The organism is Segetibacter koreensis DSM 18137 (assembly GCF_000374045.1).
GTDB classification, from domain to species: Bacteria; Bacteroidota; Bacteroidia; order Chitinophagales; family Chitinophagaceae; genus Segetibacter; species Segetibacter koreensis.
The window spans coordinates 1-57,671 of record NZ_KB893329.1; the positions used below are offsets into that span (position 1 = coordinate 1).

Below are 57,671 nucleotides of genomic sequence, written 5' to 3' on the forward strand. Positions count from 1 at the left end.
TTCTTCTTCCAATTGCTTTAATCTGCGAAGTTCGCTAATGCCTAAGCCACCATATTTTTTCTTCCAGTTGTAGAAAGTAGCTTGCGTAATACCCATCTTTCTGCATACTTCTTCCACACTAACTCCAGTCTCTGATTGCTTAATGGCAAAAACAATTTGAGCTTCGGTAAACTTTGATTTTTTCATGGTAATTAATCTGCTCTTAAATCTATCAGTAATTACCCGATTTTTCTAATTTAGATTGGTCCAGTTGTATGGGAGGAGGTCAATAGTTCATTCTTTATTTGATAAACTGTTTAGCTCTGCCGCCATCAAGATCCCGATTATAGCTGTCATTACTTTCATTACAACTTACATTATAATGAGGCTACTCTCTTATTTGCCTAAAAGTAAGTACCTGATAGGATAGACATTTTGCCAATAAAGTGAACAGGAAAAGGAATATCTCGCTTGCAATTGCCAGAACTTCTGCGCAACCAGCCGCAGTTTGAGACGAAACTTGGTTCAGCTCATCCGTCCAAATTCTCTGCAATTAAACGCGAGGTAATCTTTGCTTTTCTTGATTTTTCTTTGGTTACTTTCTTTTCATTCAAGTTAAGGAAAGCAAACAAAGATGAATGTTAACTGAACTAAAAGATAAATGGCTTGCTGACTTAGATAATCTTCCTGATGCAATAGCTTCCTTTTACACCTTTACCGTAAAACTATTGCTGAGGTCAGTATCGGGTGGAATGTGACCTAACATGCGACACATATTTACTATTTGGCCCTTGTGATGAAACTCGTGGGTAATAACGTGAGTCAGGATTTGTAAAGGAGTTGGATGCTCTTGGGGGTTACCGGAGAATGTTCCGTCTATTTCTACTTCCCATTTATTTTCAAAGTTATGCAGGAAGAAAGCTACCAGGTGGTCGACATGAGTAAAGTGCTGACGGAGGAGCGCTATTGTTTTAGGCTGCTGGTTTTCTAAGGGATCAAAAGGCTGTTGTAGTGTGTAGTGACCGAGCCAGTAAAAATAGCAGTAGGCAGTGTGCTTAAGTAAATAACTAATGGTTTTATTATCTAAAGCGGGAACAGGTATGTTAACGTCTTCTTTAACCTCGTTTTCTAAAAAATCCAGCAACAGTTGCCTTGTATCCCTGACCAGCCCATATTGTTTTTGTAATAAATTTTCCATCGAAAAAAAGATTGAAAGTATATGAAGAACTGCTGCACTTTAGACAATATCACAAGGTGGAAAAGCGAATTCACATTCTGCTGATTAACGAAGTTCGACGCAAGGATGATCAATCTGAGTTGCTGTCACCGGTACAAAAATACTGTCTGAATTAGGATTAAACAGATTAAGGGATGATAGGATTTTTATAGGAAGGTACAAAATCCTGCATGATTAAATTCTATAAATCCTAATTCAGACATTAAGAATGACACGAAGCCATAGTTTCGGAAGTCAAAGGCCTTAGCTCTGTTCTCGGATGACCGGGCATACTCTACAGTCTTTTTTAACCCTCATCAGGTCGGGGTTAATTACGGCGCCTGGTATCCTGGTATCATCAGCCCATCATAGCCTTCTTCCTTTGCGTCCTTCACGTTAATATCCGTATCCAGCTCGACCGTCCATTCTTTATGCTCTTTGAAACCACGGACTTTTTTCTCGGGCGATACAATATGAACAATGGCTCCTGCCTGTTCCAATGCCTTCTTCGGCTCAGTAAGTTCTACCTCTTCAAAACCTGTTTCGGTGAGGATAACTATTCTATAGTCAAGGTTACTCAGAGAACGGTGAAATGAACGAGCCTTTCCTCCTTTCTTGAATTTTCTTTGGTTACTATCTTAGTTTCAGCGCAAAGGAAGTGACAGAAGCTGCACTTAACATAAAGCAAACCGCAACTTCTCACAATTATTTGGCAGTAACCGTAAGCGTAGACATTGGTAGCCCCTTTTTGCCAAAGCCCCCACTGTTTCTTTCTATAAACATTTTATTATTTCCAAATAAGGTGCTCATCGCTGTGGTTTCGGTGGTACATGACTGCACCTTATTGACAAGGGCAGTGTAGAGCTCATCTATTTTATCGGAGAGAGTAACGATTTTAAAAGAACTGATGGTATAAACGGTGGTCATAGCGCCACTAACCAGCGTCTTTTTGGGCTTTAGCCATATTTTGATCTGCGTCAACTCATTGTTGTCTCTCATTTCCTGGATATTGTTAGCTTCGGCAGGCAAGAGTTTAGTTTGTATCTCAAGGTGTTTTTCAACTAACTGTTTAATGTTGCTGGTTGATTCAGATACTTCCCCCAGCCATAGGTTGCATGTTTTATCCTGGGCAATGGCTACACTACTAACAATCAGGAAACAAGCGAAGAAAATGCTTTTCATAAATTAGATCTTTTATTTAATGATGGAACGCTAAAATAGCTGAAGATGGTGTGGTGAAAATCATAAATTTTCCATTTTTCTGGTTACGTATGCATAGTCCAGTCCTGCCCCGGTTTCTTTTTGCTCGCGGCATTGCTTATAAAGGGTATTGTCAGCTTTAATAGTAGCGGTAGGCAGAAAGGCACATCGACATTCCATCAGAGTTGCTTAAGCTTGTACCCTAAAAGATTTTGCGAGGTTGTTTTCAGGCAGCACGGGTTGTAAGCTGTCATATGATTCGACTGCGTTTCGGAAAGAAAGCAAAGCCGGAGGGCTCCCACGGAACAAAATGCTACCTAAAAACGATCGGAACCGTCAGCAACGGTTATAAATCCGCAACATGTTGGTTACCTTCATAAATATTTCTAATTCCCTACTTTTATAAATGGATAGAAAAAGGTTTATTCAACTTACTGGTCTTGGAATAAGTTCTGTTGCTTATACTTCTGTATTTGGCAGTTCATTAAGCGCTACTTCAAAGCAATTAAAGATAAGCGGGGACCATGAGCTATCTGCTGATCTGGTAATAGCAGGAGGAGGTTTAGGTGGTTGCGCTGCAGCATTGGCTGCCTTACGAAACAATATAAGCGTAATATTAACTGAGGAAACGGATTGGATTGGTGGCCAGTTGACACAGCAAGGCGTGCCACCGGATGAACATCAGTGGATAGAGACCCGTGGGTGTACCAAGCTGTATAGAAATGTAAGAAATGAGATAAGGCAGTTTTATATCAGAAATTATCCATTGACAATGAATGTCCGTTTACGGGCAAATCTAAATCCTGGTGATGGGGCAGTTTCAAAATTATGTCATGAGCCACGGGTGGCTTTAGCTGTGTTGGAAGCAATGCTGCTACCTTACATTAGCTCAGGACAATTAACTCTATTAACCCAGTATAAAATTGTAGCAGCAGATGTTACGCGAGACAAGGTAAATTCATTAAAAGCAGTTAATACTCTAACGGGCGCCACAATAATATTGTCGGCCAGGTATTTTGCAGATGCAACCGAATTAGGAGATGTATTGCCACTGACAGGAACGGAATTCGTTACAGGAACAGAATCTGTAAAAGATACAGGTGAACTTCATGCACCGCAAAAAGCTGATCCCGATAACCACCAAGCTTTCACAGTTTGTTTTGCAATGGATTATCTAAAGGGTGAAAATCATACAATTGACAAGCCAAAAGACTATCATTTCTGGCAAAACTTTGTGCCGAAACTAATGCCACCATGGCCGGGAAAGCTGCTTAGCCTTGCCTATTCGCAGCCATCTACACTTAGGCCCAAGCAACTTGGGTTTCACCCGGAAGGGATCAGTACGGGGGAGGCTCTTAACTTATGGAACTACCGGCGCATTATCAATAGAAACAATTTTACTGAAGGAAAGTATAGAAGCGACATCACCTGTGTTAATTGGCCGCAGAATGACTATTTGTTGGGAAACCTGATTGGTGTAAGCAATGAAGAGTTTAAGCGGCAAGTGGACAATGCAAAGCAATTGAGCTTGTCTTTACTGTATTGGTTACAGACCGAGGCCCCACATCCTGATGGTGGACAGGGATGGCCGGGTTTGCGTTTGCGCAAAGACGTCATAGGAACAGAAGATGGCCTGGCAAAATATCCATACGTTCGCGAAGGCCGACGCATTAAAGCAGTCTTCACGGTAAAAGAAGAACATGTAGGCGTGGAGAACCGTATTTTGGTAGCCGGAAAAGCATCGGCTGCAAAGGCAGCAGTATTTAAAGACAGTGTTGGGGTAGGAAGTTACCATATTGACCTGCATCCAACAACTCGTGGTCAGAATTATATTGATTTTGATTCCTTGCCATTTCAAATTCCGCTCGGCGCATTGATACCTCAACGAATGGAGAACTTTCTTCCTGCCAATAAAAACATTGGTACGACCCATATTACTAACGGGTGCTACCGGCTGCATCCTGTAGAGTGGAACATAGGTGAGACAGTAGGATCATTAGCAGCGTTTGCAATTAGTAAAAAAATTACCCCGCGGGAAGTGCTTGAGAAACCCGTAAGATTGCAGGATTTCCAAAGTCTGATAATATCACAAGGCATTGAAATAGAATGGACCGGATGACGAAAGCTGAATGGGATGTCACTTTCAAAAGGGATATAGGCCTAATTGCATTTACCGATATGGGTTGTTTACTCTTAGTAATCGTCCTTACTTGCTGATAGCCGTACATCCTCTTTTAAAATTTCAAGTAAGCATGAGCAATAGCTTTAAAAAATACTTAGTTTAAATTACCCGGTTCAATTTGTATTTAAAAAAAACTTTTATTTTGAATTAAATGTCGTTTTCTTAAATAATATAGAGATTAAATCAATTTTCTAAATCGATTGCTTTTTGCTTTAGTGTTTACTACTTTCCATTTTGTGGCTCTTGCTGCACCTGCTATTCATGTATGGGAGACACAGCAGCTTACTTTTAAGGCTGCAAATTCTTATAAGAATCCTTTTACGGATGTTACCGTCTGTGTAGATCTGTCGGGTCCGGGATATGATGATGATAATGAAAGACCTATCGGCCCAACCGCCAGATTCAAAGATTATGTACGCTACCGTAACGGACAAGGTTATAACTGGGTAAATGTTATTGCTGCATTTCCAATTGGAAGACCGATGATAGTTCGTCCATATGGTGTTGCATGATTCGGCTAAAACAACTTTGCGCTCTGCATGGCTGGAATTTGGTACAGGCAGTGCAAAGAACATGGATAATGAAGGTGGCAGGCCTTTTTTCTTTCCCGGCAAAGTGCCTGGTTATGAAAATTATTTTCTTGACATGGATAAGATCAACCCCGAGTATTTCAAATACCTCGACAGGAAGATCGCCCACCTGAATACTAATGTGTTTGTACCTTTTATAGAAGTTTCAAGACGAGATGCCGGTTTGCTGTGGTATAAGTATTATGGATGGCCGGAATCTTATTCGCGCTTCATTCAATACATCTTTCCACGCTAACAGGATTTAAAAAAAGCTTTAAAATGGCTAAATAGGAGAAGTGTTAATTGCAGGCATAAAAAGTAAATGTCGAGGTGAAAATGGGACTCAGTACCGTATTATAAGCCTGGTAGTCGCGATAAAAAATTTCTGTCTCATCTCTTTTTGATGCCAATCTTCCTTTTTATTTCCCTTGCTTCATTTTCCATTTGTACTGCTTGTTGCATCATTTCAAAATCTTTTTGGCGTTGGTCCTCTTCTGCGATTACAGAGTCTCTCATTTGTGGATACACTAAATGTAAGCTGTCTGTTATTCTTAAAAGTTTCACCAAACTCTTATCTTTTTGTAACTTAAGGTAACGGTATTTTGTATCGTTGGCTTTGTATAAATCCAGGTTACTAGCTGTAATGTACCAACCACTCGTCATAAAGCAAGCCAATAAAAACAAAGCGACGGTCATCCAAATAAGTTTGGAGGCGTGGTGGTGATGAATAATTTCTTGCTTGACCGGTTGTTTAAACACTGCAGCGCTTGTTACCATGTTTAGTGATAGTTCGCGCATTTCCTTTTCAGGAAAAGTAATCTTTGGAAAATCGTGTCTAAGGTTTTCTACACTTGTTTGTATCTCAACAAATGCTTGTCCATAGTCGGGCAAATTCCTAAACATTTCAATTAGCTGATCTATTTTCTTTTCAACCGCATCCATTTTATCTATCATTGAATGCATTAATAGTTCATTCATAACTTTTTGTTTTAACCCTTAACGATGTAGCCCTCTTTTTTTAGATTTTTTCTTTTTGCGTTGATGTTCTTTTAATAATTCTTGTGGAGTTAGCGTCTTGTTTTCTTCGGGTTTCAGCAGTATTTCTGCAATCGTTTCTGTACGTGAACTTATTTTACTTTTGAGGATATTTTGCAATTGCTGGCCAGCAGAAGCTGAAGAATAGTGGCGGGTACCGTTTATTGCCGGGGCATTAAGATGTAATAATTGTTGATTTAATGCGATTGTTTTTTCAAGGTTACCTAAAGAAAATTGTCTGTCTACCTTGCTGCCTTTAAAAATATCGTCTTGTATTTTAAAACTTATTCCCTGCTTTTCTTGTGTTTGTCCCTTGTACTTATATTGCACTTCTATGCCGCGTTGTTGTAACTTTTTTTCCAGGTCCTGCAGCGTATTGCAATAGGGTAATGCCTCCATGATTTCGTTATAAACCTTGTATTTATTTGCCTCAGATTTTCGTAACGCCGGGAAATTAGTCAGGTCAAGATTTTTACTTATTGCCGGAACAAGATCGTATTGTTGCGTTAGCTGCTGGGCTATTTTTTTCCCCCGTAAACCTAAATAACTATCTGAAATTGACTTGCCATTATCATTAACCATGTTGGCAACAATATGCAAATGAAGATGTCTGCGGTCTGTATGTTTTGTAATGGCATACTGTGTGTCAACGACGCCAAACTTTTTAAGATATTCTTTTGCAATCTTCGCCATGTGTTCGTCGCTTAATTTTTCCCCGGGATAAAAACTTAAACAGCAGTGAAAACAGGCTTTTTGTTTTCCTGGTCTCCTTTGCTGCTGCACCAGGAAATCCTCCGCCATTACCCTAAAATCGTGAACTCGTATTCCTTCACATTCCAAAACTTCAGCCCCAGGTTTGTTTACTATATAGCGGCAGGCATGGTAAAAAGAATGACCGGAAAAGACTTTGCTAACCATGATTTAGTTTTTGTAGCAGGACATCCAATTGGCTTCTGTAATTTTCAAAGTAGACCATTGTCTTAAGCATCCCTTCCTTATGGCTGTTTTTTGCCAGTTGATTCAGGTTGTTTGACATTCCTACAAGTTGCCTGACAAATTGCCTTTCCTCTTCACTTAGCCTGGTCATTACCACTTCATTTATCGCGATTTGACGTATATATGCAGAGGGTTTTATTCCGGCTTTTGAAGCTTTTTGCCGGATGATAAAGTATTCGGTTTTGGTAAATCTTACGCATGCCCGTATTTCTCTTTTGATCATTTTGGCTGGTCTGCCAGCTTTCTTTTTAGGCGATCTCACTTTTTCCATCTTACTTCATTTTCTGGTTTTTGAAACTGTTTCCTTTAGCGACCAACGGGAGTAAAAGGCGAGCGTGATGGTCGAACCGGTTTTTTGTTCGACAACAACACCGCTCGCCTTAATTTTATACCATCTTTAGGGCGGGCAGTTGCTTTTTGTTTGTGTGGTCTTTCAAAGTTTATTTTTATAGCTTACTACATTAGATCCTCTTGCCATTTTACCTCCATAGAGGTTTTAACCCCCTTCTGGTGGTCCATGTCTTTTGCCTGGACCCAAATGCATCTAACGCCTTTTTATAGCGCCAATGCCTCCTAAAACGCAATCTGGCTTCAATTGGCCAATGTCATCCTACAACACTGTTATTTTTAAAAAAATAAAACTTGTTGGTTCCGGCCAATGTGACATTCATAGTATTAGTTTTCGGGATAAAAGTTCTTTTAACGGACTGCATCCTCGTTAAAAATCTTAGAACTATTCACTCCATGTTTACGAAGATTTGCTTTAAGATCCATCCATAACTGGATATTATAATCTGCAACCTCCACGATTTCTTCCGCGGTTAGTTGATAAGGGTTAGCAACACCCGTAGCTGGTTTTGGAGTTGATTGTTCATTAGCGCAGGAAAATATATTGGGAGCATATCCTTCCCCTATCTCTAATGATTTTCCAATGGCTATACTAGTGCCAAATAATTTTATTTGCTTGCCTGTGCTTAATAGCAATGTCCTTCTTTTAAAGTCTGCCATAGTGAGTAGTTTAATGAGTTGATTAAAGTGCGGGTGAAAGGAAAAAAAACCTTTTATCGTCCCTCTTTTTCTGGCGATAACAACTGCTGAATATCCTGTCAAAAGAAATAAACCCTGGACCGGATTTTATAAGGCTTCAACTTCCCATGTTTGATCCACTTATAAATAGTAGGTTTTGAAACATGAAATAGGGAACAGACTTCAGCAATTTTATAAAGAGGTTTGTAAGTCATTCCTGCAGTTTCAAAGGCAGAATTATCTGGCTTTTGTTTCTCAATATGGCTTACTTCTTCTCTTATTAATTGCCGCATCAATTCCCAGAACTGATCTGGTTCGAAAGGGAATAACATCGGTGTTACAACCTTTTCAGCACTCCCATTTTCCTTCATCACGTATCTTAATTTAATAAGATAAAACTACATAGCTGCTTTGAAATTATCCTGTTCAAAATTTAGTCAGGTCATTGTTTTGAAGGAACTTAAATCCTGTAGGTAATCCAAACTAGCCGATGTTAATTTTAATAACTGCTCAGAAAATATAGGGTGATAATCTTTCATAATTGTTCGTCCTTAAGCTATTTTCGGAGGTCTTCTACTGACGGTGTTTTCCTTTTCGATCATCGAATAAAAGTTATTTGACTTGATTGTTTGATCCGCAGTCAGCATCTTCAACTGCCTTTTGTAATGCGACATTCGGCATTATTTTTCCGACAGTTTTCATTATCTTTAAATTGAAATTGCTATTATGTGTGAAGTGGTAAAGACAAGAGCACAAATGAGAGTTAGCGTGAAAGGAGCTAGCAAAAGAGCTGGTGTAAAAAAGCCTACTACTACAGTCAAATCTAAAAAACCTGTTGACGGTGAGAATATTGGTGACAACAGACCCACCCACATTTTCATATCCTACAATTCGGATGATGACAAAATATACTTGCTATTATAGAATTGGTAAGAAGAGGGATTTCTATGAAGCAGTTTAAGAGGATTTTTGCTGTCGGCTTTTTTCTAAATGTTTGAGATGACTACTCTCGAACATTTCCTTTGCAGTTTCCGGGTAAGGAAGAAAATTATTGTGGAAAACGGGGAAATAGTTGTGCTGTGTGGATTGCGGCGAAAGTGAGCATAACGAAAAACGTCACAACCCCTCCAACAAAAACAACGGGTAAAAATAACATATTGAAATAAGTAGGCGTTAAAAACAGGATGAGAGAAGCCAGAGCAAAAAGGAGAGCAAAGTGTAGTAATACCTCCTTCATCCAATAGGCCGCGATTACTTTCTGTTTCGTCGCATTCGTACTCCATCCGGAAAGCTCTTGCTCATAATATTGGTGGGTACTTGAAAATTGTACATCAATATAATTAGCCTTAATGGCATATCAAATGTCATAAAAGAGACTATTCGGCTCACTAAATCTTTCATCACTTATCCTTTATCGAAAGTTGTAAATTTTCCATACAAAACGAGGCAAGCGAGAAATTAAGCGGCTCTTTTTTTGAGCACTTGACTTATTCAGTCATTTTCGAGCTTTCTTTCCAGATATTCTATTGATGGCAAGTCCCCTTTTAGGTTATTAGCTATAGCTCTTGACGAATTGCTTTTGATTGGCAAATAATCTTGCTTACTCAACCCATGTAAATTAATAATCCCCTATTGGTTTTCGATTATAATATAAATCAATTTCCTTTTTCTCGGGTGGAACAACTGGTCTAACGATCCGCACACCAATAAAGGGAGCATCGGGAAACCACCAGTTGCTTTTAGGAATTTGAGGATCCATCACTTTCCAGGCGGGGTCAGACCCACTCCTAGTACCCGATGTCAGCTCTGTTGCAGGATCTTTAAATGAACCGCCGCGAACAGAAATAGGATATAACTTTTCAGGCAGGGCAACAGGGTTGTCAGCTATTTTACCTTTAAACCGAGCATAAAAGTCAGGAATGTATTGATCGTAAGTCCATTCAGCAGCATTTCCGTACATATCGTAAATCCCCCAGCCATTTGCCTCTTTAGTTCCAATTGGATGAGTTTTGCCGTCGCTATTTTTGCTATACCAAGCATATTTTTCTAAATCTGGGGCAGCATCACCGAAGAAGTAAGAGCTTTTTGTTCCTGCCCTGCAAGCGTATTCCCATTCAGCTTCTGTCGGTAATCTATAAAAAACCCCTGTTCTCAGGTATAACCATTTACAAAATTGAATAGCATTATACTGTGTCATTCCAACTGCCGGAAAACCGGTTTTCCCCATTCCAAATGTCATATCAAGATAGGGAGGAGAAGGCCGCGTGACTGCATCTGCTTTCCCGTCGCTTTTGCCTTGTTTAGTTACGTCTCCCGACTCATAAACAAAAAGTTCATATACGTCCCACGGTATTTCATATTTCCCAATCCAGAATGCATCTACTTTAACTTGTATAGGCGGCCCATTTTTAACATCGCCCATTTTAAATATCCCTCCCTGCAGAGCAATCATGTCTATTCCTTTGCTGACATTACGCAGCTCCTGAGTATAAGACTTTACATTAGCTTGTTGGGAATAAATAAAGAAAGGTGCTATTATTAATACAACGAAGACGCTTACTATTTTCATTTTCATCATTACAATTCTTTAATTCGTATTTTTTTCCATCGTACTTTAATACCTCCCCCACTATGAATTTGGAGCGCTATAAATCCGTTGCGTGATCCTATCTTTTCATCCTTAAGCTCAACCATTTGCTTTCCGTTAAGCCAGCTGGTCACTTTGTTACCAATACATTTAATCTTCAGATGATTCCACTTTCCGGGTTTAAGCATCGCCTCATCTTCTGGTTTAGGCTGTATAAGCCATTGTCTTCCACCTGGCATCGATTCATAAATCCCTCCGGTATGCAGATTTAGTGGAGCCACTTCAACCTGCCAACCATTTATATTTACTCCCTCGATACTCGAATGAATAAATACACCACTGTTGCCATTAGCCTCCTGCTTAAAATCAAGATCTAACACAAAGTCTTTATATGAATCGTTTGTGCTTAAATATCCGTATTTCTTATCGGGTCCGCTTTCGCACACTAATTCTCCTTTATCAACATACCATTTTTCGGTACCATGAATTGTCCAGCCTGACAGGTCTTTTTTATTAAAAAGGCTTTTTGATTTTTGTGAAGATCCTGCAGCAGACAACAGAACAAATGCCGCTATAACTAATATAATTCTCATGGAAGTTCTGTGATTTTAAGATTACGAAAATGAATTTCTGCACCCTCTGACTCCAGGCACAGATACCCTTTTTTTGCCGTTGACTTGCTTAGGCCATTCACAAATTTGCCGTTCACCGAAAGTTTGATTACGCCATCCACACACACCACTGTATATTTATTCCACTCACCTTTTCCTTTGCAAAGATTCTCAATAGACTTACTTCTTGTTCCCCTGGGGTTATCGGGGACTGTTTCTACGCCTCCTACACCAAAAAGTTCACCGTGGACATATGCTATTGGCGGTTTTACTCCATCCCGAATGTTTTGATTAACCCAGTCCAGTTCAAGCATTTGTACTTCTACTCCTCCTGGTAAACGTGACTTCTCATTTGGGTTTGCGTCGCTCCATACAAAAACTCCAGAATTCCCGCCGGCTTCCATGTGCATCCATTCGATCTCCAGGATAAAATTCTCATATTGCTTTTCAGATCGCATCACACCAATAGGATGCCCGGCGCAGATGAGGAGATCCTTAACCTTTTTCCATGTATCAGGATCGGTATTCACATTTATCCAATTAACTCCGTTTCGTTTGTTTTTTGTTCCAGGTTTCATTTCGTTCAGCTGTAGTTCAGTACCAAAAACAATTGGAGATGACTGCGCGTACAGCAATGAATTAATGGACAAAAGAAGAAATAGGAAAATAACTGTTTTTCTAATTGATAGCATTGTAATTATTTAGACATTGTGTTAACTCATTTTTGTGATGCCGGGCTTAGCAACCGGAGGAACCTTCCACTTCAAATCCCATGTATAATCCTCGGTTTTCGGACCTAAAGTTTCATTGGAATTCATAGCCTGATCCCAACTGATGGTTTGTCCGGTATAACCAGCCATTCGGGCCCAAATCGCCAACATAGTACTTTTTGCCATCCATTCCCCATCGTTCATCGGCTTTCCATTACGTATAGAGGCAAAAAGTTCATCGTGCTCCGTTTGGTACATATTATTTTTAGGGCCCGAATATTTCCAGGCATTTTTACCCGTTATCTCATAATTTCGGCCAATGTTTATCAAAGCATTTCCGTCTGTACCCATTACTTCAACGGTATTACGGTTTGAAGTACCTGCCTGTTGGCGGGTAGAATGGAATCCTTTAGCACCATTTGCATACTCAAATTCTATTGCAAAATGATCATAAATATTACCGAAAATATCATCTACCCGTACCTGCCGCCCGCCGGTTCCGGTTGCTTTAACGGGCATCTGATCACCCATAGCCCAGGACATCATATCTAAACTATGCACTGCCTGTTCAACAATAAAATCTCCGGACAGCCAGTTGTAATAGTACCAGTTGCGCATCTGATATGTCATTTCAGTCCAATCCGGCTGGCGTGGTTTAGTCCACAACTCACCTCCATACCGGAACGTGGATACCGCTCTAATATCTCCAACATCTCCTTTCAATATTTTGCCAAAAATTGCTCTGTTTGATGAATCATACCTAAAGCAAAAACCAGAAACAAGGGATAAGTTCTTCTCTTTGGCTTTTTTTGCTGCCATTAAAACTTTGCGTACTCCTGGCGCATCGACAGCAACCGGTTTTTCGCAAAAAACATGTTTGCCTGCATTAATAGCTGCTGTTAGATGATCGGGTCTGAAGGCCGGTGGAGTAGCTAATAACACAACATCAACCCCAGATGCTATAACTTTCAAATACGCGTCAAAGCCAATAAACTTATTTTCCTTATTTACTTTAACCTTATCACCGGCAACCTTAATAATATCCTGATAAGCCTCATTTAACCGGTCTTCAAAAACGTCACCCATAGCCGTTAATACTACGTCCGGGTCAGCTTGTAAAGCTTGGGCAGCCGCACCCGTTCCTCTTCCGCCGCAACCAATTAAACCTACTTTAAGCACATTTCTTCTTGTACCACCAGATGGTGCTGCAATACCTGTATTGTAAGTAAGGGTGCTCCCGATTAAAGCAAGACTTGAATTCCTTATAAATGAACGGCGGTTTGGCGCGAAAATGTTTTTGTTTTTATTCATAATGTTATGTTTTAGTGTCTTATCTACCAACCTGTGTTTTGGGTCATTTTCTTGTTTAAATCTATTTCTCTCTGTGGAATTGGCCATAAATAATCTCTTTCCTGAAAACGCCGGTTTATACCAATACTCCATATCTTATTTGCGCCACTTGCTTCGTCCCTGTATTCAAAACCTTGCACCAGGCCTGCTTTTTTCTCTCCGGTTTTCCACCTATATAGATCATATAAGCGCAGACCTTCAAATGCTAACTCTACAGCCCGTTCGTTTCTAACCAGTTCTCTCAATTCAGCCTGCGACTTTCCGCTGGTTATTGGTGGCATACTTACACTTGGCCTTCCACGAACTGCGTTTATCGCATTATAAACAGATTGATCTATCTCATTTTGTTCAATTTTTGCTTCTGCATACATCAAAAGCACATCTGCATACCGTATCAGGATTAAATCTATTGCCCCCTCATCAGGATTGTTTTTATCATTGTCATAGTCAATATACTTTCGCAAATTCCAACCATGTGATGAAGTATTATCCTGTGTGTTCACTTTATCAATCGACGTATTGCTGCCAGAGGGATAAGAGTTATACATCACCGGGGCTCCATTCTCTGTTCGTATAATCGAACCGGGATAGTAACAGGTAAAACCCCAACGGGGATCCAGATTTTTGTATGGGTCTTGTGCGTCTTTGAAGCCCTTATATTCATACTTCTCAAAAAGATTGCGTATAGGTTCTACAACAGAAGACCCGCCAATGGAATAAGGCCCCCAATCAAAAGCAGTATGTGTTAAACCGCCTTTGGCAAATTGCTTCGACATGATGATTTCGTTTGAATTTTCCCCGGCATACATAAACAATTCGCCGTAGTTGGGGTGAAGGGAATAAATACCTAAATCTATTACCGCTTTTGCCGCTGCTGAAGCTTGTGACCATAACCCGTTGCGCAGGCAAACGCGCGCTTTTAAAGCCAGTGCAGCACCTTTTGTTGCACGTCCTATATCTGTACTGCCATATGCTAATGGCAAAGCATCCGTGCTTATGATTTCATCCAACTCAGCATTGATAAAGTCAACTATAACTGATTTTTTTTCTTTTGCAACCTGCTCCGTAATTTCAAGTGGCTTAACCAATAATGGAACATCTCCCCATAAACTCGTTAAGTTGGTATAGAAATAGGCGCGAAGAAACCTTGCTTCGCCCTTCACTCTTTTTATTAATTCCGGATCTGCATCGGAAATTTTATCAACATTGTTAATAACGTCATTTGCCTTACGTATGCCCCGAAAATATCCTGACCAGGTATCGCTTATTTCGGCATTGAGAGGATCGTGAATACCCATCCCTAATTTGTACAAATCTGTCCAACTATGTCTGACATATCCTAAATCTGAGACACCATCAAGATTTATGACCATATTGACATCATCCAATTCGTTGTAAATCGCATTCACCCCTAGAATAGCGTCTTTTTCCTGCTTCCAAAATATTTTTTCAGATATCGCTCCGGGCGGAAGAAGATCGAGAGATTTTTCACATCCGCCTAAAAAAGCAGTGCAAAACATAAAAAATATATAAACAATTTTGCTCTTCATTTTATTATTTTTAATACTTTAAAAATTAAGACTTAGGCCCGCGGTCATTACCTTACTCTGTGGATAATATTGAAGTCTTCCGGCTGGAATTTCGGGGTCAACCCATTTAGTTGGAGTGAAGGTTAATAGATTTTCCCCCGATATATAAATCCTTAGTCGATTTATCCTCAGCTTACCAGAGACAGTTTTAGAAAACGTATACCCTAATTGAAAGTTTTTTAGCCTGACATATTTTGTATCCTGCAGCCAGAAGTCTGATACTACACCGTTCCAGGCGTTACCATAGGAGACTCTTGGCATCGTTCCGTTAGGATTTCTGGTTTCATGGTACCTGTTCTTGGCCATATCTTCAGTAGTAAAGTTTTCCCAGTCCGGCCCTTCTATAATTGCACCGTCCAAATTAGTTTGTGCCTTCAGCACCCCCTGCCAGAACATGGTAAAATCGAAATTTTTGTAGGTAGCTCCAAAATTGAAACCTATCGGAAATCTTGGATCCATGTTTCCGATGATTACGCGGTCAGCAGAATTGATCTGGCCATCTTTATTTACATCTTCATATATAATATCCCCAAGGGTAGCTTGTTGATCCAGCTTAGGATATTTATCTAAGTCTGCCTTTGTACGATAAAGGCCGAGTGACCTGTAACCGTATAAAGTGTTGATAGAATACCCTTCCTGCCAAATATTAAATTTATCCCGATAGTAAGGGCCTGTTCCTTTTAAGTCAGTTATCTTATTAATTACATCAGAAATATTAAACCCTATAGTGTATTTAAAATCCTTATTTCTTCTGTTTCCATTATAATTTATGGATAGCTCCCAGCCTTTATTACTAACAGAGGCAGCGTTTTGTGTTGGGGCTGCAATGCCGATGCTGGGGGCAATAGGCAACGCAAATAGAATGTTATTTGTTACCCTCCAATAATAATCTCCTACTATAGAAATTTTTCCTTTTAGCAAGTCCAAATCCAGCCCCAAATCTGTCATTGTTGTAGCCTCCCATGTAATGTTTGGATTGGCCGCAATTGTTTGAGCAGCTCCCACAACAATGTTGTTATTAAAATTATAGCCCTGGATCAAGTTGTAAACGGCTACGTTTCTATAGAGAGGTATTTCCTGGTTACCCAATTTTCCCCATGATCCTCTTAATTTAAGGTTGCTTATTACACGATTATGTTTAAGAAATTCCTCCTGATCTACACGCCAGCCAGCGGAGAATGAAGGGAACGCGCCATATTTTTTACCCATCGAAAAACGTGAAGAACCATCGTAACGTAAATTGGCCTCAAGTAAATACTTGCCCTCGTAGGAATAATTCAACCTGCCAAAAAACGAGCGCAGCCTCCATTCAGATGAGTTGCCCCAGTTAGTCCAGTTTTTTGAATCACCGGCATCCATCTCCCTGATTTCATTGCTGTAAAAGTTATCGCGGCTAGCACCTAAACTGCGGTAACTATTATGAATCTCATCATATCCAAGCAGCACTTTGATGTTGTGGCTGTTAAAGGTTTTATTATAATCGGCATAAACTTTATAATTCGGTTGGAATGTTCGATCTCTGGAATCCTGTAAATAATTTTGAGCCCATAACGCCCCTACAGGAACAGGCTGGCCCGTATAATAATCTTTCATCTCCAACTTGTTGCGAAACAGCCTGCTTTCTGTTGCTGTATTATTAACAGACAAGTATCCTTTTAATGACAGACCGTTTACCACATCGTATTTCAGTCCAAGGGTACCTACTAAATCATCACTGTTCCTATTATCCGATCCCGATTTATTAATAATGGCCCTGGCATTGCGCAGGCCTCCAACAAGATCATATGATCCATTGGGGTATTCGCCAACGACCGACTGCTTTGAGTTGAGGATGCTTTGCAATATTTGTTGTGGTGTTCTTCCAACTCCTTTGTAATTACGTCTCCTATACATCAGGTCTGAACTTAGGCTGAGTTTTTTCGTGATATATAGATCGGAGTTGATGCGTATATTATAACGCTCGTAATTATGATTCCTCACAATACCGTCCTGGTTGAGGTAATTCATGGCTACCATAATTTTACCACTTTTTCCGCCGCTGGATACACTTAAAGAGTGGCTCTGCTGAAAAGCATGGTCGTTGAAGACCTCAGGAATAAAGTTGAAAAATGGATATTTTAAAGGTTCGGTGCCAGCCTCAGCATTCCTGATCCACTCATCACTATAGGGAATTGGAAGGCCGGCGTTTTCGTAGGCTTCATTAGCTAATCTGAGATAATCGCCAGCAGAAGCAGATTTGGGCCAAAAGGTTTTTGATTGTAATCCGAAAGAATTGTCATAAGATACCGATACACCTTCTTTTACCCCTCTTTTAGTGGTAACCAAAACAACCCCATTTCCTGCCCTAGATCCGTAAATTGATGCGGATGCCGCGTCTTTCAACACCGAAATAGATTCTATTTCACTTGGCGCAACGCTTGACAGTGACCCCGGAACTCCATCTATTAATACTAATGGATCAGAAGTATTGAGTGTACCAGTACCCCGAATTCTTATTGTTACATCATCTGCTCCCGCAGCACCACCACGGTTTACGACGCTCAGCCCCGGTGCCATTCCCTGCAGCGCCAAAGCTGTATTGGAGACAGGGTGGTCTGTTAAAGCTTTTCCGGAAATAGAAGAAACTGAACCCGTTAAATTCACTTTCTTCTGGGTGCCGTAACCGACAACTACTACCTGGTCCAGTGAGGCAGCAGTTGAAGTCATTTTAATAGCTAAAGAAAGTGTTGCTGAATTTTTTATATTATAGCCGGCTAAAGTTTGCGGCTCATAGCCGACGGCAGAAAAAGTGAAACTATATGGTCCACCTGAAGAGATCCGGGGAAAAGTAAAAACACCGGAACTATCTGTACTTGTTCCGGAAGTGAAATTTGTATTTGTGTTTTTGATGACGACTGAAACACCGGGGATCGGCTCATTACTATTATTTTGAACAACTCCTTTTACTAAACTTGTACTTCGCTGTGCTTTTAAATGAAATGAAAGCAGAATAAAAGCCAGGAACATTAGGGCAATAGAGTCACCCCTGAATCTTAGTAGATTAAATTTCATGAAAGAATTTTTTTATGTAAAAATTATATTAGCTATCAGATAAAAGCTAGTGCGCTTTTAAATGGGAGAATCAAGAAAACCGGAACAAGAAGACAAAAAAGATAAGTGGTAGAGTAGGAACTTTACATATAATTTGTTTGGTTTAGGGGTACGAACAATATTTTAAAAATTTTTAAATAAAATGAACTGAAACAATTATTTGCTTTTTAAAACTATTTGGTGATAATAAATTTGTTATCCTTTTTAATAACTTTCAAATTGTTTAAAGCTGCTATCTGCCTTATAATATTCTCTACAGGATCTCTTCTATCAAACTTGCCTATAAAATACCTATTGTAAACATCTCTCTTATTATACTTAATGTCTACTTCATAAATATTTCCTAACTCGTCAAATACCCTTTCCAAAGATTGGTTATTAAACATAAACCATGACCCCTTATCATGGTTAGGAATGGTGAGGATATCAGCAGAAGAATTGTCCTTCTTACTATTAACAGTTCTTGTATTTCCCCGGAAACTTCTGACTTTTACCGTACTTGCCCTGTTGTTATATATCAACTCTTGCCCTGGCAATAAATAGTATTCATCCTTCAGCTTTGTTTTCGCAGTATCAACTGATCCTACCGCCACTTTACCCTCGTATAACCGCACCGTAATACTTTTATCCTTCTTAAAAGCTGTAACCGTAAACCGGGTACCTAAAGCTGTTGTTGAAATATCCCCGCTAAATACTGTAAATGGTTTTGTTTTATCTTTTGCCACTTTAAAATCTGCCTTACCTGTCAAAGTAATGTTCCGCTTATTGTCAATAAAGGGCTCATGATAACTTATCATGCTATTACTGTATAATTTCACTTCAGATCCATCTTGTAAAACCAATTGTTGAGGCCTATCAGTTGTGTTAATCCGATCTCGAATATAAGGAGCCTCAGAATCCATTTTTCCGTTAACTTCTGTGACCGGTTTCTCTAAAGTCGCATTATTATTAATCAATCTCCACCCTAAAGCAATTAGTACAAGCACTGAAGCGGCAACACTAGTTGAAATAAAAAAATTATAACTTTTTGATCTTCTATAAACTTTTTCTTCTTCTTCTACGGCTTCGTTACCCACGGCCCCGTTCTCGACAATGGCTATATCTTGGTGTTTTGAATCTATTGCCTGCTTAAAGTGATCCCACTCTTGGTCAATATTTATTTCTTTTACTGTTTGGTTTGCAGCAAGTAACTCCCAGAAAGTCCTTAGTTCTTTAAAATATTGCTTGTTTTCCTGACTTGAATTTATCCATTCCAGAACGAAGGCCTCTTCTTCAGTATTCAACTCTTTCGATAGATAAGAAACTATTAATTCATCTAGATAATTATTACTGCCCATCTGTTATAATGTATACGATTAGAGAAAGCTTTACCCCTACAACAAAACAAAAAATATTTGCGCTAAAAAAACACAACTGTGACAAGAAGATAGAGCGGGAGGTAATGGCTTAATTTACACCTTAACTTAGCTAAAGCACGACTCATTTGTGTTTCCACAGTTTTTACTGAAATAGATAATCTAGAAGATATTTCAGAATATTTCAAACCTTCGTACCGGCTCAACTCAAACACTTGTCTCATTTGAAATGGCAATTCTGAAACAGCCCTATCAATATTGTTTGTCAACTCCTTAAATTCGATCTTATTATATTCATTCTTATTATAACCGAGGGGTAAGTTTTGAAATACATGGTTTTCATGTTTTTGTTTCACCTTATCGTGGCGAAACAAATCGTAGCTAACATTGGTTATTATTTTATATAGATAAGACTTTATGGATAAATCGTGTGAAATTGTCTCCCGGTTTTCCCATAATTTAATAAATGCGATGTGAACTACTTCTTTAGCCTGATCCAGATCAAAGCCAAACTTAAATTGACAGTATACACAAAGGCTGGAAAAACTTTCTTTAAAAATTACTTCAAATGTCGAATTGTCAAGGCTTGGGCTCCCTGAAGGTGTCACCTTTGTGTCATCAAACAATTTCTGCGGAAGCATGGGTTCCAACATTAATAATTTTTTATTCGGAAATTCTTCTACAATTTATATAACTTCTGACAGTAATTTCAAAAAGTATTTTTTTTTAATAATAACCATCTTCTTTCCTAACGGAAATACTAATATATATATAATAATAGTGGAGATAGAGTAGACCGTCCCTGCCCTTCATCTGCTTCTTTATTCTTTAAACGTCACTTGCTAGCAGATGCTACTTTTGTCGATTTGTCTGTAGGTTAATCTTGTCAGTGAAAAGGGATAATAAAGGACCTAATATTTTTTCCCTTTCACCGACTGTCAAACACATAAAAAGAATGCCCTAAAACGTGGATTGGATCAAGGAGTAATCTTCTTTTTGATCATTGAACGCTTTCGTTCCACCTCTGCTTTTCCATAAGTCTTTGATTTTTTGTCCGGCTTCCTCCGAAGTAATCCTTATATATTTATAGAAGTCTTTTACACTTTTATGTCCACTGATTTTCATTATTAATTCCACTGGGGTTCCTGCTAAAAATTCATTTGTGCAAAAAGACCGGCGACAGGTATGAGAAGTAATCCATTCGTGCTTTGGTTTTGTTTCAATAGCGTCTTTACCGTGCTTTTTGTGGGAAAATTTAATTGGACCTGTAATACCTGCCATTTTTGCAATTGTCTTGATATGTTTGTTGAAGTCTCCATTGGTTAGCACGTTAACATTGCTATCAAACCTGGTATTTAAGATTTTTAAAGCTTCATCCCTCAGTGGAATTACTACCCAATGTTCTGATTTATTTTGCTTTTTATAAAGCATGTCCTTTCTCACATCGTCTTTCATTAGCTCGGAAAAATCAGAGAACCGAAGGCCAGTTAGGCATCCTAAAACAAAGTCATTGCGATAGTTGACAAGATGAGGATAGGTAGACAGGTCAAGATTATAAATCGAATTAATCTCATTCATACTTAGGTATACTGCATCAACTTCCTCCTCTAAAATCGTCCACCCATCCATATCTATCGGTGCTATAATTCTTTTTCGCATCCGATTTCGTAAGAAGGTGCGAAACTGCTTTATCGTCTTACCAATAGTGTTTACTTTTAATCCTACAACCGTATCGTTTCTTCGCCGTTGCACATACTCAAACATCAGGAAGTCAACGAACTCTTCATAAAAATTAAGATCAAGCGAATCGAAGGTTATTGGTTTTTTTCGGAATTCCTCAAAAGCTCTAAGATGATCTTTCATGTTTCGATAGATGCGCGGCATGTCTTTGCAGACTTTCTTTTCTTTAGACTTGATATATTCATCGATCTGATCGAATATGTTGATGTCCACCGCTCCCTGCTTATTTAGGTCGACTTTCTCTGCAACTGAAATCTTGAACTGAGGTGTGAACGTTTTCTTGATAAATTTTCCAATATGAGGAACGTCCTTTTTAGTTCCATACACGATCAGATCTTCAACAGTTCGCATCATTTGCTTCAATTCAAAGTTTATCTCGTCTGCTTGCCCGAATTTCTCCGGCAACTTTTCTGAAACACATTCTTTCTTCTGATTCCAATAAATAGGAGGGATGAGGATTTTTGTATTCAATAAAGTGCGGCTATGAGCACTATAGCAGTATTGAATATAAATAAAACTGGTTCCATCTTTACGAATAAAGCGCTCATCGCAGATGGGTTTAATAGGAAACTTCATAGAGGCTAAATTTTTACTCGATTAATTACTCGATTAACTATATGTTTTTAGTGAAATAAGCCCTTATAAAGTTAGTAACCCGAAAGTGACCGAAAGTGTTATAACATTTTGAAAATCAAGGAGTAAAAGTAAAGATGAGTAAAAATAAGTAAGGATCACATTTCTGTAATCCTTACTTCAGAGGTCCCGAGCGGATTCGAACCGCTGTGGAAGCTTTTGCAGAGCTCTGCCTAGCCACTCGGCCACAGGACCTTTTTACTGCGGACGCGAAAATAGGGCAAATCGTTTAAAATGAAAATTGAAAGTTTTTATTTTAAATGATTTATTGCTTTCTTTTTCTCATAAAAATCTTTCTGAGGGGCAGCGGCTAAATTCAAAATTGAAAATCTTAATAATATTTATCTGCCTATTTTTGCTTAAAACATTTGTTTTTGATTAAAATCTTATAACAATTTGCTATAAGAGATGCAGTTGAACGGAGCGTCGCAACAATGATGCGGAGTGATTCAATGATGGTTTAATAATTATAAAACAATGGGAAGTAAACGGGCTTAACATATAAAGGAAAAAATGGGAAAAATTGCCGAAAGTGAATTGATTATTAACAGCAGGGGGGCTATCTATCATTTGAATGTAAGACCTGAGGAGATCGCCCACACTGTAATTACCGTTGGTGACCCCGCGCGTGTTGTGGAAGTAAGCAAATACTTTGATTCCATTGAATGTAAATGTCAGCATCGTGAATTTATTACGCATACAGGAAACATTGGAAATAAAAGAATATCTGTTGTGTCAACGGGAATAGGGCCAGATAATATTGATATTGTTTTAAATGAACTCGATGCACTGGTAAATATCGATTTTGATACAAGAATAATTAAGCAAAACCTTACGCATCTTACCATCATCCGGCTGGGTACTGCCGGCTCTTTGCAGGCCGATATCCCTGTTGATAGTGTTGTGGCTTCTACCCATGGCTTAGGAATTGATAATTTGCTGAACTACTACCGACACGATAATAATGATGAAGAAATGCAGATCATTCAGCAATTTGTAGCGCATACACAGATCAGCAGCAACTTTTCTCATCCGTATATTAGTACAGCCGCTGGTGGAATTTTAAAGCATTTTGTGAATGGCTTTTATCATGGAATAACCATAACCTGTCCCGGTTTTTACGGCCCCCAGGGACGGGTTTTGCGCCTCGGCCTTACCAATCCTGATTTGATTGACAGACTATCGGGATTTACGTTTGGCCAACATAGAATTACTAATTTTGAAATGGAGACAAGCGCTATCTACGGATTGGGCAAACTGCTTGGCCACCAGTGTTTAAGTTTAAGTGCTATTGTTGCCAACAGAATCAATAAAGAGTTTAGTAAAGACGGAAATGCTGCGGTTGAAAATATGATTAAAAAAGCTTTAAATATTATTTCAAGTATTTAATAAAGATGAAAATACAGTTTTATAAATATGAAGGCACAGGTAATGATTTCGTCATTTTAGATAATCGTGCTAATGAGTATAATCATTTAACGAAAGCGCAAGTGAAATTTATGTGTGACCGCCATTTTGGTATCGGTGCAGACGGCCTGATGATGCTTAACGTTACTCCTGGTTATGATTTTGGAATGACGTACTATAACGCTGATGGTGGTGAAAGCAGCATGTGCGGCAACGGAGGCCGGTGCCTGGTAAAATTTGCTTACGATAGGGGTATACATTTAATGAACTATCGTTTTTTTGCTGTTGACGGACCACATGAAGCGTTTTTTGGTGAGCACGGTTGGGTGCAATTAAAGATGACGGATGTAGGTAAAATTGAGCCTTATAAGGGTGATTCTATCTTAGACACCGGCTCTCCGCATTATGTAAAAATAGTAAGCGATGTTCGACATTTTAATGTATTTGAAGAAGGGAAAGATATCAGGTACAGCAAAGACTTTAGAGCGAAAGGTATCAATGTGAATTTTGCACAATCTGAAGATGAAGGTATTATTGTACGTACTTACGAAAGAGGCGTGGAAAATGAAACATTAAGTTGTGGCACAGGCGTAACCGCAGCGGCGTTGGTTTTGGCTCATAATGAACAGGGATTTAATAGGGTAGAGGTGCAAACTCGCGGAGGTCGTCTTGCAGTTGAGTTTGAAAAGGAAGATAATAAGTACAACAATATATGGCTTTGCGGGCCTGCCACTTATGTTTTTAAAGGGGAGATAGAACTAAAATAAATTTTTGTAAATCTGAATATTTACTATTAAAAAATCAATAAGTATTTATTTGTATAATACTGTGTTTAACATTTCTACATGATACACTATTTTAAAAATATCAATAACCAGACTGTAGAAATAGATAAACCCGAAAGTGATGTATGGGTAAATCTTGTACCTCCTTTTAAGGAAGAAGAATTTTTTGAACTTGGTGAAGAACTAGATATTCCGATAGAGTTTTTAAGAGATTCTCTTGATATTGATGAAAGACCACGTTTTGAACTGGAAGACAATGTAAAGTTTATTGTAATAAAGACACCTGCGGAAAACAATTCGTTTAACGATAGCGATGCATTTTACATAACCATTCCTATTTGTATTATATTAACGCACAATCACATTGTAACTGTCAATTCTTTTGACAATGGAGCTATCAAAAAATTTCTAAATACTTTCCAAAAGCGCCAGCCCGATAAAAGGAACCTGATGGTGTTGAAGATATTTGAAAAGGTCGTCACCAACTTTATGGATTACCTGAAAGAAGTAAACCAGCGAAGAAACATTTTGGAGCAAAAACTGTATGATGCCAACAGGAATGAAGAATTGCTGGAATTGGTGCGCATACAAAAGAGCCTTGTATACTTTGTTACAGCTTTGCGAAGCAACGAACTGCTGATGATGAAATTGGAAAGAACCAATTTCTTAAGTTTAAATGAGGATGAACGGGAAATCTTAAACGATATGATCGTTGATAACTCGCAAGCTCTTGAGATGGCAAATATTTATACCGATATTCTAACTTCTACTTTAGATGCTTTTGCCAGCATTATTGCTAATAATCAAAATGAGGTGCTAAAGCGTCTGACCACGCTTACATTAATTTTAACTGTGCCTACTTTAATTGCAAGTATTTATGGCATGAATACACCTATTCCTTACAGAAATTCACCATATACTTTTTGGATTCCTGTAATCATATCTTTCATAATATTACTGGTAGCAAGCTGGAATTATTATAACCGAATACGCAAAACAAAAGCAAAATAAACAGGTATGATAACTATTCGTGTTTATGGCATTTTAAGAGATAGCAAAAACAGGGTTTTGGTCAGCGATGAGTTTATTCGTGGCAGCTATTATACAAAATTTCCCGGAGGCGGACTGGAGCTTGGTGAAGGAACACGCGATTGTCTTAAACGGGAATTTAAAGAAGAGACAAATCTTGATGTAAGTATTGGGGAGCATATTTATACAACCGATTTTCACCAGATTTCTGCTTTTAACAATGCACAGCAAATTTTAAGTATCTACTATTTTGTTCATGCTGCCGAACCAATAAATCTCGATACAAAAACTACTTTATTCGATTTTTCGCCTCAACAGGTTGCAGATCCACAGGGAACTGCGGAAGTATTCAGATGGGTAGAATGGAACGATCTGACTGAAGAAACCGTTTCCCTTCCTATTGATAAAATTACCGTTAAGCTTTTAAAGGAAAAAGAACGGTTTAAAATTTTCTGATTGTAAAAGAAGTTTAAAATATTTCCTGGTAATAGCATTCGTTTTCATCCATATCGTTGTTGTGCGTTTTATAATTATCAAGGCACGCTTTGAAGGTATAAAGATCTAGGTTTGGTGCAAACGCACTAATGGTTAATGCTGAAAAGAATAAAGTATTAATTCTAATTTATCATAAATAAACTATGGCTGTATTAGAGGCAAAGGCATTATCAGTAAAACAAAATGGAATAGCTGTTCTTAATCAAATTTCTTTTACAATTGAACAAGGAGAGCAATGGGCAGTCATAGGTCCTTCAGGAAGTGGGAAAACCACTTTACTACACGCTCTGGTTGGTAAGCAATTTTTTGGCGGCCATTTAGCCATTCATGATAATAATCCTTCATTATCAAAAAAAGTCGTTTTAGTTGAGCAACAACATCATTTTAAAAATTTGTCCAACACCAGCAATTTCTATTACCAGCAACGTTTTAATTCAAGCGACTCCGAAGATGCAATTACGGTGGAAGAAGATTTGCAACGCGCGATTCCGAAAAATGCTGTGGCAAAAAATGAACTTCCCTGGCTAGTGGAATTATTTGATGTAAAAAAGTTGTATGCAGAAAGTTTAATCAAGTTATCTAATGGAGAAAATAAAAGACTTCAGATAATAAAAGCCTTATTGTTACAGCCCGCCTTTTTATTGTTAGATAATCCTTTTACCGGCCTCGACGTAAAAAGCAGGCAAACGCTGGAAAAAGTTTTAGACGAGGTTGCAAAAAAAGGAGTTCACATAATAATGGTAACTGCGCCATCTCACCTGCCATTTTTTATAACGAATGTCATGTCTCTATCAGAAAACGGTTCATATTCTGTTTCCTCCGTTAAGGCTTCTGACTGGAATGACGCGCACGTAAAGTCTGAACCAACATTTTCTTTTGATAAAGAATTGTTACACGAGCTGACAACAAACAATCCGCAAGCTCCATTTACATATGCCGTAAGAATGAAAAATGTAACTATAAAATATGATCATACTATTTTAGATAGCATAAATTGGGAAGTACAAAACGGAGAAAAATGGTCATTATCAGGTCCAAATGGTTCTGGAAAATCTACTTTGCTCAGTCTTGTAAATGCAGACAATCCCCAGGCTTATGCCAACGAAATTTATTTGTTCGACAGAAAGCGCGGTACCGGTGAAAGCATTTGGGACATTAAGAAAAAGACGGGGTTTGTTTCACCAGAACTTCATGTGTATTTCGAAAAAGGAACAAACTGTTTTGATGTAGTAGCTTCAGGATTATTTGATACAATTGGATTGTTTAGAAAAATGAATGAACAACAAAAGTTACTCATAAGCAAGTGGATGCGTTTACTGAAAATTGAAAACGTTGCTCTAAAACCTTTATTTCAATTGTCAAATAGCCAACAACGCTTAGTCTTACTGGCCCGTGCCCTTGTGAAAAACCCTCCCTTGCTTATTCTGGACGAACCCTGCCAGGGGCTGGATGAAACGCAAACAACATTGTTTAAAGCCATTATAAATGAGATATGCACTACAGCAAATAAAACGCTCATTTATGTTTCACACTACACTCATGAAATACCTGATTGTGTAACCCGTTTTATCAGGCTGGAAAACGGGAAAAGGGTGCAATAAAGCTATACTCATTCCAACCAGGGTTATTGATCATAAAACCAATATTTCAGTAGTTTATATCGCAGCTTTAACCATCAGATTACTGGGTTACTTTATTTAATAAATTATTATAATTTTTATAATAATCATCAACTTTCAACCTTGCTTCATTTAAATAAACAATGTTAAGCTGTTTCATTTTTTTATAAAAGTCATCTAAGAGCTTACCGTCCGCCTCTTTATTAATAAAGTTAATTCTACCTGTCCCCATCATAGTTTTATTAATTTCAAGTTCAGCATACAAAACGGGCAAGTATTCTTTCATTACGCGGTCATGGTAAACAGTTCCGGCAGTTGCATTCATTGCATCCTCGAAAATCCGTTTATATACACTAATGTTGTCAGGAGATAAATAAGCATACATAGCATCTGTAGGTGTACCACCGCTTCTTAATCCAACATGTTTTATTGATGCATTTCTTTCCAGAAGGTCAATATATTGACTTACATATTTTCCGCCATTTTTTCCATAATACCCGTCAATAAACTCATTCATAGTTTGTTTAATGTCAACATCTTTATTCCACATCAGTCGGCTTGCCATATAACATCTTAATTCTGAAAATTCTCCTTCCATATGACCTACACCTTCCAGAAACAAGTCTGTTACATCTCTGGTAGCAAAATATTGCACGTTGGATTGCATAGTATAAAAGTTGGGAAAAGGACTAAGTGAATTAACGAATTGAACTATGTAATCCCAAATAAACAAGTTTGAGGTAATTGCTGCCCAGTTTTTAAAGTTTTGATTAAACCCGTTGTTGGTCTGTTCTTTAAGAGGAATTCTCCTTTCATCATAAGTAGTACATAACATAATGAGCACATTAGATAAAGGTTTCAATGTTTTGGGAGGGTTTTCTGACTTTCTATATGCCAGTGTTGAAATAGTTTTGTCAGGAAAATGTTTAGCAACATTATTTACAAAAGTTAAAATACTTCCCTGGTAACTTCCCTGTTCAGCATTCAATCTTTTACAGTTATCACATTCGCAAAAATGTTCATTATCATTCTGACTGACACTCCAATATTTGACATTTGGTTTTGCCTTCATTAAATTTTGAAGATTTTGGATAACCAGGTTTAAAACATCTGGATTTGTTAAGCAAAGCTGGGCAGGATTGCGCTTTCCATTGACCAAAGCAAAATATTCAGGATGACTTTGAAAATATTTGTCTTTTGGCACCAGCACTTCAAAGGAATGTACCCACAGTCCCCAATTTTCCTCATAGTAATTCGTCTTGTGAAAATCGCAGTAGTTATTGTTAAAAGCATCAGGAAAAAAAGTCATTCGATATTGAAAACTGGGAACTTCTTTTCTGCTCAAAGATGATGGCAAAGTGACACTGCTGGCGTGAGGAATATAAACTGCCGTTGAAGTATACATGCGACATCCTAAATAATCTTCAAGAAGCGTGTACACACTATATAAAACCCCCTTTCTGCTTCCTCCGGTCAAAATAAGAGAATTGTTTACTTTTCGAATTATAAAACCATCGCCTCCTAATCCACTAATGTCGCTTTGGGATATAAATTTATTTCGCCCGATGATGATCTGGTAAGATGATGTGGAAGCACTTTGTTGAAGAATAGGTAGTTTGAAATTTGAAATTTTTTGAATGTAATCCTGTAAAACAGAGGCGGATTGCTTTTCAATGTCATTAGCATCAGCAGGAAGTATAATCTGATAATTACTTGTACCATTATTTACTAATACAAGTTCTTTTTGTGCAAAAACCTTACTGCCGAAGAGAACAATAATTAGGAGGTAAATTGATTTCTTTAACATAATAAATCAAGGTAAAACAAATTTGATTTTCATATTTGTTAATTTATTTTGTTTGCCAGAACCAAATTTTTGCAACAGAAATACCTTCTCTATATAAAATATTGATAGAGAAAAAGATGTCTTAAAAAAATGATGTATTTACCCGTTCGGTACTCTTTTGTATTTTACTCGTTTTTCATAGCTGACAACTTCATTTGCTTAGCAGTTTCAGCCCCTACATAATGTTCAATTCTTGTCTCGACAAAATAAATAACCGGGGTAAGTATAACAGCGATTAAAAATTTATAACTGTAGCCAAGCAGGGAAATAGAAAGTACGGTAGACCAACTCCATCCTTTTCCTATTTTAAAAGCAATAAACACTACTATAAAGCTATCTACAAGTTGCGAAACAACGGTTGAACCTGTTGCCCTTAGCCATACTTTTTCTTCCCCGGTAATTTTCTTTATCTTATGAAAAATGGTCACATCTACCAATTGGCTTACCAAAAACGCAATAATGCTTGCCACGATTATCCACATTCCCTGGCCGAAAATAGATGTAAATGCATCATTCATATTCGGTATATGATTTTCTGAACCACTACCTATCCAAAAATCAGCAGGTGGAAAATTGATGGCCATATAAAAAATAAAAAAAGCATAAGAAATTAATGCAACAGCTATATAAGAAATTTTTTTCACAGCTTTTGGCCCGTAATACTCATTTACGATATCAGTAATTATAAACTCCAATGGCCACAGTAAAACACCGCAAGAAAGATTAAAAGACAGGTTCGGCTCTCCAAACAGTGTTATATTAGCAGGTTCCAATCCTAACAGCTTTTCAAGAGAAAAGATTTTTCCCCCGATACATTCAGCAATGAGGGCATTGGCCACAAAGAAAGCAGTAATGCCTACAAATAGTTTTGTTGATTTGTCTTTTACAATGTTGTGGATCATGTTATTTTATAAGCAAATAGTAAAAAATTTGAAATAGCAGCCAAAAAATATTAAAAGCTATTAGCAACAGTGGCAATCCTGTTTCTTTTTTCCTGATAAATATTGTTACAAAAAAGGCAAAAATAATGTTTAAAAAAAATGACATTATCCAACCGGCAATGATAATTAATTCGGTAAATGGCTGAGTAACAGTAAAATGAGTATGCCGTAATAATAAACACAAAATAAAGAACAGGTTACAAATGAATGCGACCCTTCCCACAAATAAAAGCCTCCCCATGAAATAATTTCGTGTAAAATAGTATTATTTTGCCATCTGCTTAAAATAACAACATGAAGAATTTTGACTGGAAGAAATTGTTGCCGCATGTATTTGCAATTGGAATTTTTTTAATTGTAGCACTTATTTATTGTAGGCCTGCACTGGAAGGAAAAGTTCTTCAGCAAAGCGATGTGGTACACTGGAGAGGTATGGCACAAAATGCTTTTGAATATAAGGAAACACATGGACATTTTCCATTGTGGAATACGCATTTGTTTAGCGGAATGCCTAATTACCAGGTAGCAATGGAGAGTAAAAGTTATTTAATTGATTTTAATAAAATACTTTCTCTCGGTTTGCCAAAACCTGTGAACTTTTTTTTTCTTGCATGTCTTTGTTTTTATATTTTATGCATGGCTCTTGAGGCCAATGTCATGATTGCAGTTTTGGGAAGTCTTGCTTACGCTTACTGCACCTACGACCCTATAATTATATCAGTAGGTCACGATACTAAAATGATGTCTATTGCTTATATGCCTGCATTATTAGCCGGCCTGCTTTTATTGTATAAGAAAAAATACGTTATTGGTTTAACTGCTACCGCTCTTTTTGCTTCCATTGAAATTGGAGCAAATCATCCGCAAATCAATTACTACTTTATTATTATTGCCGGCTTTATGACAATAGGGTTTGTTGTGAAATGGATAAAGGAAAAACGGTGGAAACATATGTTTACTGCGCTAAGCCTTGCAATGTTGGCGGGGCTGATTGGTGTAGGTAATTCAGCCCTGGCACTCCTTACAACTTCTGAATATGCCAAATATACCATGCGGGGCGGTAAAACACTTGAAAGTTCTGGCACTGAGCTGAAGCAGGTAAAAACGACAGGTTTAGACGTCGATTATGCCCTTTCTTACAGTATTGCTAAAAGTGAGTTTCTTACTTTCTTAATGCCAAATGCCTTTGGTAGCAGTAGTTCAGAATCCTTCGACGAAAATTCTAAAGTCGTTTCGGCATTGACTGAAAAAAATGTTCCTGAAAACAATGCAATACAAATAGCTTCACAATTGCCCAAATACTGGGGAGGTATTGTTCCCAGCACATCGGGACCTGTCTATTTCGGAGCTATTATATGTATATTGTTTATCATCGGGCTTGTTATGGTAAAGGAAGAACATAGATGGTGGATATTAGGCGCCACAATTTTCTCCCTTATGATGGCATGGGGAAGTTATTTCCTGGGCTTTAATGAATTCTTATTAAAGTATTTGCCTTTGTATAACAAATTTCGGGCTCCTTCCATGGCTTTGGTTATTCCTCAACTTCTCTTTCCACTTATGGCGGTATTGTGCCTTCAGCAAATATTTTTCTCACATTCTGCAAAGAAGGATTTGCAGGAAAATTTTAAAAAAATACTTTATGTTGTTGGGGGCGTTTTTGGCGTTTTAGTGTTGATGTATTTGTTTAATGATTACAGCAGTGCAAATGACCAACAAATCATAAAAAGTTTTGCAGGGCAAACAGGAAATGATGAATTGGGTCGGTCTGTAATAAAAGGTATGATAGAAGAAAGAAAGTCAATGTTTGGGGGAGGAATATTTAGAGCTCTCATTTTTGCCGGAGTAACTTTAGGCGCACTTTTTCTTTATTTAAAAGGTATTTTAAGACCTGCCGTAATTATAACAGCTTTTATACTCATAAACACTATTGACCTTTTTGCAATAGATACCAAATATTTAAATAGTGATAACTACGTGGATGCTGATACGTACCAAACCGGAAATTTCAGCCCTACAGCAGCAGATATAGAAATATTAAAAGATAAAGATCCGCATTATAGGGTATACAATTTATCAGGCGACCGGTTCCAGGAGTCTTTGACAGCATATTATCACCGTTGTGTAGGAGGGTACCATCCAGCCAAATTAAGAATTTACCAGGACCTAATTGAAAATCAGCTGTCTAAAAACAATATGAGTGTTTTAAACATGCTTGATACTCGTTATTTTATGATCCCGAGCCAGCAACAACCTAACCAGTATACGGTTCAGAAAAACGACAGTGCTATGGGGGCGAGCTGGTTTGTAAAAGAAGTAAAATTTGTAAACGGTCCTGTAGAAGAAATTAAAGCGCTGGATAACTTTGATCCCGCAAAGACAGCTTTTGTTGATAATTCCTTCAAATCGGTTGTAAGCCCGGTTGCAGCAGCAGATTCATCTGCTAAAATAACTTTAGTCAGTTACGATAATGATCACATAAAATATTCAACAAGCTCAAAAAGTAATCAATTTGCAGTCTTCAGCGAGGTGTATTACCCCGCAGGTTGGAATGCTTACATTGACGGGAAAAAGACAGATTATTGTAAAACCAATTATGTCTTGAGAGGCTTATCTGTTCCTGCCGGTAATCACTCTGTCGAATTTAGATTTGAGCCGTCATCTTATTATACGGGTCAAACTATTATGTACATCGCAAATGGATTATTATGGCTGGCCATTTTTGCGTCATTACTATATGGGTGGAGTAATATGAGAAAAAAAGAGACTAGAAACTTAAAATAAAGTTCGAGGAAAGTGTGGTAGAACAATAACAACAGGAGGCGGTTTAAATCTGCCTCCTGTTTAGTAAATGTATGATAACCAATTCGATTTCTATTTTGTGTATTGCAATACCAGTTTTGGATGTTTAGTCACATCGGAATATCTGCTTGAGCAGAATAGCCGGGAGGTATAGGGAACCTCGTTCCGAAGTTTTAGTAAAAATCCGTAATTGCCTTTTTGAATCATCGACTTAACAAGAGAAGTTACATCTAGGTCTGTAATATCAAGTTTAGATTCATCGGTGTGAGGTATAGTAATTTGATCAGTTGTGTCGGATGGAGGTTGCGATTTCCATGTTACAGTATTATCCCAATTTGTCGTTACTCTTTGAAGAAATAAACTATTATCATTACCAAAGTTGGCATCACTGAGGTTACCATTAAGGGGATTTGGCGTTGAATACAGTGTAAGCTTTGCAGATATCACTTTGAGACCAGCAGGCAGACTATCAAAATTAAATTTGAAAAGTCCTCTTAAAGTTACCGGTGACCCGTCTTTTGTCCAACTGCTTGCAGTAATTTCTTGCCATTCAGGATTTGAGAAGTCTTTGCCTCCCCATATGCCTAAAGAAACTTCATTTGTATTTTCGATAGGTTGTAATGTAATGCTTTGTATTTCCGGAGCCAATATTTTAACAGATACGGTTTTGACCCCTGTTGCTCCTTTGTTATCTGTGGCCATTAATTGAAATACGTAATTACCAGGTATTATGTTAATTACCAGAGTTGAATCTGATCCGGGATCCGTAATTGTTGCTAAATTGGGTCCGGAAATTTGACTCCATAAATAGCTAGAGACAGTTCCATCCACATCAACTGCTTCACCTTGAAGCTTGATATTATCGCCCTTAAGGCCTAATAAAGTAATCACAGTATCAGTTCCTGCGTCGACAGTAGGTGGAAGATTTCCAGTACAAAGCTCTTTTTTACAACTGATAAATAAAAAAGAAAAGAAAAAGAAGAACGATAACGCCCGTTTTACAATGTTCACGTATTTTGGTTTTTTAAATTATAATTTCTTTACTTGTTCAAAACGTCAAATACTTAAAAATATTATTGTAGGATATTTAATCAAAGGCAGCCTCGCAGGCAACTAGAAATTAAAACATCTTGTAAAAGTGAGGCTTCTTCATCATTATCACGGGAAGCAATTGCCATACTTTGAAAACATTTTTCGTAAACCCTTTTATTTTTTTTGAATCTGCAAAAGGATATTTTCCATGAAAAAAGTTATCAAAAAAACTTAATATGGTAAAAATCGGAATTTCAATTGTAAAAATAAACAAATGAAAAAGAAACCAGCCTGCACCGAACTGTTTTCTGATCCGCAAATGGTTCGAAACCATCAACTGAAGGCCTTTTTTATCATACAGATTGCTATAACCTTTATCGGATGTTTTGGTTTCTTTATTTATGGTCTCACCTTGTATGTGAGTAACATGCAAGTCGCCATAAATGCAAATTTCACCTGTTTTTAATAGTCTGCTGCACCATTCTGTTTCTTCTGCGTACAAGAAAAAGTCTTCGTCCAGTAATCCTGCTTTGTTAATGGCTGATTTTTTTACCATCAGGTAGGCTCCATTTATCCAGTCAACTTTTTCTTCAGCAGATGCCTGTTGCACGTTCGTTTTCTTAACTTTTATAGCAAAAGCTATAGTTCGCAAAAACGGACCTAGATATGGTAAAGCCAATAAATGGTTTAATCCTCCTTTCATGAAAAAGTTGCCACTTATCTGAGGAGTATTGTCTTGATTTAATAATTGTACTCCACAAGCTACATAGTTGGATTTAATAAATCGGAGGTAACAATTTTCTATTGCGTCATCTACAACAATCGTATCAGGATTGAGAAGCAGAATAATTTCCCCTTTCGATAATCGTATGCCTGCATTATTAGCCCGTGCAAACCCCGCATTGTAATTTATTTGCAGCCATATTACGTCAGTAAATTCAGTGCAGATAATTTCTTTACTATCGTCATTCGATAAATTATCTGCTACAATTATTTCATAAGAAATATTTTTTGTCTGGCTTTTTATAGACCGAATGCAATCAACAATAAGCAGGGGTGTTTTGTAATTAACAATAATAATGGAAAGGCTTATCATTTCAATATTAGCTTTATTCTTTACCCGCTACTGTAAAACAGGTTTGGAGTATACTTTTTTGAATGTCAAAAACAAATTTCTGCCAATGGAACTGCTGTCTAATACTTGAGCCAGCCAAATAGAAAGAATAGACAAAGGTTCAAATTTTTTACCCGGGGCGAGTGATTGAGAATATGCCTCACACTTCCTGATAAATTTTTTTACTGATAAGTTATCCCTATTAACAAGAGGTGTTCTTAACAGCCTATGTGACAATCCTTTGCAGTAAAAAAGAATAAAGTCTGGACTAAACTTTTCAATTACTTCAATTAATGTTTTATCTGTTGTTTTTAAAGATTGAAGAAAGTTGATAAACGTTTCAAATGCTTTATGAAGTTTTACATCAGGAGAAACAGTAGTAGTGCTTTGATGAAGCCGGAAATCAAAACAAGTTTTAGGTGAAGTTGCTTTATAACTTATGCGTGTAAGATTAACCAGTAATTCAAAATCAGCATATAAGAGATTAGGGTAATTAATTGGAATACCGCCGATAGCATCATAATCCCGGGAACGCATCATAAAACCGGTACCCATAACATCGAAGTTATTGGTAAGAAGGCTGGTAAGAAAATCCTTCGCTGTTTCTATTTCAGCGATTGGTTTGCATTTTCGAATTATTTTGCCTTTACTATCAATATAATTAAAATGGGCCTGGTAAAGACTTGCGTCAGGATATTTTAAAATTAATTCATCCATTACTTCTAAATAATCGTGCTCTAGCACATCATCGTGACCGATAAGAGTTAAAAATTCGTTCTTAGGAATATTGACTGCTCTTGCCCAGTTCTCTTCAATAGTTAAGGATTTTGTAGAAGGCGTGATTATAATGCGTTCATCTTTTAAAGAAGTTATCCATTCGAGAGTTCCGTCGGTACTGCAGTTATCGAGTACGTGTAAGGTGAATTCATTTAAAGTTTGTGATAGTATGCTGTTAACACATTCTTTCACATATTCTCCGCCATTTCTTACAGGTAAAACAATGCTGTATTTTTTCATTTTTCTGTTTCTGATTCAGACCAACATGTAAGTTACCACACTTTCCACTTAGCCTGGTTGTTTTGCCATAAAGCTTCCAACTCTAATTTATCTCTCAGTGCATCCATAGGTTTCCAAAATCCTTTATGTTGAAATGCTACTAATTGCCCGTCTGCAGCTAATTTTTCCAGCGGTTCATCTTCCCACATCATATTATTCATATCACCGGGCAAATAGCTAAACACCTCTGGTTTCAAAACAAAGAATCCACCATTTATCCATTTACTTTCATCTTTTGCTTTTTCCCTAAACGAAGTCACCTCTCCATTTGCTGACAAGTCCATACCCCCAAACCGTGCATCTAACTGTACGGCGGTAACGGTTGCAATTTTATTGTGCGCTTTATGAAAAGCTATTAGCTTATTTATATCAACATCTGCAACACCATCTCCATAGGTCAACATGAAGTCTTCATCTCCTATATACTTTTGCACTTGTTTTAAACGACCCGCAGTCTTTGTACTTGCTCCTGTTTCTACAAGGGTTACTTTAAACGATTCTGATGTAGAGCCATGAACCTCCATTTTATTATTTGCTACATCAATAGTTATGTCTGAATTATGAAGAAAATAATGCATGAAATACTCCTTTATCACATATCCTTTGTATCCAAGGCAAATGATAAAATCATTAAATCCAAAATGGCTATAAATTTTCATTATATGCCAAAGCACAGGTTTACCTCCTATCTCTACCATGGGTTTTGGTCGTGTATCTGTTTCCTCTGAAATCCTGGTTCCAAGACCTCCTGCGAATATGACTACTTTCATAAATTGTAAAAAAGTTGCTGCAAAATTATTTTATTTCATTAACTATGGCAATAAATAATAAAGGTCATGCTGCTTAACTGAAAAGCGGTATTTCTAAAAAGAGTAAATAAAGATTTTAATATTATTAATACTGCTTTAATAAATTACTATTTCAATGCAAAGGCTATCGGGAGTTGTTATATTATATAATCCTGACTCTGGAACTGTTGAGAATATTCTTTCTTATCTACCCCATGTTCAAAAATTATATGTAGTCGATAATTCTAAAAATACATCCTTAGTCAGCAATGAACTAAGTGCATTAAAAACGGTAAACTATTTGCATGATGGCAAAAATGAAGGTATAGCCAAAAGATTAAACCAAGCTAGCAGATTAGCTACTGAAGATGGATGTGAATGGCTGCTTACAATGGATCAGGATTCTTATTTTTCACAGGAAAACATTTCCGCTTACACAACATGTTTAGAAAAACTGCCAAACAAAGAACAAACAGCTATGACTGGGGTAGAATACATAGCAAAAAGAAATAAAGGAAATGTTTGTATGATTAAAGAAACTAAGTCATTAATAACTTCAGGCAACGATGGTTAAAAAACTGCAGGAATTCTAATCGACTGAGTATGAGAATTTACATTACCCTCAGTCCAGTATTCATCTATTTTTAAACTATTATTTTTATAAACTACATTCTCCCATGTAATAACAACAGGGCCTGGTTGAGGGAATTGTATGGTATATACAATCTTTGTGTTTTCAGTATTGCCAAAATCCCATGTCAATGGGCTTGGATATCTAAACGGATCATAATAAGTGCCCGTTTTATCCGCTTTAAAAATAATATATTCATCATCAAAATTCTCAGTATTATTTGAACCACCTCTTGAATAATAAACCAAAGAACCCCCTGAGACGCCTCTAAGCTCCTGAAGTTTCCAACCATGTGCAGTTAATAATTCTACTGACAAAGTTGTATCCTTTTTTATTATCGTGACTGTGTCCCTTTGAATTATAGTATCTCTGGATATTACTTCTTTAATTACTTCTTTTCTACAGGACGAAACACTTAACTCCAGAATTGAAATAACAATTACTACCACAATACTAGTAAAATTGAGTAACTTTTTCATTGAATTTATTAAAACTTTATTATTTATGAAAACGCGAAGCGAAGAAAAATATTTTAATATAGCTAGCAAATTTTTTTTATAGCAGTAGCGGTTTAACTGCTTCAAAATTTATTAAATCAATTCTTTTGGTTGTATCGTAAAAAATCCTACAGATACCATGCTACTTATGGTATTTTTGATTTCTATGATTAAATATTTTTATTATAAAAAATACAAGAAGGTAGATTAGAAGCTATATTAATACTTGCCTTTTAGTCTTTTTTTCAACAAAACTAGTTGATCATGTAAAGCTGGAGACCTCTTTTTTAATTCATATTTAAAGCGGTATTTTTTCATAAAATTAATAGCAAATACTTCTTTTTCTGCCTGTGATAAAGTATCAGCTTTTACTTTTTCACTTTTAAAATAATTGTGTAAAAATGACAAATGGGAAACCACCCATAGACCCACGAAACTTAAAATGTATTCTTTTATATTCTCCCGTTCGGGAAGAGCTGACATTCTTTGAGATAGGTAAGCTGGAAAATTACGCGCTGCAGTAGCAATCTGCTCATTCTGATTTCGTCCAAAATTTTCTAAATGTATAGTTTGACAGCCTAATGATTTATTTATTACGACACATCCTGAATGAGAACCCATTAGACTTAAATAGGCATAATCTCCTAAAAAAGGGGTACCGTAGTCTGGTACTCCTCCCATTTGTACTAATACCTCTTTTTTTACCATACATGTTGACCACAAATAGGAAGAAAATATTTTAAATGTAAAAAATCTTTTTAAAAAGTCAAATGGACTAAAAGCTTGAACAAAATTTACTTCATGTTCATTTGATAACCAGGAATTAGTTCCTACGTTTATTTTATATAATTTAGCGACTTTTGGATCGGTACAGTACCAATCAGAACCGCCCATATATAAACCATAGCCCGGGTAATCCTTTTGTAATCGAACTAAAGTTTCTAACATGTCATGATACACCGGATCATCGTCAGCTATCATGACAATGAATTCTCCATTTGACCGTTCCAAACTTTTATTAAAGCTAGGTTTCATTCCAAGATTTGCACCATTAGGAAAATATTTAAATCTTTCATCCTGCATCTCCTCAACAACAGAACGACCACTACAGTCTGGGTCATTATCAGAAACAATTACTTCATAATCAAGAAATGTTTGTCTTTTAATGCTTTCTAAGGTGCTTTTTAAAATATTACCTCTTTTAAAGGTGGTAAAACAAAAACTTACAAGCGGCATAACATTTATTTTATTCTTTTTAAATATCCTTGCGGAGCTACACTTATTAGTAACTTATTATCTATTTCCTTATCAATGACAAAATCCGTATTCTTTTTAAGAAATTCAAAAACCGCAGTTTTAGGATTATTGCCAATGCCCCACGGTCTTTCTTCTTTAAAGTAATTTGCAGGAAGGTCTTCGACAATTGTGTCAAAAACAACGATATAAGAACTCAAACTAACAAATGGAGAATATAATTCTAATTCTCTCAACACATGATCGTAAGTATGATTGCTATCTAAAATAACTAAAATCTTTTGTTTGTCTTTAGCTATTGATTTAACCTGGCCAATTATATCTTCACTTATTGAGGAGCCTTCAAGCATTTTAATCCGTTTAAACATCGGATGCTTTTCAATCTCTGCTTTATTATGTTTTCTAATGTCAATATCAATACCTAATACCTCACCCTTTCCTATTAATTCTAACAACGAAGCGTAATAAATTAATGAACCTCCATGGGCTATGCCTGTTTCTATTATTAAGTCTGGCTTCACTTCCCAGATGATTTCCTGCATTGCAATCATATCCTGGGGATATTGAATAATGGGTCTTCCCATCCATGAAAAATTATACGAATACTGGTTACTGTTAGATGCATCGTTAAAAGCTTTTGCTGAAGCCTTTAAACTTTCATTGTGGCCATTAGCTTTAATACGCGCCTTTCTTTCCTCTATAAATTGTGAAATCGGATTATCCATTGTTTATTATTGTTTTCAATTTTGTGTTATCTCCCCAAAAACTCATGGGCTCGTAATCAAGGTAAGGATAGTAACCAAGATTAAGATGAATATTTGTTTTTTTCTCTTCTAGGTAATTTTTAATCAATTCCTTCAACTTCACCGGTTTTCCGCTACAGCAATTGATAGCACCGGTTATTTTATTTTGCATTGCTATTTTAGCAATATATTCTGCCACTTCCTCTACCCTTAAATAATCTCTTATTTGCTCGCCTCCACTCATGTTAAAGGTATCCTGTTTATTTTCAATCGCTTTTTCTAATTGTGAAAATATAGAATTAGGGTTTTGCCCTTTACCATGCATATAAAATAGTCGCACCCATTTTAAAACAAAAGGATTATATAATTGCAATTGGGTAAGAAATTTATGCAAGGCATCTTTTGCTATCGCATAGGCATTTGTCGGATTAGTGTCTGTTTCTTCTGTAAGGCAACCTTGCTTAAAACCATATTCAAAGCACGTACCTGTTACTGTAACATCTGACAAGCCGTTCAACACCAGGTTTTTTATAAAAGCATAATGCCTCGGCAAATTTTCTTCGAAATGAAATAATGATTTATAATTTGGCAACCCTTCCCATGCCAAATGTATAAGAGCGTCTGGCTTATCAAAGTATTGGAAATAATTTGCATCGGCCGAGTAATTTTTAAAGTTAAAAGGAACAAATTTTACTTTCGAAAACCATGCTCTTTGTTTCACTTTTTCTGCTGAAGTCGATGTGGCTATTACGGAATAATTATTCTTTAGTAATTCTACAATTACATATTCACCTATAAACCCCGATGCACCCGTAACCAAAACTTTTTTCATGGCTTATATTACTTCTAATTGAGGAATTGGAATTACAAATTTTCCATTCCAATCCTTTATGTAGCTCAACTGCTTTATGACTTCCTCTTTTATGTTCCATGGAAATATTATAACAAAATCCGGCTTTGACTGCTTCAGCACATCTTCTGCAACAACAGGAATATGACTTGCAGGAAGCCACTTATTCTGTTTGTGCGGATTTGCGTCTACCACAAATTCTATTAAATCATTCTTAATACCGCAAAAATTCAATAAGGTATTTCCTTTTGCGGCAGCTCCATAACCTGCAACTTTTTTTCCTTCTTTTTTTTGTTTTATCAAAAATTCAATAAAACTTAATTTAACCTGTAAAGCCTTTTGTTGGAAGTTTTGATAGTAGGCCGGGGAATTCATTCCCTTTGCCATTTCCTTATCAAGCAAATCAGCAACGTTTTTTGAAATTTCTTTTTTTGTGTTTTCTTCATGTTTCGCATAAATACGTAAAGAACCTCCATGTGTTGGAATTTCTTCAACATCAAAAAGACTTAACCCACAACTTTCAAAAATCTGCTTGACTGTATAAAAAGATAAGTAAGAGAAATGTTCATGATAAATAGTATCAAATTGATTATTATCTACCAATTGCATTAAATGCGGAAATTCCATTGTTATTACTCCATCCTCTTTCAGCAAAATTTTCATTCCTGACACGAAATCTACGATATCGGGCACGTGTGCTAATACATTATTTCCTAAGAGTAAATCTGCTTTTATTCCTTTTGATACCAGTTCTTTTGCCAGTTGGACCCCGAAAAATTCTGTCACGGTATCAATTCCCTTATTAATAGCAACCTCTGCAGTATTTGCTGTTGGTTCAATGCCTAATACCGGAACATTCTTTGCCTTAAAATATTGCAACAAGTAACCATCATTAGAAGCAATTTCAATAATTTTTGATTTTTCATTGAAATTAAAACGACTGATCATTTTATCTGTATAACGACTTGCGTGCTCGAGCCAGCTTTTAGAATAAGATGAGAAGTAGACATATTTATTATCAAATATTGAATCAGACTTTTTATATTCTTCTATTTGTACAAGGAAACAAGTGTGACAAGTATATACTTTTAAAGGAAAAAAAACTTCTGGCTCATTCAGTTCTTCTTTCGTTAAAAAAGAATTAGAAGCGGGAGAATTGATTAAATCAATAAAAACATCTGATAATTCCGATTTACAAAATCTGCATTTCATAATTATATTCCCTTAAAATTTTCGTTTAAATATGGATGATTGGTATCTCGCTCAGACATTTCTTTTATAGGCAACGGCCACTTTATATTAATTAAAGGATCATCATATCGTATCCCACCCTCAACATTTGGGGTGTAATATGTTGAATGAAAATAAATCAGTTCGCAATTTGGTGTAAGTGTTTGAAAGCCATGTGCAAAGCCCTCCGGAATGTACAACATATTTTTTTTTACAGCAGATAATTCTGTACTATAAAACTGTAAAAAAGTAGATGAATTTTTTCTTATATCAATAATTACATCATACACACTTCCCGCAATACATCTAACCATTTTTATTTCTGTGTAGGGAGGGTTCTGAAAGTGCATACCTCTTAAAGACCCTTTATCAGCCGTAAATGAATGATTCATCTGAACCCACTCCTTATCATGACCGATTTTTTTAAACTCATCCTTACAGAAGAAACGGGCAAACCAACCACGGCTGTCTGAGTGGGGAGTCAGCGTGATTTCATAACTATTGTTTAATGGGGTAGGAGTGAAAATCATAATGAAAGGTATTCTCTTATTTGCCTAAAGGTATAGTCAGCTAATTCATCAACAGGTTGTTTATACCAGTTAATTGTCCATTCTATTGCCCGGCTTGAATGTAATTTCGGATGCCATTTTAATTCTTTCATTGCTTTGCTTATATCTAGTTTTAACAAAGTCGCTTCATGCACATCGTTGGGATTAGACACATCTTTCCACGAGCCTTTTTGCCAAAACTCAATTGCTAATTTTACCAAATTTTCTACAGTCAGATGATCTACGGGCAACGGGCCAAAATTATAGGCTTTTGAGAAATTAGCCGGATTATTATCCAGCATAGCAGCAAAAAGTAAATAACCCGTTAAAGGCTCCAACACGTGTTGCCAAGGGCGCACCGATTTCGGATTTCTTACTTCAATTGTCTTCGATGCGGTTAATGACCTTATTATGTCTGGTATCAATCTGTCCCTACTCCAGTCACCACCACCAATTACATTTCCCGCCCTCGCGCTACCGACAGCTTTTTGATGTTTTATAAAATTATCGGTATTAAAAAACGAATCCCTGAAAGAGCTTACTACCAACTCAGCACATGCCTTACTGGCACTGTAGGGATCATATCCGCCCAGGATATCTTCTTCTTTATATAAAATGTGCTGCTCTTTGTTTTGATACACCTTATCGGTAGTAACAACAATTACAGTACATTTTTTATTAAGATGAGTAACTGCTTCCAACAGGTTTGCTGTTCCGGCTACATTTACTTCAAATGTTTCTGCAGGCAGTTCATAAGAGCGTCTTACAAGTGGCTGAGCTGCAAGGTGAAAAATGAAATCCGGTTCAAAAGACGTAATTTCTTTTGACAATTTTTCTTTATCCCGAATATCTGCTATTATACTTTTTACTGGTATTTTATTAATTAATATTTCAAACAAACCATTTTCATATTCGGGTTCAAGAGCATATCCTTTTACCTCTGCACCTAACTCACTTAAGACAGCCATCAGCCACGCACCTTTAAAGCCCGTGTGCCCGGTTATAAAAACCTTTTTACCCGCATAAAAAGATGACAAAAATTCCTTGTCTACTGAATTTTCCATTTGCCAAAATAATTTTCTCTAATGTAATTCCCGATCTAATCGCGCAAAAGACGTGGTATTTTTTGAAATTTTAAAACTTTTCCAGAGAATAATTAAAGTAGGGGCTGTTAAATTTTCTAAGGCTACTGTCCAATTTTCTAGGCAAGAGAATCAATAGAAAACAATAAAGTGACAAATAAGACATCTGATTTTTATCTCTGAGCATCCAGTTCTCACTTTGATTACCTAAGTATAAGCTAGTGACACTTGGTGGTGTATTAATAAAACTTTTAAAAGTTTTGACTGCCCTATTCTTATCTTTCGTGTTAAAAATGCTCTTTAGTTGCCTGAAGTAATAAACAACTTAAGAACGACTTAACTGAATGAAAAAAATTTTATGTCTTGTTCCGTACACTTTTTTGCCTGCTTTAACAGGAGGACAAAAATCTATCAATTCATTCTATCAAAATCTTGCCAAACATTTTGAGCTAGTTTGCGTCGGAACAAAAGACAATGATAATAGCAAAGCTATAGGATATAAAATGTATAATATTCTATCAGCATCAGTTTTGCGTTATATTAATTTCTTAGCAGTTTTTAAGATTCGGAGAATTATACATAAAGAAAGGCCAGATTATTTACAAATAGAGCACCCCTATCTAGGGTGGCTGGCAATAACATTAAAAAGAATTACTGGAATAAAACTAATCGTGCGATCACATAATATAGAAGGCCTTCGCTTTAAAAACTTACATAGATGGTGGTGGAAAATATTGTTGTTTTATGAAGGGTGGGTTCATCGACAGGCTGATATCAACTACTTTATAACAGATGCAGATAGAACATATGCTTTAAAAGCTTTTGCTTTGTCGCCACTAAATACCTTTACCATAACTTACGGTATAAATCTAACTGATGTCCCATCGGATGTACAGCGCCAAGCTTCAAAGGCTTTTCTAAGGGACAAATACAAATTTGATGGAGGTGACCTTATTATTTTGTTTAATGGCGCTTTTGACTATACGCCTAACCTAAATGCCTTAATTAATCTTGTTAACCGCATCTTTCCACAGCTTAAAATGTTACAAGCCGGAAATTTTAAACTGGTAGTATGTGGAAAGGACATACCTGAAGATTTAATTAAAAATAATAAAAATCCTGATATTGTATTTGCAGGCTTCGTTTCTGATATTAATGCTTATTTAAGTGGTGCGTGTGTGTTTGTAAATCCTATAACCGAAGGAGGGGGGATTAAAACCAAGTTAGTGGAAGCGCTAGGCTTTAATTTAAACTGTGTTTCTTTTAAAACAGGAGCAATAGGAATTCCGGTAGAAATTTGTGGGGGAAAATTAATAATTGTTGATGACAACGACTGCACTCTCTTTGCGAGAGCTATCATTGAGGCAGGAAATATAACTTCAGATATTCCGGCGGCTTTTTACAACTATTTTTCAAATGAGAAGATTTTAGAAAAAATAATTCAGATCCTCTAGAATCGTCTGATAATTTCTGCAACTATTAGTATTGTCTTATTTTCAAAATGGCTTAGTAGGTTAGGATTACTTATATTGTCCCCGCAATTTATAAGGTTCCATATTCATTTACTGACATTTATGTTTATACTGTCAATTAATATATAATCATGAAAAAAATTTTCGCTATCGTTATTGCACTTTTTTTTATTTGCAATGTTTTAATCGCTCAGTCCTTACCTGTGCCAAGTGCCAGGCAGTTGGCATGGCAGCAGTTGGAGACAACAGCTTTTCTACATTTTACGGTTAACACATTTACCGATAAAGAATGGGGAGAAGGAACTGAAGATCCAAAAATATTTAACCCCACAAATTTTGATGCACGACAAATTGTAAAAAGTCTGAAGGATGCAGGTTTTAAAATGGCCATCATTACAGCTAAACACCATGATGGATTTTGCTTATGGCCTTCGAAGTATACGGAACATTCTGTAAAAAATAGTCCATGGAAAAACGGGAAGGGAGATGTGGTAAGAGAGATTTCTGATGCCTGCCGAGAATATGGAATTAAGTTTGGCGTATATCTTTCTCCATGGGACAGGAATCAACCCCTTTATGGAACGAATGCTTATAATACTTACTACAAGAACCAGTTGCGCGAATTGCTAACCAATTACGGAGAAGTTTCTGAGGTCTGGTTTGACGGGGCAAAAGGAAAAAATGCAAAAGACATGCAGTATGATTTTCCGGGCTTTTGGAAGTTAGTTCGCCAGTTGCAGCCTAAAGCTGTATTGTTTTCTGATGCTGGTCCCGATGTACGTTGGGTGGGTAACGAATCAGGTAATGCCGGAGAAACTTGTTGGTCTACTATCAATAAAGATACTCTGGCTCCCGGTAAAGCTGATCCAAAATATCTAAATACCGGTGATCCTGAGGGAAAGTCATGGGTTCCTGCGGAAACTGATGTTTCTATTCGGCCGGGATGGTTTTATCATTCATCAGAAGATGATAAGGTAAAGACCGGCAAAGAATTAGTTAACTTGTACTACAATTCTGTAGGAAGAAATAGCTTATTGCTTTTGAATATTCCACCTAACAGGCAAGGGCTTTTGTCTGAAAGTGATGTTGCTAGTCTGAAGGAATTCAGAACAATTTTAAATGAAACGTTTAAAACCAATCTTGCCAAAGAAAAGGCCAAAGGTGGATTAACAGATAAAAAACTATCAACTTTTATAACAGTTAAAGAGAACCAGCCGGTGGAGATAGATTTTAAAAATGCAGTGACATTTGACAGGGCGATGTTCCAGGAAAATATTGCTAGTGGCCAGAGAAACGAAGAAGCTTTGCTGGAATATTGGGACGGAAAAGAATGGCAGAAAATTAATGAATTTACGACTATAGGATATAAGCGTTTACTGCGTTTTTCCGCAGTTACTGCAACTAAAGTCAGGCTAACAGTGCTGAAAGCAAAACAGCCAATTCAATTATCAGAAGTTGGATTTTATAAGGCTTCAGATGGGGAATAGAGTATAAAACTTACAGAGTAAGCTTTATAAAAAAGTTCCCATGGCTCTCTTTAGACTATGGGAACTTTTTATGGCCTTTATTTTTTATCACCCGCCATAAATTTCCAGCTGAAATTCTTGTATTGCTGAGTCATTTTATTCTTGTTAAAAATCTCTTCTTTTCCAATCCATTTTCCATCACTATCTTTTGTAGCTGAGAAAGAATATCTCATATAATTTCCTTTTTTATAATTAAAGGTTTCTCCATCATCGTCATACAAGGAAATGCTTCCTTTAGACTCACCATAATGCCTTAACTCAAGCGGTAATGTTTCTCCTGGCGTTGGCGCATGTAAAACAGGTGGTATCATAGGAACGATTCCGCCATCTTTTACATAAAGAGGTATATTGTCGAGGCCAGGTTCTATTTCTATAATTTCTCCCTTACCCGCATATTCTCCCGTATAGAAATTATACCATTTGCCCTGCGGCAATACTACCTTTCTTTTTTTATCTCCTGCAAACATTGGTGCTACTAATAAGTAATCGCCCAGCATAAACTGGTCCTTTACATCTTCTCTGGTTGCTAAGGCATAAGGATTTGTTACAGAATTTATTTCTGCTGTGAATTGCTTAGGTGAAAAAGAAAAACCTTCTTCTAAATTCATTGCTCTTACCGGTGGCTTCCCTTCGAAATAATATTGGGCAAAGCAATTATATATGTATGGTAGCAATTGCATTCGCAAAGTAGCTACCTCCATTACTTGTTTCGATACTTCAGGATAGCTCCACGGTTTGGTTCCATCGCTCCATGCATTTAACATTGCCATTGGTGAAAAACATACGGATTGCATTCGTCTCAGCCATTCTTCTGCCGTTGCAGAGGAGCGTACTTCCGGAGTCCATAGTACCCCTATAAAACCGCTGTTGCATAAAGCAGTTATAAAATCACGATGGTTGTAATAATCATTATAGATAACATAAGGAAAAGAGGAAGCGCCGGCATTAGATGCGCGAACCAAACCATAAGTTCTGGTATTTTTTTCTTTAAACCATTCTGATGTCATTTTCTGCATTTGCAAGCCAAATGTTTGCCTCATTTGCATAGCCGTAATTCCTGAAGGAAAGGTTGCTACATCAGGCCAAAGCCAATTGTCGTAGCCGTCTACTTCATCTATTTTATAGCCTGATATGCCGATATCGATATGTTCTTTTGAAAACAATGATTTATATATTTTTCTTGCTTTTTCAACATTGAAATCCGGTACAAGTCCATTCCATACGGTATGAGAGCCTGATACCGGTTTCAGTTCTTGATATAAGGAAGAAGAAGGTGACAGGTAAGGATTAAGCCATAGATTTAAACGCAACCCGCTGTCTTTCATTTCCCTTACAAAATCTGCAGGATTAGAGAAACGTGTGGTATCCCATTCAAAAGTACAAGGATAGGATTTGGTTTGCCATCCCGGTTCAAGGCCAATAAAATCCAATGGAAAATGATGTTCTTTAAAATCAGCTACTTCTTTTCTTATATCATCTTCGGTTGACAATGTCGGCACTCTTTGCGTAAAACCGAGTCCCCATTTTGGTGGAAGCACACCTCCTCCATTATATAAATTATAACGTTGTACCACTTCCATTGTATTATTGCCCGCAAAAACATATACTTCGGTTCCATTAGCAGGAACCAGTATTTCAACAGCATCTGAATAAGGCTGTGCCTCCCAATTCTTGTCTGTATTGCGATTATAAACTTTTGGGGGATGCTTGCTGTTTACCCTTATACCCGTGCCCGCATATACTGTTATATACTCTGCACTATTTACCAGCACCCCATAGCCTTTGGTAGAAACGTAAAAAGGAACAGGTGCATGTGTTCTGCCATTATCAATTCCATTGTAATGGTCCACATGCAATGTCATTATGCGGCCACGTTGATTTATAGTTTTAAAATTAAGTCCTAAGCCAAATAGCTGTTCTTCTTTCTCCAGTGGAAACCGTAAGTATATCTTTCCGTTTTGTAGTTCAGCATGACACTCTTCTTTTAATAAGGGAAAATTTCTTTCACCTAAATTTCTAAGTGTCTCTATTCTGGGATGAATGTTGGCTGTTCTCAGTAAATCAAATTTTTGTGGTTGCCCAATTTTTACTTTCCATACACCTGCAGCAACGGAACGCCAGTTAAGTGGTATGTTTTGAGAATAACCCGCTGTAATTGTTACTAGTTGGATTATTGCAAATACTATTAATAATTGTTTCATATCTTTTTTTGATTCATCCCGCTGTTTTGACTTATTCATCAACATAAGATAATGCAGATACTTTAAAGTGAGGAATTTACTTTACGTGTAAAAATAGGCAGAGAAGTATGTAACAGTTTAAATAATAGCGTGCCTTATAGTTTAAAAAGTTGTTTTGGTAGTAAGTAAAACAATTTGGAGGTCTGTTTATTAAACAGATGCTTGTTTCGAAGTTGCAGATTTTAAAATAATACTTTGCCTGGAAGCTAAATATTAAGTTGTTATACTTAATTTACCACCTCAAATAACCTTGAATGAAAAGATTGTTTTTGCCATTAATTTTTCTTTTGTGCATAGTTCTATTGTCTTGGGTATTGGGTAATGACCCTCACTCATCGAAGGGAAATTGGCCCGAGTATCTTGGAGGACCGGACCGCAACCACTATTCTGAATTAACACAAATAAATGCTTCAAACGTAAAACAGCTAAAAGTAGCATGGGAATATCATACACTCGATTCAGGACAGATACAATGCAATCCTATTATCGTAAATGGTATTCTTTATGGAATGACTGCTACCACGCAACCTTTTGCCGTGGACGCCGCTACAGGACAGGAAAAATGGAAGAAGGAAAAAACCACCAAAGAAGAAGGTAGTTCTAGCAGGGGATTGGTTTATTGGGAGAATGGAGATGATAAGCGTATTCTTTATACAAAGGGTCCGTGGCTTTATGCGTTGAACGCTTTAAATGGAGAAAAGATTATTTCGTTTGGTGATAGTGGGCGCACAAGTCTTAAGGCAGGTTTAGGTCCTACTTCAAAAGATAAAATGGTGATTTCTAATACTCCCGGTACCGTCTTTGGAGACTTAATAATTATGCCTTTAAGAGTATCAGAGGGAACTGACGCACCATTAGGTAATATCCAGGCATTTAATATCAAAACAGGGAAATTAGCCTGGGTTTTTCACACAATACCGCTGCCTGGCGAGTTTGGTTACACAACATGGCCAAAAAGCGTTTATAAAAATACATTGGTAGGTGCGGCAAATAACTGGTCTGGTATGGCTGTTGATCGTAAGCGTGGTATTTTGTATGTTCCTACCGGTTCTGCTGCTTTTGACTTTTATGGTGGCGACCGTAAAGGCGCCAATCTTTTTGCAAATTGCCTCATTGCATTAGATGCTAAAACCGGCAAACGGTTATGGCATTATCAGTTGGTACATCATGATATTCTTGATCGTGATCCGCCCGCTCCGCCGAATCTGGTCACTATCAATCACAACGGAAAAAAGGTTGACGCAGTAGTACAGGTAACGAAGCAAGGAATGGTGTTTGTTTTTGACAGGGTTACTGGTGTACCAGTATATCCTATCCAGGAAAAACCAGTGCCTGCTTCTGATGTGCCGGGTGAAAAAAGCTGGCCGACACAGCCTTTCGCTACAAAACCAGCCCCTTATGCCCGTCAAAATCTTACCGAAGCAGATATTAATCCTTATTCAGAAAGCCATGATTCATTGGTTGCTCTTTTTCGCAAAAGCCGCTATGGCGGACCTTTTACTCCGCTGAGCAAAAAAGGAACTATTATTTTTCCCGGGCTTGATGGGGGAGCAGAGTGGGGTGGGTCCGCTGCCGACCCTGATGGAACCTTATATGTAAATAGTAATGAAATGGCGTGGCTGATAGCAATAGGAGAAACAGCCACAGAAGCTCAGTTGGCAGGTATGTCTTCAGGAAACCGGTTGTACACCACTAATTGTATCGGCTGCCACGGGCCTGAAAGAAAAGGAAATCCCGCAAGTGGCTATCCATCACTTATAGGTGTTGCGACCCGGCATACCAGGGATTACATCAAGAACATTATTACTAATGGAAAAGGAATGATGCCAGGTTTTGGTAGACTGGATGATAAGCAAAAGCAGGCGCTGGTAGCGTTTTTGGCCGGTGAAGAAAAGGAAGAGATGGGCCTCACAAAAATGCAGTCTCCCAAGTCTAAAGCAAAAACTCCATCAAAAGGAAATACGAAATCTACTCCTGCATATTCTTACCGGATTTCAGGTTACAGTAAATTTTTAGATAAAAACGGTTTGCCTGCAGTAAGCCCGCCATGGGGAACGTTAAACGCCATTGATTTAAATACAGGCGAATACAAATGGAAAATACCGTATGGGGAATATCCAGAACTGGCAGCAAAAGGTATCCCTCAAACAGGTTCTGAAAGTTACGGAGGACCGGTTGTAACGTCAAGCGGGCTGTTATTTATAGCCGGTACTAAAGACAAAAAATTCAGAGTTTACGATAAAAATAATGGCAAGTTACTTTGGGAGACGGTTTTGCCTGCTGCAGCATTTGCAACTCCCAGTACCTATGAAGTGAATGGTAAACAGTATATTGTTATGGCATGCGGTGGAACCAAGCTTGGGGCAGAGGCAGGAGACAGTTACGTGGCGTTTGCATTACCTTAGGGCGAAGAATTAAAATGGAGAATTGAAAATGTGAATTGAAAAGAAGTTTTATCGTTATTATTTCTTTGTTTTCAATCTTCAGTTCTTCTAATTGGCTTTTGTTGTGTCACTCACTTGTACATTCTGTTCTTTATTCTGCCAAAAAAATGGTTAGTAGTAAATAAGTTAGTAAAGAGATGAAAAATAAGACGATTGCTTGCTCTCCTCATTTTGAGGTAGAAAATTATGGTATTGATCAAAACTTACCAGGGTCGCGACGAGCCTTTATAAAAACAGCAGGAAGTGTTGTAGGAGGATTTATGCTAAATAGCTTAATACCTCAAAAATCCACTGGTAACCTTTTTTCTACAGTAGTTCCTCTATATGCGCATCTGTGGGTATATGCAAGTCGTTATCCTCCTGATTGGGATTGCACACCGATATTAGATAATGTTTTTAGTGATTTAAAATATGCAGGCTTCCAGGGGGTGGAATTGATGGAAATTATTCTTCGCCATGACGATGCGGTTACAAGACTTCGTGAGCTTTCTCAAAAGTATTCCTTGCCTGTCACCGGTACATCTTACAATGCTAATATATGGAAGAAGGATGAACATCAAAAGATACTGGAAGATATAGAATTGGTATTAGAAAGATTGCACGCTGCAGGTGGAAAAATGCTTGGAATTACAGTTGGTGATGCAAGACACACAAAAACAGAAGATGAGTTAGATGCCCAGGCTGAATTGCTGCAAAAAATTATTGCGGAATGCAATAAAAAGCAAATAGAACCTAATCTCCACAATCACACTTTTGAAGTAACAAATGGATTACATGACCTGAAGGGCACATTAAAAAGAATACCTGACATAAAATTAGGACCAGACCTTAACTGGTTAGTTCGAGGCGGCGTCGATCCTGTATGGTTTATAAAAACGTATGGTCATCAAATGGTTTACATGCATATTCGTGACCAAAAAGCGGATGGTAAATGGACAGAAGCAGTTGGTGAAGGAGTTACTGATTTCCCTGCAATTGCAAAAGCATTAAAAGACATCAATTATAAAGGCAAGGCTGCCGTGGAGCTTGCATTCGACTCCCCGCCGACACGTGCGGTAAAGGATGACTGGAAGCAAAGCAGGCAATACGTAAAAAAGGTTTTTGGGTGGTAAAAATATAAACAGGGTTATAAAAGGATTAGATGGTTTTCATGAAGTAATAATTAACCGGGGTTAATCCTAAAATCTACTTCTCAAGTTCGGAATACAAAGAATTAATACAGTAATTAAGATATATGGGATTTCAAAAAGATTCGTCCGCTATTAACATCAATTCAAAAGGAGTTCAACAAAATACTTTTGATGCAATTGTTATTGGCTCAGGCATGAGTGGGGGATGGGCTGCAAAAGAATTTTGTGAAAAGGGATTAAAAACCTTAGTGCTGGAACGCGGGCGAAATATTGAGCACATAAAAGATTATACTACAGCTACACTTAATCCGTGGGACTTTCCACATCGAGAGGAAATAACAAGAAAGATGCGGGAAGATAATCCTATTGTTAGCAAGTGCTATGCATTTACAGAAGCAACCCAACATTTTTTTGTAAAAGATCGTGAGCATCCATACGTGCAGACAAAACCTTTTAATTGGATAAGAGGATACCAGTTGGGAGGTAAATCATTATTATGGGCGAGATGGACACAAAGATGGAGCGACCTTGATTTTGAAGCTAATGCAAAGCAAGGTATCGCAGTAGACTGGCCCATTCGTTATAAAGACATTGCGCCATGGTATTCTTATGTCGAAAAATTCGTTGGTATTTGCGGAAGCCGTGACGGTATTGCTCACTTACCCGATGGAGAGTTTCAGCCTCCTATGGAATTTAATTGCATCGAAAAGCATTTTAAAGAATCGGTAGAGTCTACATTTAAAGGCAGGCATGTTATTCATTCAAGAACTGCCAATCTCACAAAGGGATTAAACGGGAGAGGTCCCTGCCAGTACCGTGATAAGTGTGCAAGGGGCTGCCCTTTTAGCGGCTACTTTTCAAGTGTGTCAGCAACGCTTCCTGCCGCACGGGCAACAAATAATCTTACTATCCGTCCTTTCTCTGTTGTTCATTCCATCATTTATGATGAGAAAAAAAATAAGGCAACAGGTGTACGGGTAATTGATGCGAAAACAAAAAAAATGACAGAGTTTTACGCAAAAGTAATTTTTGTAAATGCGGGTACAATAAATACGACTCTCATTTTATTAAACTCCCGGTCATCTCAATTTCCTGCCGGTTTGGGTAACACCAATAATGTGTTGGGCCATTTCTTAATGGACCATAATTACAGGGGAACAATTGGAGGTTCGTACGAAGGTTTTCAGGACAAATATTATTATGGTAAAAGACCAGCGGGAATTTATGTACCGAGATTTAGAAACGTAGGTGCTGATGTTCAAAAAGATTTTATAAGAGGGTATGCTTTTGCAGCGGGCGGTTCGAGAAGTACGGGTAATGTGCAAGAAGATACTATCGGAGCTAACTATAAAGAACAGCTAACAGAGCCTGGTAACTGGAATATGTGGATGACCGGAATGGGTGAGTGCCTTCCTTATTATGAAAATAAAGTTACCCTGAGTGAAGACAAAAAAGACGCATGGGGAATACCGCAACTGGAAATAGATTGTGAATACAAAGGGAATGAGCTGGCAATGCTGAAAGATATTTTAAACACAGGTTCAGAAATGTTGGAAAAAGCAGGATTTAAAAATATTAATGCAACAGATACAGCACAGCCACCAGGTTTAGGTATTCATGAGATGGGAACCGCAAGAATGGGCAGAGATCCGAAAACATCTATATTAAATGCAAATAATCAGATATGGGATGCGAAAAATGTATTTGTTACGGATGGAGCTTGCATGACCTCAAATGCATGCCAAAACCCTTCACTAACCTATATGGCACTTACCGCAAGGGCAGCAAATTTTGCTGTAGATGAAATGAAGAGAGGAAATTTGTAGCGAAAAAAGTTGTACGGCAGATAGAAATGAGGAGAAGGTAGGAGGGGTTGAGAAAACTATATTAAAGATTTTCTGTAATCAGTGCCCTTAGACGCAATGCATTTAAAAAGTACAAGAGTGCGACGCAAGAAAAGCTTTATAGTAAGGTGAAAGCTGGCTAACAGAAATAACTTGTCATAAAAAACGATATTGCTATATATGAAGTCTATTGTCGTAGTTGGAAGTTCTAATACAGACATGGTCGTACAAGCTGACCACCTACCTGCACCAGGAGAAACCATTTTAGGGGGAACTTTTTTTATGACCCAGGGTGGAAAAGGTGCCAACCAATCAGTTGCTGCAGCCCGGCTTAACGGGCAGGTGGCATTTATAGCGAAAGTTGGCGCTGATGTATTTGGACAACAATCTGTACAATTATACAAAGAAGAAGGAATTGACACCACTTATATTTCTGTTGATGCAAACCAGCCCTCAGGTGTTGCGCTAATTAATGTCGATGATAATGGCGAAAACTGCATAGCCGTAGCGGCAGGCGCAAATGCAGCTTTACATGCTGATGACGTAAGGAAAGCTCAGACAATTTGTGAGCAGGCATCTATTATCTTAATTCAGCTGGAGATACCTGTTGAAACAGTAAATTTTGTTGCAAACCTTGCTGAGGCAAATAATATAAAACTCGTATTAAACCCGGCCCCGGCTCGTGCGCTTTCAGATGATTTATTAAGAAAGGTATCAATAATAACTCCCAACGAAAAAGAAGCAGAAATGCTTACCGGGATTAAAATTTCAGGAATTGACTCTGCAAAACAAGCTGCACAATCACTTGCCGCTAAAGGGATAGAAACAGTAATTATAACAATGGGGTCTGAAGGTGCATTACTATATGAGAATGATTTGTTTGAAGTAGTGCCTTCCACAAAAGTAAAAGCGGTTGATACTACCGCGGCGGGAGATGTGTTTAACGGAGCATTAGCAGTGGCGATATCTGAAGGAAAAAATATGAAACAGGCTGTACAATTTGCAAATGCTGCTGCTGCTATTTCAGTAACAAGATTAGGTGCACAGGCATCAGCACCTAAGAGACAAGAAGTAGAAGCATCAATAGTTTCTAATAAAATAAAAGCTTAAAATAGAAAAATCTATGTTTATTGTACAAAGCTATAGTACCGCTGTACTTTTTTGTATCATCACAATGATATGCTGGGGATCCTGGGCAAATACCCAAAAGCTATCTGAAAAAACCTGGCGTTTCGAATTATTTTATTGGGACTATGTTATCGGTATTTTCTTGTTTTCAATTATCTGTGCACTTACTTTAGGTAGCACAGGCAATGAAGGACGAAGCTTTATAACAGATTTAAAACAGGCGGATTTTTCTAATATTTTAAGCGCACTCACCGGAGGCTTAGTATTTAACGCTGCAAATATTTTATTTTCAGCGGCCATTGCTATTGCAGGTATGGCAGTAGCATTTCCTGTTGGTATTGGCATTGCCCTGGTGCTGGGTGTTGTTCTCAATTATAATGTTGCCCAAAAAGGTAATCCTTATTTTCTTTTTGCAGGTGTTGCATTGGTTATTATTGCCGTACTTTTAAATGCTGCTGCGTATAAAAGAAAATCGCACTCCAAGGAGGGAAGCGTGATTACTACAAAAGGTATTATCATTTCTGTAATTGCAGGTATTTTAATGTCTTTCTTTTACCGCTTTATTGCCTCATCTATGGACCTTGAAAATTTTGAAAATCCAATGCCCGGCAAAATGACTCCTTACACCGCGGTATTTATTTTTTCAGCAGGTATTTTTATAAGCAACTTTATTTTCAATACAGCTCTTATGAAAAAACCAATTACCGGTTCACCTGTCACCTATAACGATTATTTCAACGGAAATTTGAAAACTCATTTTGTTGGCATATTGGGAGGTCTTATTTGGGGATTAGGAAATTCATTTAATTTGATTGCGGCTGGTAAAGCGGGTCCGGCCATATCTTATGGCTTGGGACAAGGTGCAACCCTCATTGCAGCATTATGGGGAGTGTTTATCTGGAAAGAATTTAAGGATGCAGGCAAACAAACTAATGCGCTTATTACGGCTATGTTTTTCTTTTTTCTTACTGGCATTGCCATGATCATATATGCTGGTACATGATCAGAATGTATTTGTACCATAATTAATAAATAAATAAAAAATTTCTTAAGCTATTAGGGCTTTAGGTAAAAATTTTCAAAATGATAAAATATCTATTTCTATCTTTCTTTTTAGTGTATTCGATTGGTATGAAAGCACAAACCAATAAAGCTTTGCCCGTTATTTTTGATACTGATATGGGCCCCGATTATGATGACGTAGGAGCCATTACTTTGCTACATGCTTTTGCCGACAGTGGTAAGGCAAAAATATTAGCCACTATTGCCAGCACAAAATATGAAGGTGTTGCCGCTGTGCTTAACGTATTTAATACATATTTTAAAAAAGCGGAGATACCTATAGGAGTTCCAAAAGGAAATGCATTAACACTAAAAGATTTCCAACATTGGACAGATACTTTAATAGCGAAATATCCACATACAATAAAAAGCAATGATGAAGTACCTGACGCAGTAGAATTGTATCGAAAGATTTTAGCAAAACAACCGGATAACAGCGTGACCATAATAACTGTTGGGTTTTTAACCAATATTTCCAACTTACTTCAATCCAAACCCGATAAATATTCTTCTTTAAACGGAAAAGAACTGGTAAACAAAAAGGTAAAAAACATGGTAACCATGGGCGGTAAGTTTCCGGCAGGTAAAGAATTTAACATAGAGAAAGATGCGGTTGCATCTAAATATGCATACGAACATTTTGAAAAACCTGTGTTATTTAGTGGTTTTGAAATAGGCGAAAAAATAAAAACAGGTTTGCCATTAGTAAATAATGATGCAATACAAAACAGCCCTGTTAAGGATGTGTTTTCTCTTTGTCTGCCAATGGCAAAAGAAGATAAGGAGGGCAGAATGAGTTGGGATGAAACGGCAGTATTTGTCGCCGTTGCAGGATATAAACCTTTTTATACTCTTAAGAAAGGAACTATACAAATTGCAGATGACGGCAGTAACACGTGGAATGGAAACGGAACAAAGCATCATCATTTAGTAAAGGAACGGCCACCATCAGAAGTGGAAAAAGTTATTAATGATTTAATGATACACCAGCCATAAGTACAGCCTATTTCGGTCACGAATGTTTAGATATGCAAGTAATCGTTAGTTTTTTTGTATTTTAATTATTTTACGAAACTCCTTTAAAATAATTTTCTACCGAAAAATGTTTTATGAGATTATTAAGATAACAAACACGAGTAAAGTTTTAAAAGTTGTCATGATATTAGTTAATTAATTTCTTTTTTTTATATTATCTTCCACCCATCAAC

At 37.3% G+C, this 57,671-nt stretch carries 50 protein-coding genes and 1 tRNA gene; 18 read left to right on the forward strand and 33 right to left on the reverse strand.

Translation table 11 applies throughout. The annotated features are described in order from the left end of the window. The 4 genes from B154_RS0114100 to B154_RS0114115 all read right to left on the reverse strand — a co-directional run. A partial coding sequence (locus B154_RS0114100; RefSeq protein ID WP_018614902.1) for a transposase occupies positions 1–186 on the reverse strand: 186 nt, incomplete at its 3' end. 499 nt (positions 187–685) lie between these two features. Next, positions 686–1,177 (reverse strand): DinB family protein, encoded by a 492-nt coding sequence (locus B154_RS0114105; RefSeq protein ID WP_018614903.1) that lies wholly within the window; start codon positions 1,175–1,177, stop codon positions 686–688. A 350-nt stretch (positions 1,178–1,527) separates the two neighbouring features. Beyond that, a complete protein-coding gene (locus B154_RS31440; protein WP_083934964.1) occupies positions 1,528–1,776 on the reverse strand; it encodes a DJ-1/PfpI family protein in 249 nt (82 codons plus the stop codon). Positions 1,777–1,900: 124 nt separating this feature from the next. After that, entirely contained in the window at positions 1,901–2,377 is a 477-nt protein-coding gene (locus B154_RS0114115; RefSeq protein ID WP_018614905.1) for a hypothetical protein, read from the reverse strand. A 424-nt stretch (positions 2,378–2,801) separates the two neighbouring features. Between B154_RS0114115 and B154_RS0114125 the strand changes: the two genes are divergently transcribed. From B154_RS0114125 to B154_RS0114135, 3 genes are all read left to right on the forward strand, one after another. Beyond that, positions 2,802–4,514 carry an FAD-dependent oxidoreductase gene (locus tag B154_RS0114125; RefSeq protein WP_018614907.1) on the forward strand — a complete coding sequence of 571 codons (1,713 nt, stop codon included), beginning with the start codon at positions 2,802–2,804 and terminating at the stop codon, positions 4,512–4,514. A 263-nt stretch (positions 4,515–4,777) separates the two neighbouring features. Further along, entirely contained in the window at positions 4,778–5,089 is a 312-nt protein-coding gene (locus tag B154_RS0114130; protein ID WP_018614908.1) for a hypothetical protein, read from the forward strand. Beyond that, positions 5,076–5,402 (forward strand): hypothetical protein, encoded by a 327-nt coding sequence (locus B154_RS0114135; RefSeq protein WP_018614909.1) that lies wholly within the window; start codon positions 5,076–5,078, stop codon positions 5,400–5,402. The genes B154_RS0114130 and B154_RS0114135 overlap by 14 nt, the downstream gene beginning before the upstream one ends. A 134-nt stretch (positions 5,403–5,536) precedes the next feature. Here B154_RS0114135 and B154_RS0114140 read toward each other — a convergent pair whose 3' ends face one another. The 15 genes from B154_RS0114140 to B154_RS0114220 form a co-directional block, all read right to left on the reverse strand. Further along, positions 5,537–6,124 carry a hypothetical protein gene (locus B154_RS0114140; RefSeq protein ID WP_018614910.1) on the reverse strand — a complete coding sequence of 196 codons (588 nt, stop codon included), beginning with the start codon at positions 6,122–6,124 and terminating at the stop codon, positions 5,537–5,539. An 18-nt stretch (positions 6,125–6,142) separates the two neighbouring features. After that, complete coding sequence (locus B154_RS0114145) at positions 6,143–7,099, reverse strand: relaxase/mobilization nuclease domain-containing protein (RefSeq protein ID WP_018614911.1); 957 nt, start codon at positions 7,097–7,099, stop codon at positions 6,143–6,145. Beyond that, positions 7,092–7,448, reverse strand: a complete 357-nt coding sequence (locus B154_RS28620) for a plasmid mobilization protein (RefSeq protein ID WP_018614912.1) — start codon at positions 7,446–7,448, stop codon at positions 7,092–7,094. Before B154_RS28620 ends, B154_RS0114145 begins: the two co-directional genes overlap by 8 nt. Positions 7,449–7,876: 428 nt before the next feature. Continuing rightward, positions 7,877–8,185, reverse strand: a complete 309-nt coding sequence (locus B154_RS0114155) for a hypothetical protein (RefSeq protein ID WP_157580763.1) — start codon at positions 8,183–8,185, stop codon at positions 7,877–7,879. A 98-nt stretch (positions 8,186–8,283) separates the two neighbouring features. After that, positions 8,284–8,574 carry a helix-turn-helix domain-containing protein gene (locus B154_RS0114160; RefSeq protein WP_018614914.1) on the reverse strand — a complete coding sequence of 97 codons (291 nt, stop codon included), beginning with the start codon at positions 8,572–8,574 and terminating at the stop codon, positions 8,284–8,286. Positions 8,575–9,821: 1,247 nt separating this feature from the next. Beyond that, positions 9,822–10,781 (reverse strand): formylglycine-generating enzyme family protein, encoded by a 960-nt coding sequence (locus tag B154_RS0114175; RefSeq protein ID WP_018614917.1) that lies wholly within the window; start codon positions 10,779–10,781, stop codon positions 9,822–9,824. Beyond that, a complete protein-coding gene (locus tag B154_RS0114180; protein WP_018614918.1) occupies positions 10,781–11,383 on the reverse strand; it encodes a 3-keto-disaccharide hydrolase in 603 nt (200 codons plus the stop codon). Before B154_RS0114180 ends, B154_RS0114175 begins: the two co-directional genes overlap by 1 nt. Continuing rightward, entirely contained in the window at positions 11,380–12,093 is a 714-nt protein-coding gene (locus tag B154_RS0114185; protein ID WP_018614919.1) for a 3-keto-disaccharide hydrolase, read from the reverse strand. The genes B154_RS0114180 and B154_RS0114185 overlap by 4 nt, the downstream gene beginning before the upstream one ends. Positions 12,094–12,114: 21 nt before the next feature. Further along, positions 12,115–13,422, reverse strand: coding sequence for a Gfo/Idh/MocA family protein (locus tag B154_RS0114190; protein ID WP_018614920.1), 1,308 nt, complete (start codon positions 13,420–13,422; stop codon positions 12,115–12,117). A gap of 23 nt (positions 13,423–13,445) precedes the next feature. Further along, the gene (locus B154_RS0114195) at positions 13,446–15,011 is read right to left on the reverse strand and encodes a RagB/SusD family nutrient uptake outer membrane protein (RefSeq protein WP_018614921.1); all 1,566 of its coding nucleotides are present in this window, start codon (positions 15,009–15,011) and stop codon (positions 13,446–13,448) included. Positions 15,012–15,029: 18 nt separating this feature from the next. Then, the gene (locus tag B154_RS0114200) at positions 15,030–18,101 is read right to left on the reverse strand and encodes a SusC/RagA family TonB-linked outer membrane protein (RefSeq protein ID WP_018614922.1); all 3,072 of its coding nucleotides are present in this window, start codon (positions 18,099–18,101) and stop codon (positions 15,030–15,032) included. A 212-nt stretch (positions 18,102–18,313) separates the two neighbouring features. Further along, positions 18,314–19,477, reverse strand: a complete 1,164-nt coding sequence (locus B154_RS0114205; protein ID WP_018614923.1) for a FecR family protein — start codon at positions 19,475–19,477, stop codon at positions 18,314–18,316. A 62-nt stretch (positions 19,478–19,539) separates the two neighbouring features. Next, on the reverse strand, positions 19,540–20,148 hold the full coding sequence (locus tag B154_RS28625; RefSeq protein ID WP_018614924.1) for an RNA polymerase sigma-70 factor: 609 nt from the start codon (positions 20,146–20,148) through the stop codon (positions 19,540–19,542). A 307-nt stretch (positions 20,149–20,455) separates the two neighbouring features. Next, positions 20,456–21,811 carry a site-specific integrase gene (locus tag B154_RS0114215; RefSeq protein WP_018614925.1) on the reverse strand — a complete coding sequence of 452 codons (1,356 nt, stop codon included), beginning with the start codon at positions 21,809–21,811 and terminating at the stop codon, positions 20,456–20,458. A 181-nt stretch (positions 21,812–21,992) separates the two neighbouring features. Continuing rightward, positions 21,993–22,063, reverse strand: a tRNA-Cys gene (locus B154_RS0114220). A 318-nt stretch (positions 22,064–22,381) separates the two neighbouring features. On the opposite strand from B154_RS0114220, the gene B154_RS0114225 reads away from it, so the two are divergent. The 5 genes from B154_RS0114225 to B154_RS0114245 all read left to right on the forward strand — a co-directional run bounded on the left by B154_RS0114225 (position 22,382) and on the right by B154_RS0114245 (position 27,185). Next, positions 22,382–23,257, forward strand: a complete 876-nt coding sequence (locus B154_RS0114225) for a nucleoside phosphorylase (RefSeq protein ID WP_018614926.1) — start codon at positions 22,382–22,384, stop codon at positions 23,255–23,257. Between the two features lie 5 nt (positions 23,258–23,262). Then, complete coding sequence (dapF, locus tag B154_RS0114230) at positions 23,263–24,042, forward strand: diaminopimelate epimerase (RefSeq protein ID WP_018614927.1); 780 nt, start codon at positions 23,263–23,265, stop codon at positions 24,040–24,042. Between the two features lie 78 nt (positions 24,043–24,120). Then, positions 24,121–25,071, forward strand: coding sequence for a magnesium transporter CorA family protein (locus tag B154_RS0114235; protein ID WP_018614928.1), 951 nt, complete (start codon positions 24,121–24,123; stop codon positions 25,069–25,071). A gap of 6 nt (positions 25,072–25,077) precedes the next feature. Continuing rightward, positions 25,078–25,545, forward strand: a complete 468-nt coding sequence (locus B154_RS0114240) for an NUDIX hydrolase (RefSeq protein WP_018614929.1) — start codon at positions 25,078–25,080, stop codon at positions 25,543–25,545. 182 nt (positions 25,546–25,727) lie between these two features. Next, positions 25,728–27,185 carry an ATP-binding cassette domain-containing protein gene (locus B154_RS0114245; RefSeq protein WP_018614930.1) on the forward strand — a complete coding sequence of 486 codons (1,458 nt, stop codon included), beginning with the start codon at positions 25,728–25,730 and terminating at the stop codon, positions 27,183–27,185. A gap of 79 nt (positions 27,186–27,264) precedes the next feature. On the opposite strand, the gene B154_RS0114250 is transcribed toward B154_RS0114245, so the two are convergent. After that, positions 27,265–29,010, reverse strand: a complete 1,746-nt coding sequence (locus B154_RS0114250; RefSeq protein WP_018614931.1) for a DUF4838 domain-containing protein — start codon at positions 29,008–29,010, stop codon at positions 27,265–27,267. A 164-nt stretch (positions 29,011–29,174) separates the two neighbouring features. Next, positions 29,175–29,951 (reverse strand): queuosine precursor transporter, encoded by a 777-nt coding sequence (locus tag B154_RS0114255; RefSeq protein WP_018614932.1) that lies wholly within the window; start codon positions 29,949–29,951, stop codon positions 29,175–29,177. Positions 29,952–30,284: 333 nt separating this feature from the next. Here B154_RS0114255 and B154_RS0114265 point away from each other — a divergent pair, with 333 nt between their 5' ends. Continuing rightward, entirely contained in the window at positions 30,285–32,774 is a 2,490-nt protein-coding gene (locus B154_RS0114265; protein WP_018614934.1) for a YfhO family protein, read from the forward strand. 90 nt (positions 32,775–32,864) lie between these two features. On the opposite strand, the gene B154_RS0114270 is transcribed toward B154_RS0114265, so the two are convergent. From B154_RS0114270 to rfbF, 4 genes are all read right to left on the reverse strand, one after another. Continuing rightward, positions 32,865–33,803, reverse strand: a complete 939-nt coding sequence (locus tag B154_RS0114270; protein ID WP_018614935.1) for a DNRLRE domain-containing protein — start codon at positions 33,801–33,803, stop codon at positions 32,865–32,867. A gap of 109 nt (positions 33,804–33,912) precedes the next feature. After that, positions 33,913–34,920: a glycosyltransferase family 2 protein gene (locus tag B154_RS0114280; protein WP_018614937.1), complete on the reverse strand. Its 1,008-nt coding sequence runs from the start codon at positions 34,918–34,920 to the stop codon at positions 33,913–33,915. A gap of 27 nt (positions 34,921–34,947) precedes the next feature. Continuing rightward, positions 34,948–35,955, reverse strand: a complete 1,008-nt coding sequence (locus B154_RS0114285) for a glycosyltransferase family 2 protein (RefSeq protein ID WP_018614938.1) — start codon at positions 35,953–35,955, stop codon at positions 34,948–34,950. A gap of 32 nt (positions 35,956–35,987) precedes the next feature. Next, the gene (gene rfbF, locus B154_RS0114290) at positions 35,988–36,764 is read right to left on the reverse strand and encodes a glucose-1-phosphate cytidylyltransferase (RefSeq protein ID WP_018614939.1); all 777 of its coding nucleotides are present in this window, start codon (positions 36,762–36,764) and stop codon (positions 35,988–35,990) included. A 154-nt stretch (positions 36,765–36,918) separates the two neighbouring features. Here rfbF and B154_RS28630 point away from each other — a divergent pair, with 154 nt between their 5' ends. Then, positions 36,919–37,356: a glycosyltransferase gene (locus B154_RS28630; RefSeq protein WP_018614940.1), complete on the forward strand. Its 438-nt coding sequence runs from the start codon at positions 36,919–36,921 to the stop codon at positions 37,354–37,356. Here the strand turns inward: B154_RS28630 and B154_RS0114300 are convergent. The 7 genes from B154_RS0114300 to rfbG form a co-directional block, all read right to left on the reverse strand. After that, positions 37,353–37,892 (reverse strand): hypothetical protein, encoded by a 540-nt coding sequence (locus B154_RS0114300; protein ID WP_157580765.1) that lies wholly within the window; start codon positions 37,890–37,892, stop codon positions 37,353–37,355. The genes B154_RS28630 and B154_RS0114300 overlap by 4 nt on opposite strands. 237 nt (positions 37,893–38,129) lie before the next feature. Next, positions 38,130–39,146 carry a glycosyltransferase family 2 protein gene (locus B154_RS0114305; RefSeq protein WP_018614942.1) on the reverse strand — a complete coding sequence of 339 codons (1,017 nt, stop codon included), beginning with the start codon at positions 39,144–39,146 and terminating at the stop codon, positions 38,130–38,132. A gap of 5 nt (positions 39,147–39,151) precedes the next feature. Next, positions 39,152–39,889, reverse strand: coding sequence for a cephalosporin hydroxylase family protein (locus tag B154_RS0114310; protein WP_018614943.1), 738 nt, complete (start codon positions 39,887–39,889; stop codon positions 39,152–39,154). Then, on the reverse strand, positions 39,882–40,739 hold the full coding sequence (locus tag B154_RS0114315; RefSeq protein WP_018614944.1) for an NAD-dependent epimerase/dehydratase family protein: 858 nt from the start codon (positions 40,737–40,739) through the stop codon (positions 39,882–39,884). Before B154_RS0114315 ends, B154_RS0114310 begins: the two co-directional genes overlap by 8 nt. Positions 40,740–40,742: 3 nt before the next feature. Further along, positions 40,743–41,969: a class I SAM-dependent methyltransferase gene (locus B154_RS0114320; RefSeq protein WP_018614945.1), complete on the reverse strand. Its 1,227-nt coding sequence runs from the start codon at positions 41,967–41,969 to the stop codon at positions 40,743–40,745. Positions 41,970–41,971: 2 nt separating this feature from the next. After that, the gene (rfbC, locus tag B154_RS0114325; protein WP_018614946.1) at positions 41,972–42,517 is read right to left on the reverse strand and encodes a dTDP-4-dehydrorhamnose 3,5-epimerase; all 546 of its coding nucleotides are present in this window, start codon (positions 42,515–42,517) and stop codon (positions 41,972–41,974) included. Beyond that, complete coding sequence (gene rfbG, locus B154_RS0114330) at positions 42,514–43,599, reverse strand: CDP-glucose 4,6-dehydratase (RefSeq protein ID WP_018614947.1); 1,086 nt, start codon at positions 43,597–43,599, stop codon at positions 42,514–42,516. Before rfbG ends, rfbC begins: the two co-directional genes overlap by 4 nt. Positions 43,600–43,961: 362 nt before the next feature. On the opposite strand from rfbG, the gene B154_RS0114335 reads away from it, so the two are divergent. Both B154_RS0114335 and B154_RS0114340 read left to right on the forward strand, forming a co-directional pair. Beyond that, positions 43,962–45,071, forward strand: a complete 1,110-nt coding sequence (locus B154_RS0114335) for a glycosyltransferase family 4 protein (RefSeq protein ID WP_018614948.1) — start codon at positions 43,962–43,964, stop codon at positions 45,069–45,071. 149 nt (positions 45,072–45,220) lie between these two features. Then, positions 45,221–46,576 carry an alpha-L-fucosidase gene (locus B154_RS0114340; RefSeq protein WP_018614949.1) on the forward strand — a complete coding sequence of 452 codons (1,356 nt, stop codon included), beginning with the start codon at positions 45,221–45,223 and terminating at the stop codon, positions 46,574–46,576. 77 nt (positions 46,577–46,653) lie between these two features. On the opposite strand, the gene B154_RS0114345 is transcribed toward B154_RS0114340, so the two are convergent. Next, complete coding sequence (locus B154_RS0114345; RefSeq protein WP_026260193.1) at positions 46,654–48,816, reverse strand: TIM-barrel domain-containing protein; 2,163 nt, start codon at positions 48,814–48,816, stop codon at positions 46,654–46,656. Between the two features lie 293 nt (positions 48,817–49,109). Here B154_RS0114345 and B154_RS0114350 point away from each other — a divergent pair, with 293 nt between their 5' ends. The 6 genes from B154_RS0114350 to B154_RS0114375 all read left to right on the forward strand — a co-directional run bounded on the left by B154_RS0114350 (position 49,110) and on the right by B154_RS0114375 (position 57,459). After that, on the forward strand, positions 49,110–51,260 hold the full coding sequence (locus tag B154_RS0114350; protein ID WP_018614951.1) for an outer membrane protein assembly factor BamB family protein: 2,151 nt from the start codon (positions 49,110–49,112) through the stop codon (positions 51,258–51,260). Positions 51,261–51,436: 176 nt separating this feature from the next. Next, positions 51,437–52,411 carry a sugar phosphate isomerase/epimerase family protein gene (locus B154_RS0114355; RefSeq protein ID WP_018614952.1) on the forward strand — a complete coding sequence of 325 codons (975 nt, stop codon included), beginning with the start codon at positions 51,437–51,439 and terminating at the stop codon, positions 52,409–52,411. A 122-nt stretch (positions 52,412–52,533) separates the two neighbouring features. Next, a complete protein-coding gene (locus B154_RS0114360) occupies positions 52,534–54,255 on the forward strand; it encodes a GMC oxidoreductase (protein WP_018614953.1) in 1,722 nt (573 codons plus the stop codon). Positions 54,256–54,453: 198 nt separating this feature from the next. Continuing rightward, complete coding sequence (gene rbsK / locus B154_RS0114365) at positions 54,454–55,383, forward strand: ribokinase (protein ID WP_018614954.1); 930 nt, start codon at positions 54,454–54,456, stop codon at positions 55,381–55,383. Between the two features lie 13 nt (positions 55,384–55,396). Beyond that, positions 55,397–56,404 (forward strand): GRP family sugar transporter, encoded by a 1,008-nt coding sequence (locus B154_RS0114370; protein ID WP_018614955.1) that lies wholly within the window; start codon positions 55,397–55,399, stop codon positions 56,402–56,404. 80 nt (positions 56,405–56,484) lie between these two features. Continuing rightward, on the forward strand, positions 56,485–57,459 hold the full coding sequence (locus B154_RS0114375) for a nucleoside hydrolase (protein WP_018614956.1): 975 nt from the start codon (positions 56,485–56,487) through the stop codon (positions 57,457–57,459). The last annotated feature ends 212 nt before the right edge of the window (positions 57,460–57,671 follow it).

Bases quoted from the DNA above. Each gene is read 5' to 3' on its own strand.
- B154_RS0114105 (WP_018614903.1), bottom strand. From the start codon at position 1,177: ATGGAAAATTTATTACAAAAACAATATGGGCTGGTCAGGGATACAAGG.
- B154_RS0114115 (WP_018614905.1), bottom strand. From the start codon at position 2,377: ATGAAAAGCATTTTCTTCGCTTGTTTCCTGATTGTTAGTAGTGTAGCC.
- B154_RS0114125 (WP_018614907.1), top strand. From the start codon at position 2,802: ATGGATAGAAAAAGGTTTATTCAACTTACTGGTCTTGGAATAAGTTCT.
- B154_RS0114135 (WP_018614909.1), top strand. From the start codon at position 5,076: ATGGTGTTGCATGATTCGGCTAAAACAACTTTGCGCTCTGCATGGCTG.
- B154_RS0114140 (WP_018614910.1), bottom strand. From the start codon at position 6,124: ATGAATGAACTATTAATGCATTCAATGATAGATAAAATGGATGCGGTT.
- B154_RS0114145 (WP_018614911.1), bottom strand. From the start codon at position 7,099: ATGGTTAGCAAAGTCTTTTCCGGTCATTCTTTTTACCATGCCTGCCGC.
- B154_RS28620 (WP_018614912.1), bottom strand. From the start codon at position 7,448: ATGGAAAAAGTGAGATCGCCTAAAAAGAAAGCTGGCAGACCAGCCAAA.
- B154_RS0114155 (WP_157580763.1), bottom strand. From the start codon at position 8,185: ATGGCAGACTTTAAAAGAAGGACATTGCTATTAAGCACAGGCAAGCAA.
- B154_RS0114160 (WP_018614914.1), bottom strand. From the start codon at position 8,574: ATGAAGGAAAATGGGAGTGCTGAAAAGGTTGTAACACCGATGTTATTC.
- B154_RS0114175 (WP_018614917.1), bottom strand. From the start codon at position 10,781: ATGATGAAAATGAAAATAGTAAGCGTCTTCGTTGTATTAATAATAGCA.
- B154_RS0114180 (WP_018614918.1), bottom strand. From the start codon at position 11,383: ATGAGAATTATATTAGTTATAGCGGCATTTGTTCTGTTGTCTGCTGCA.
- B154_RS0114185 (WP_018614919.1), bottom strand. From the start codon at position 12,093: ATGCTATCAATTAGAAAAACAGTTATTTTCCTATTTCTTCTTTTGTCC.
- B154_RS0114190 (WP_018614920.1), bottom strand. From the start codon at position 13,422: ATGAATAAAAACAAAAACATTTTCGCGCCAAACCGCCGTTCATTTATA.
- B154_RS0114195 (WP_018614921.1), bottom strand. From the start codon at position 15,011: ATGAAGAGCAAAATTGTTTATATATTTTTTATGTTTTGCACTGCTTTT.
- B154_RS0114200 (WP_018614922.1), bottom strand. From the start codon at position 18,101: ATGAAATTTAATCTACTAAGATTCAGGGGTGACTCTATTGCCCTAATG.
- B154_RS0114205 (WP_018614923.1), bottom strand. From the start codon at position 19,477: ATGGGCAGTAATAATTATCTAGATGAATTAATAGTTTCTTATCTATCG.
- B154_RS28625 (WP_018614924.1), bottom strand. From the start codon at position 20,148: ATGTTGGAACCCATGCTTCCGCAGAAATTGTTTGATGACACAAAGGTG.
- B154_RS0114215 (WP_018614925.1), bottom strand. From the start codon at position 21,811: ATGAAGTTTCCTATTAAACCCATCTGCGATGAGCGCTTTATTCGTAAA.
- B154_RS0114225 (WP_018614926.1), top strand. From the start codon at position 22,382: ATGGGAAAAATTGCCGAAAGTGAATTGATTATTAACAGCAGGGGGGCT.
- dapF (WP_018614927.1), top strand. From the start codon at position 23,263: ATGAAAATACAGTTTTATAAATATGAAGGCACAGGTAATGATTTCGTC.
- B154_RS0114235 (WP_018614928.1), top strand. From the start codon at position 24,121: ATGATACACTATTTTAAAAATATCAATAACCAGACTGTAGAAATAGAT.
- B154_RS0114240 (WP_018614929.1), top strand. From the start codon at position 25,078: ATGATAACTATTCGTGTTTATGGCATTTTAAGAGATAGCAAAAACAGG.
- B154_RS0114245 (WP_018614930.1), top strand. From the start codon at position 25,728: ATGGCTGTATTAGAGGCAAAGGCATTATCAGTAAAACAAAATGGAATA.
- B154_RS0114250 (WP_018614931.1), bottom strand. From the start codon at position 29,010: ATGTTAAAGAAATCAATTTACCTCCTAATTATTGTTCTCTTCGGCAGT.
- B154_RS0114255 (WP_018614932.1), bottom strand. From the start codon at position 29,951: ATGATCCACAACATTGTAAAAGACAAATCAACAAAACTATTTGTAGGC.
- B154_RS0114265 (WP_018614934.1), top strand. From the start codon at position 30,285: ATGAAGAATTTTGACTGGAAGAAATTGTTGCCGCATGTATTTGCAATT.
- B154_RS0114280 (WP_018614937.1), bottom strand. From the start codon at position 34,920: ATGATAAGCCTTTCCATTATTATTGTTAATTACAAAACACCCCTGCTT.
- B154_RS0114285 (WP_018614938.1), bottom strand. From the start codon at position 35,955: ATGAAAAAATACAGCATTGTTTTACCTGTAAGAAATGGCGGAGAATAT.
- rfbF (WP_018614939.1), bottom strand. From the start codon at position 36,764: ATGAAAGTAGTCATATTCGCAGGAGGTCTTGGAACCAGGATTTCAGAG.
- B154_RS28630 (WP_018614940.1), top strand. From the start codon at position 36,919: ATGCAAAGGCTATCGGGAGTTGTTATATTATATAATCCTGACTCTGGA.
- B154_RS0114300 (WP_157580765.1), bottom strand. From the start codon at position 37,892: ATGAAAAAGTTACTCAATTTTACTAGTATTGTGGTAGTAATTGTTATT.
- B154_RS0114305 (WP_018614942.1), bottom strand. From the start codon at position 39,146: ATGCCGCTTGTAAGTTTTTGTTTTACCACCTTTAAAAGAGGTAATATT.
- B154_RS0114310 (WP_018614943.1), bottom strand. From the start codon at position 39,889: ATGGATAATCCGATTTCACAATTTATAGAGGAAAGAAAGGCGCGTATT.
- B154_RS0114315 (WP_018614944.1), bottom strand. From the start codon at position 40,739: ATGAAAAAAGTTTTGGTTACGGGTGCATCGGGGTTTATAGGTGAATAT.
- B154_RS0114320 (WP_018614945.1), bottom strand. From the start codon at position 41,969: ATGAAATGCAGATTTTGTAAATCGGAATTATCAGATGTTTTTATTGAT.
- rfbC (WP_018614946.1), bottom strand. From the start codon at position 42,517: ATGATTTTCACTCCTACCCCATTAAACAATAGTTATGAAATCACGCTG.
- rfbG (WP_018614947.1), bottom strand. From the start codon at position 43,599: ATGGAAAATTCAGTAGACAAGGAATTTTTGTCATCTTTTTATGCGGGT.
- B154_RS0114335 (WP_018614948.1), top strand. From the start codon at position 43,962: ATGAAAAAAATTTTATGTCTTGTTCCGTACACTTTTTTGCCTGCTTTA.
- B154_RS0114340 (WP_018614949.1), top strand. From the start codon at position 45,221: ATGAAAAAAATTTTCGCTATCGTTATTGCACTTTTTTTTATTTGCAAT.
- B154_RS0114345 (WP_026260193.1), bottom strand. From the start codon at position 48,816: ATGAAACAATTATTAATAGTATTTGCAATAATCCAACTAGTAACAATT.
- B154_RS0114350 (WP_018614951.1), top strand. From the start codon at position 49,110: ATGAAAAGATTGTTTTTGCCATTAATTTTTCTTTTGTGCATAGTTCTA.
- B154_RS0114355 (WP_018614952.1), top strand. From the start codon at position 51,437: ATGAAAAATAAGACGATTGCTTGCTCTCCTCATTTTGAGGTAGAAAAT.
- B154_RS0114360 (WP_018614953.1), top strand. From the start codon at position 52,534: ATGGGATTTCAAAAAGATTCGTCCGCTATTAACATCAATTCAAAAGGA.
- rbsK (WP_018614954.1), top strand. From the start codon at position 54,454: ATGAAGTCTATTGTCGTAGTTGGAAGTTCTAATACAGACATGGTCGTA.
- B154_RS0114370 (WP_018614955.1), top strand. From the start codon at position 55,397: ATGTTTATTGTACAAAGCTATAGTACCGCTGTACTTTTTTGTATCATC.
- B154_RS0114375 (WP_018614956.1), top strand. From the start codon at position 56,485: ATGATAAAATATCTATTTCTATCTTTCTTTTTAGTGTATTCGATTGGT.